The 57,671-nt window shown below is 43.5% G+C and carries 40 protein-coding genes, 1 tRNA gene and 1 pseudogene (2 of these 42 cut by a window edge); 18 read left to right on the top strand and 24 right to left on the bottom strand.

Annotation, left to right across the window (positions count from 1 at the left end; all coding sequences use genetic code 11):
• The 3 genes in view from D0T87_RS09330 to D0T87_RS09320 are tightly spaced (at most 45 nt apart) and all read left to right on the top strand, a layout consistent with a single transcriptional unit that may run on beyond the window.
• Nucleotides 1-802, top strand: the 3' portion of a protein-coding gene (locus tag D0T87_RS09330) for an LD-carboxypeptidase (protein WP_163174859.1). It extends 125 nt beyond the left edge of the window; 802 of the gene's 927 nt are visible here — the last part of the coding sequence; its start codon lies beyond the left edge, outside the window; the stop codon is at nucleotides 800-802.
• 45 nt (nucleotides 803-847) lie between these two features.
• Nucleotides 848-1,843 carry a M28 family peptidase gene (locus D0T87_RS09325; protein ID WP_163174858.1) on the top strand — a complete coding sequence of 332 codons (996 nt, stop codon included), beginning with the start codon at nucleotides 848-850 and terminating at the stop codon, nucleotides 1,841-1,843.
• 30 nt (nucleotides 1,844-1,873) lie between these two features.
• Nucleotides 1,874-2,302: a SufE family protein gene (locus tag D0T87_RS09320; RefSeq protein ID WP_163174857.1), complete on the top strand. Its 429-nt coding sequence runs from the start codon at nucleotides 1,874-1,876 to the stop codon at nucleotides 2,300-2,302.
• Nucleotides 2,303-2,343: 41 nt separating this feature from the next.
• On the opposite strand, the gene D0T87_RS09315 is transcribed toward D0T87_RS09320, so the two are convergent.
• The 8 genes from D0T87_RS09315 to D0T87_RS09280 form a co-directional block, all read right to left on the bottom strand.
• Complete coding sequence (locus D0T87_RS09315) at nucleotides 2,344-2,577, bottom strand: helix-turn-helix transcriptional regulator (protein ID WP_163174856.1); 234 nt, start codon at nucleotides 2,575-2,577, stop codon at nucleotides 2,344-2,346.
• 18 nt (nucleotides 2,578-2,595) lie between these two features.
• A complete protein-coding gene (locus D0T87_RS09310; protein WP_163174855.1) occupies nucleotides 2,596-3,261 on the bottom strand; it encodes a DUF2975 domain-containing protein in 666 nt (221 codons plus the stop codon).
• A 10-nt stretch (nucleotides 3,262-3,271) separates the two neighbouring features.
• On the bottom strand, nucleotides 3,272-3,961 hold the full coding sequence (locus D0T87_RS09305; protein ID WP_163174854.1) for a DUF2975 domain-containing protein: 690 nt from the start codon (nucleotides 3,959-3,961) through the stop codon (nucleotides 3,272-3,274).
• 1 nt (nucleotide 3,962) lies between these two features.
• The gene (locus D0T87_RS09300) at nucleotides 3,963-4,781 is read right to left on the bottom strand and encodes a CPBP family intramembrane glutamic endopeptidase (protein ID WP_163174853.1); all 819 of its coding nucleotides are present in this window, start codon (nucleotides 4,779-4,781) and stop codon (nucleotides 3,963-3,965) included.
• Nucleotides 4,782-5,197: 416 nt separating this feature from the next.
• Nucleotides 5,198-6,130, bottom strand: a complete 933-nt coding sequence (locus D0T87_RS09295) for a bifunctional riboflavin kinase/FAD synthetase (protein WP_163174852.1) — start codon at nucleotides 6,128-6,130, stop codon at nucleotides 5,198-5,200.
• A gap of 17 nt (nucleotides 6,131-6,147) precedes the next feature.
• Complete coding sequence (locus tag D0T87_RS09290) at nucleotides 6,148-6,762, bottom strand: HAD family phosphatase (protein WP_163174851.1); 615 nt, start codon at nucleotides 6,760-6,762, stop codon at nucleotides 6,148-6,150.
• The gene (locus tag D0T87_RS09285; RefSeq protein ID WP_163174850.1) at nucleotides 6,759-9,506 is read right to left on the bottom strand and encodes a calcium-translocating P-type ATPase, PMCA-type; all 2,748 of its coding nucleotides are present in this window, start codon (nucleotides 9,504-9,506) and stop codon (nucleotides 6,759-6,761) included. The genes D0T87_RS09290 and D0T87_RS09285 overlap by 4 nt, the downstream gene beginning before the upstream one ends.
• A 51-nt stretch (nucleotides 9,507-9,557) precedes the next feature.
• On the bottom strand, nucleotides 9,558-11,651 hold the full coding sequence (locus D0T87_RS09280; RefSeq protein ID WP_239063577.1) for an ATP-binding protein: 2,094 nt from the start codon (nucleotides 11,649-11,651) through the stop codon (nucleotides 9,558-9,560).
• Nucleotides 11,652-11,777: 126 nt separating this feature from the next.
• Between D0T87_RS09280 and rd the strand changes: the two genes are divergently transcribed.
• On the top strand, nucleotides 11,778-11,939 hold the full coding sequence (gene rd, locus D0T87_RS09275; RefSeq protein ID WP_163174849.1) for a rubredoxin: 162 nt from the start codon (nucleotides 11,778-11,780) through the stop codon (nucleotides 11,937-11,939).
• A gap of 82 nt (nucleotides 11,940-12,021) precedes the next feature.
• Here the strand turns inward: rd and D0T87_RS09270 are convergent, their stop codons facing one another.
• Nucleotides 12,022-13,722 (bottom strand): Na/Pi cotransporter family protein, encoded by a 1,701-nt coding sequence (locus tag D0T87_RS09270; RefSeq protein ID WP_163174848.1) that lies wholly within the window; start codon nucleotides 13,720-13,722, stop codon nucleotides 12,022-12,024.
• Nucleotides 13,723-13,796: 74 nt separating this feature from the next.
• On the opposite strand from D0T87_RS09270, the gene D0T87_RS09265 reads away from it, so the two are divergent.
• A complete protein-coding gene (locus tag D0T87_RS09265) occupies nucleotides 13,797-15,470 on the top strand; it encodes a nucleoside kinase (RefSeq protein ID WP_163174847.1) in 1,674 nt (557 codons plus the stop codon).
• A gap of 82 nt (nucleotides 15,471-15,552) precedes the next feature.
• Here D0T87_RS09265 and D0T87_RS09260 read toward each other — a convergent pair whose 3' ends face one another.
• Both D0T87_RS09260 and D0T87_RS09255 read right to left on the bottom strand, forming a co-directional pair.
• A complete protein-coding gene (locus tag D0T87_RS09260; RefSeq protein WP_163174846.1) occupies nucleotides 15,553-16,569 on the bottom strand; it encodes a 2-oxoacid:ferredoxin oxidoreductase subunit beta in 1,017 nt (338 codons plus the stop codon).
• A gap of 1 nt (nucleotide 16,570) precedes the next feature.
• The gene (locus tag D0T87_RS09255; RefSeq protein WP_163174845.1) at nucleotides 16,571-18,424 is read right to left on the bottom strand and encodes a 2-oxoacid:acceptor oxidoreductase subunit alpha; all 1,854 of its coding nucleotides are present in this window, start codon (nucleotides 18,422-18,424) and stop codon (nucleotides 16,571-16,573) included.
• A 479-nt stretch (nucleotides 18,425-18,903) separates the two neighbouring features.
• Between D0T87_RS09255 and D0T87_RS09250 the strand changes: the two genes are divergently transcribed.
• Nucleotides 18,904-18,975: transfer RNA gene (locus D0T87_RS09250), tRNA-Arg, on the top strand.
• Nucleotides 18,976-19,637: 662 nt separating this feature from the next.
• On the top strand, nucleotides 19,638-20,081 hold the full coding sequence (locus tag D0T87_RS09245) for a hypothetical protein (protein ID WP_163174844.1): 444 nt from the start codon (nucleotides 19,638-19,640) through the stop codon (nucleotides 20,079-20,081).
• Between the two features lie 83 nt (nucleotides 20,082-20,164).
• Here the strand turns inward: D0T87_RS09245 and secDF are convergent, their stop codons facing one another.
• From secDF to aroQ, 6 genes are all read right to left on the bottom strand, one after another.
• Complete coding sequence (gene secDF, locus D0T87_RS09240) at nucleotides 20,165-23,173, bottom strand: protein translocase subunit SecDF (RefSeq protein WP_163174843.1); 3,009 nt, start codon at nucleotides 23,171-23,173, stop codon at nucleotides 20,165-20,167.
• 122 nt (nucleotides 23,174-23,295) lie between these two features.
• A complete protein-coding gene (locus D0T87_RS09235) occupies nucleotides 23,296-24,525 on the bottom strand; it encodes an FtsX-like permease family protein (protein WP_163174842.1) in 1,230 nt (409 codons plus the stop codon).
• A gap of 7 nt (nucleotides 24,526-24,532) precedes the next feature.
• Nucleotides 24,533-24,865: a 30S ribosome-binding factor RbfA gene (rbfA, locus tag D0T87_RS09230; RefSeq protein WP_163174841.1), complete on the bottom strand. Its 333-nt coding sequence runs from the start codon at nucleotides 24,863-24,865 to the stop codon at nucleotides 24,533-24,535.
• A 66-nt stretch (nucleotides 24,866-24,931) separates the two neighbouring features.
• Nucleotides 24,932-25,573 carry an O-methyltransferase gene (locus D0T87_RS09225; RefSeq protein WP_163174840.1) on the bottom strand — a complete coding sequence of 214 codons (642 nt, stop codon included), beginning with the start codon at nucleotides 25,571-25,573 and terminating at the stop codon, nucleotides 24,932-24,934.
• A 102-nt stretch (nucleotides 25,574-25,675) separates the two neighbouring features.
• Nucleotides 25,676-27,130, bottom strand: a complete 1,455-nt coding sequence (gene pyk / locus D0T87_RS09220; RefSeq protein ID WP_163174839.1) for a pyruvate kinase — start codon at nucleotides 27,128-27,130, stop codon at nucleotides 25,676-25,678.
• Nucleotides 27,131-27,169: 39 nt separating this feature from the next.
• Entirely contained in the window at nucleotides 27,170-27,589 is a 420-nt protein-coding gene (gene aroQ / locus D0T87_RS09215; RefSeq protein WP_163174897.1) for a type II 3-dehydroquinate dehydratase, read from the bottom strand.
• A gap of 159 nt (nucleotides 27,590-27,748) precedes the next feature.
• Between aroQ and xerD the strand changes: the two genes are divergently transcribed.
• The 11 genes from xerD (at nucleotide 27,749) to D0T87_RS09160 (ending at nucleotide 46,657) form a co-directional block, all read left to right on the top strand.
• Entirely contained in the window at nucleotides 27,749-28,690 is a 942-nt protein-coding gene (xerD, locus tag D0T87_RS09210; protein WP_163174838.1) for a site-specific tyrosine recombinase XerD, read from the top strand.
• 203 nt (nucleotides 28,691-28,893) lie between these two features.
• The gene (locus D0T87_RS09205; protein ID WP_163174837.1) at nucleotides 28,894-30,585 is read left to right on the top strand and encodes a tetratricopeptide repeat protein; all 1,692 of its coding nucleotides are present in this window, start codon (nucleotides 28,894-28,896) and stop codon (nucleotides 30,583-30,585) included.
• Nucleotides 30,586-30,876: 291 nt separating this feature from the next.
• Nucleotides 30,877-32,496: a tetratricopeptide repeat protein gene (locus D0T87_RS09200; RefSeq protein ID WP_163174836.1), complete on the top strand. Its 1,620-nt coding sequence runs from the start codon at nucleotides 30,877-30,879 to the stop codon at nucleotides 32,494-32,496.
• Nucleotides 32,497-32,701: 205 nt separating this feature from the next.
• Entirely contained in the window at nucleotides 32,702-35,827 is a 3,126-nt protein-coding gene (locus D0T87_RS09195; RefSeq protein ID WP_163174835.1) for a TonB-dependent receptor, read from the top strand.
• A 19-nt stretch (nucleotides 35,828-35,846) separates the two neighbouring features.
• On the top strand, nucleotides 35,847-37,355 hold the full coding sequence (locus D0T87_RS09190; RefSeq protein ID WP_163174834.1) for a RagB/SusD family nutrient uptake outer membrane protein: 1,509 nt from the start codon (nucleotides 35,847-35,849) through the stop codon (nucleotides 37,353-37,355).
• 163 nt (nucleotides 37,356-37,518) lie between these two features.
• Entirely contained in the window at nucleotides 37,519-37,803 is a 285-nt protein-coding gene (locus tag D0T87_RS09185; protein ID WP_163174833.1) for a LysO family transporter, read from the top strand.
• Nucleotides 37,800-38,402, top strand: coding sequence for a lysine exporter LysO family protein (locus tag D0T87_RS09180; protein WP_163174832.1), 603 nt, complete (start codon nucleotides 37,800-37,802; stop codon nucleotides 38,400-38,402). Before D0T87_RS09185 ends, D0T87_RS09180 begins: the two co-directional genes overlap by 4 nt.
• A gap of 148 nt (nucleotides 38,403-38,550) precedes the next feature.
• Nucleotides 38,551-41,562 (top strand): glycoside hydrolase family 2 TIM barrel-domain containing protein, encoded by a 3,012-nt coding sequence (locus D0T87_RS09175; RefSeq protein ID WP_370526831.1) that lies wholly within the window; start codon nucleotides 38,551-38,553, stop codon nucleotides 41,560-41,562.
• An 86-nt stretch (nucleotides 41,563-41,648) separates the two neighbouring features.
• Complete coding sequence (locus tag D0T87_RS09170) at nucleotides 41,649-43,565, top strand: trehalase family glycosidase (protein ID WP_163174896.1); 1,917 nt, start codon at nucleotides 41,649-41,651, stop codon at nucleotides 43,563-43,565.
• A gap of 399 nt (nucleotides 43,566-43,964) precedes the next feature.
• On the top strand, nucleotides 43,965-45,059 hold the full coding sequence (locus D0T87_RS09165; protein WP_163174830.1) for a TlpA disulfide reductase family protein: 1,095 nt from the start codon (nucleotides 43,965-43,967) through the stop codon (nucleotides 45,057-45,059).
• 59 nt (nucleotides 45,060-45,118) lie between these two features.
• Nucleotides 45,119-46,657 carry a YifB family Mg chelatase-like AAA ATPase gene (locus D0T87_RS09160; protein ID WP_163174829.1) on the top strand — a complete coding sequence of 513 codons (1,539 nt, stop codon included), beginning with the start codon at nucleotides 45,119-45,121 and terminating at the stop codon, nucleotides 46,655-46,657.
• Nucleotides 46,658-46,691: 34 nt separating this feature from the next.
• On the opposite strand, the gene D0T87_RS09155 is transcribed toward D0T87_RS09160, so the two are convergent.
• From D0T87_RS09155 to D0T87_RS09130, 7 genes and pseudogenes are all read right to left on the bottom strand, one after another.
• Nucleotides 46,692-47,768, bottom strand: coding sequence for a TIGR04133 family radical SAM/SPASM protein (locus D0T87_RS09155; protein ID WP_163174828.1), 1,077 nt, complete (start codon nucleotides 47,766-47,768; stop codon nucleotides 46,692-46,694).
• 1 nt (nucleotide 47,769) lies between these two features.
• Nucleotides 47,770-48,180: a radical SAM-associated putative lipoprotein gene (locus D0T87_RS09150; protein ID WP_163174827.1), complete on the bottom strand. Its 411-nt coding sequence runs from the start codon at nucleotides 48,178-48,180 to the stop codon at nucleotides 47,770-47,772.
• A 122-nt stretch (nucleotides 48,181-48,302) separates the two neighbouring features.
• On the bottom strand, nucleotides 48,303-52,547 hold the full coding sequence (locus D0T87_RS09145; RefSeq protein WP_163174826.1) for a hybrid sensor histidine kinase/response regulator transcription factor: 4,245 nt from the start codon (nucleotides 52,545-52,547) through the stop codon (nucleotides 48,303-48,305).
• Between the two features lie 167 nt (nucleotides 52,548-52,714).
• Nucleotides 52,715-53,029, bottom strand: a complete 315-nt coding sequence (gene rhaM, locus D0T87_RS09140; protein ID WP_163174825.1) for an L-rhamnose mutarotase — start codon at nucleotides 53,027-53,029, stop codon at nucleotides 52,715-52,717.
• A gap of 9 nt (nucleotides 53,030-53,038) precedes the next feature.
• The gene (locus tag D0T87_RS24575) at nucleotides 53,039-54,667 is read right to left on the bottom strand and encodes a GDSL-type esterase/lipase family protein (RefSeq protein ID WP_255495860.1); all 1,629 of its coding nucleotides are present in this window, start codon (nucleotides 54,665-54,667) and stop codon (nucleotides 53,039-53,041) included.
• A gap of 57 nt (nucleotides 54,668-54,724) precedes the next feature.
• A pseudogene (locus tag D0T87_RS24570) lies at nucleotides 54,725-56,107 on the bottom strand (glycoside hydrolase family 105 protein); the annotation flags it as partial.
• A gap of 50 nt (nucleotides 56,108-56,157) precedes the next feature.
• Nucleotides 56,158-57,671 carry the 3' portion of a rhamnogalacturonan lyase gene (locus tag D0T87_RS09130; protein ID WP_163174824.1) on the bottom strand. It continues 340 nt past the right edge of the window, so only the last 1,514 of its 1,854 coding nucleotides appear in the window; its start codon lies beyond the right edge, outside the window; it ends in the stop codon at nucleotides 56,158-56,160.

Here is a 57,671-nt window from a genome sequence, read left to right as displayed (position 1 = left end):
ACAACCCGTTACCGGGAAATATGCCGGACACTCATCGGGCCGGTATGCGGGAACAGTCAAGCAACGCACCGACGACCTGCAACATGCCATGGACGACAAGGATGTCAGGGCCATCTTTTGTAGTCGCGGAGGCTACGGCGCCATACACCTTATAGAGAAACTGGACTTTACCCGCTTCCGCCAATCGCCCAAGTGGCTCATCGGGTACAGTGACATTACGGCTTTACACAATCTATTCCAGGCCAATGGTTACGCCTCATTGCACGCGCTGATGGCTCGCCACCTGGCACTCGAACCGGAGGACGATCTTTGCAGCGCCTATCTGAAAGATATCCTATTCGGCAAGCTGCCCGAATACACCTGCAAGCCACATAAGCTGAATCACGAAGGCACGGCCAAAGGCATACTACGGGGAGGGAATCTTGCCGTGTTGTATGGACTCCGCGGAACACCTTACGACATCCCGGCAGAGAATACGATATTATTCATTGAAGACATCAGCGAACGCCCCCATGCCATAGAGCGCATGATCTACAACCTGAAACTAGGCGGGGTATTAGAAAAGCTCTCGGCAGTAATCATCGGGCAGTTTACGGAATACGAAGAAGATAAATCGCTGGGCAAAGAACTGTACGGAGCATTGGCCGACGTATTGAAACCATACAACATACCCGTTTGTTTTAACTTCCCCGTAGGGCATGTTACATATAATTTACCAATGATCTGCGGTGCCCCGGTTGAGCTATCCATCACCAAAAAAGCTGTTAAATTGCAGCTGGGGCAGCAAGATTCTCAATTCTAAATACGTACCTTTGTACACCCGAAAACAATAAACTCAAAAAAGAAGATGAAGAAATATATCACACTGGCATTTATGGCGTGCATGCTACTTACCACCACATCGTGCAAAACCGGCAATAGCAATAAGGCCAATGATACAGCCGAAAACATGATTACAGTACCCGAGTTCAATGCCGACAACGCTTACCAGTACATTCAGGCGCAGGTAGACTTCGGCCCACGAGTGCCCAACACCAAGGAGCACGTGGCCTGTGGCGAGTATCTGGCACAAAAGCTGGAAGAGTATGGCGCCAAAGTAACCAACCAATACGCCGATCTGTTGGCATTTAATGGTACGATACTTAAAGCCAGAAACATCATCGGTTCTTATAACCCCGAGAATAAAAAACGAATCCTGCTGTTTGCCCACTGGGATTCCCGTCCGTGGTCCGATGCCGACCTTGATGAGAAAAACCACCACACCCCGGTTCTGGGAGCAAATGATGGTGCAAGTGGCGTAGGCGTCCTGTTGGAGATTGCCCGCCTGATCAATCAGGAAGCACCGGCTCTGGGCATTGATATCATCTTTTTTGATGCCGAAGATTATGGAGCGCCGCGCTTCCACAAAGGCGATCATAAAGACGAATACTGGTGTCTAGGTTCGCAATACTGGTCGCGCAATCCGCATGTAGAGGGATACAATGCACGCTTTGGCATTCTGCTGGATATGGTAGGAGGAAAAGATGCAACCTTCTATCGCGAGCTTTACTCTGAGAAATATGCCAGAAGCGTCAATAAAAAAGTATGGAAGAAAGCAAAGGAACTGGGGTATAGCAACATCTTCGTGAACGAAGAAAATGGCGGAGCTATAGACGATCACCTGTTCGTGAACGAGATTGCCGGCATCCCAAGCATTGACATTGTGCCCTATATGGCTGATGCAAAACACAATAGCTTCGGAGATTTCTGGCATACCATAAACGATGATATGAGCGGAATAGATAAGAAAACACTCCAGGCCGTGGGGCAAACGGTACTTGCAGTGATCTACAATGAAAAGTAATAATATACATATAGCTAATACATTAGCACTATGACAATTAACGAAAAACAAGACGAAATCATTGCGGAATTCAGCGAGTTCGACGACTGGATGGACCGCTACCAGATACTCATCGACCTGGGCAATGAACAGCCCTCCCTTGACGAAAAGTACAAAACAGATCAAAACCTCATTGAAGGTTGCCAAAGCCGTGTTTGGCTGCACGCCGATTACATAGACGGGAAAGTAGTTTTCCAGGCAGAAAGTGATGCGCTAATTACCAAAGGCATTATTGCCTTGCTTATCAATGTCCTCTCCGGACATACACCCGACGAGATCCTAAACGCTGATCTTTATTTTATCGACAAGATTGGTTTGAAAGAACATTTATCGCCCACACGCAGCAATGGACTGTTGTCGATGGTGAAACAAATACGCATGTATGCACTGGCATTCAAGGCAAGCCATAAACCAGGATGACCAGGTTTCCATGCGGAATAAAACCTGGCTATCCCAATTCATTAGCCTGCATCAGAATCCGGCGGCCCTGCCTCGGGGCTGAACTCTAGTATATCTCCCGGTTGACAGTCCAACTCTTTGCAAATAGCTTCGAGCGTAGAGAAACGGATTGCTTTCGCTTTCCCTGTTTTCAGGATGGATAAGTTAGCCGGAGTAATATCGACTTTTTCTGCTAATTCGCTCAAAGAGATTTTTCTTCGAGCCATCATTATATCTAAGTTTACTATTATTGCCATATCGAATTCTCCCCTTACTTAAATGGTTAGCTCCTGTTCTTCACGCAACCGTATGCCAATTGCAAAGACTTCGGCTATTACTAAAACTCCTAATCCAAGGATCAGTTGATAAAAATCAAACACTTCTTCTGTCGTTATCTTATAGTTGGGAATATCCGCTATAGAAGTAATAGCAGCATAATCTGCATAAGCGCACAGTGCATAGGCAAGGAAAAAGACAAGCATAGACCATCCGATGGTGCGAAGCTTAATCACATTATCCCATTCAAAGATGATTGACTTATTAATGGCAGAGACTAGCCTGAAGAAAAATACAATTTGAAGAATTCCGGCTATACATGCAACCAATGCCCCAAAACCAAGAAGAGCCTCTCTCCACCAGGGAACATCAGAATGGCTCACTTTAACAACAACACTGCATATCTCTGCCGGCATCCACTTGTCTGTTTTCGCGTTGTAAACAGAATCGGTATATACTTCATAGGTATTGGCTGCCAAATCGACAAAAAGTCTTTGTATATTATCAACTGGCACGGTATCCTGAGTATATACACTTAACGCTTCGGTAAATCCTTTCTTGAAGTCCGGTAAGAAGGTATCATAACTTCTGTAAATCGCTTCGGCTATTGAAAACCCAACAGCAACCAATATTAGTATGCACAATATATTTAACTTCGTCTTCATTATTACACCTTTAAATCGTTAATTCCTGTTCTTCTTTCATTCGCAACCCAATTGCAAAGATCTCGCCAACAATCAGAGATGAAAGCCCGAGCACTAAATTTGTAATAGACACAAGTTCCGATAAATGGAGGTCATATCCTTTAATTGAAAAAACATCAGATAAAGCATAGCTCGTTACAGCTGTAGGAACAACAGTGCAAATAAAACTCAAAATAAGCATAGCTCCCAACCACCGCAGGCAATACACATTCCTCCAAATAAAGATCTTCGACTTATTGATAGATACAATAATGAGAATAAAGATCACAACCGCAACCACGACAGCAAAAAGATTGATCATGCTAAAAATAATAATGGTTAACGTCTGCCCTATACTCTGCTTTGTTTTTACGCTAACAAGCATCTGACTATACATAGCCGGCACATACTCGCCCGTTTTCTCATTCAGAACCGAATCATTGAATATAGGATAAACATCGGGAGTCAATGCCACATGCTTCATGTACATCACATCCATCATCTGGGTTTTACTCTTACTCAGGTCCGGCTTTTCTCCTTTTCGCCCTGCTTCATAACCCTCTTCAAAGCTTGTTCTGGCACCCATTGACACTCCCAAACTAAATTGGTATATAGATTCTGAGATAGAGTATCCCAACACCAGTACAACCAAAAAACACAGTATGTTTAATCTGTTTTTCATCTTATTCTTCGTTTTTTACTTCATTATAATGCTCTTCTACACGCTCTTCTTTCCATGGAAAAGGAATCGTAACTTGCTTCATCCACAAGATTGAGCCGACAAAAATAATAATAGCTGCGATTAAAACAATGGAATATGTATTCCCAGTGAACAAATCCTTCGCATATTCTACATCAGGGTACTTCAAATTCAAATAAACAGAAAGACTATTATTGAGAATATGAATCAATATGCAAGGAATAAGACTTGCCGTTTTATAATAAATCCATCCCAGGAGCAAACCCAAAATCGCTCCGGCAACAATCTGCGCGGGATTAAAATGAATGATCCCAAAGATGAGAGCAGACAGGATAATGGCTTTCGTTGGATTGTATTTCTTTAATAAAGCACGCATTATTGCTCCACGAAACATCAGTTCCTCAAGAATAGGGCCAAACAAAGCTATGGAAAGAATGCCCAACCAACCGGATTGCAATGTATCAAAATCACTCTTTAGCAGGTTAGGTATTTCCGGCAACAGGCTGAACAAATGTTCAAGAATAATAATAGACGCCAACCAGATGAGCGTAGTAAACACAAGGTAAATACCTGAAACCGGCGACCATGTTCTTTTATCTGTGCTGATATATCCGGCTTTCCAAAGATAGCCTCCCATGATGAAGAAACCCAGAAACATGGTAATAGCAATAGCCTGGCTGCTTACCGTATCCAATGAATTGCCCTGACTTATATTATAGAAGGTATTAGGAATAAGAACTATCATACTGGAGAGTATCTGAGCTCCCAAATAGATCAATACGAGTTTAATTGTAGTTTTCATTGTTTTGAAATAGACTAATAGATTTGTGGTACTTTGTTTAGTTGAACCATTAAATGCTAGTGGCAAGAGAACCACACAACAACATTGCAATCATAGAGACCGAAATCACTAATAACGATATGCTCATAAATGCCTTTTTCATATTCTGATCTGTATTTGGTTTGTTATTCAATAATAATTTATCGTTTTTCGATATGCAAATAAAAAGATTATATTTTAAACCACCAAACATTTTTATCGAAAAACAATAAATAAAGTATGTTTTTCGATATTTTATTGTCTTTTCTCAATAAAACGGCATATATTTAGCCACAGATCACGCGGATTGCACGGATTTAATAACACGGATTATTTTATTTATATCTTATCCGTGCTCTTTAATCCGTGTAATCCGCGCGATCTGTGGCTAAAAAAAATTAAAGTAGAAGTCCCTCTACAACAGAGGCATCTTTGGAGAGTTGTTCAACCAATTGTTCCTTTCCGGTGAACTTCATCTCGGAACGGATACGTTGAACAAAGGAAATACGAATCGGGTAGTTGTATATATCAGAATGGAAATGTAGAATATGCACCTCAATGCTACGATGACCGCCATTATTAATGGTAGGGCGATGACCAATATTCAGCATTCCGGCATAAACGTTATTGTTCACAGTGACCTTAACAGCATAAACACCATCAGCAGGAACTAATTTATCCGAATCAGTCACATGAATATTAGCAGTTGGAAATCCGATGGTGCGCCCTACTTTATATCCATCAATAACCGTACCATCCAGAAAATATTCATATCCCAGATAGGTCGCAGCCAAAGCTACATCACCAGCATGTAATTGCCGGCGGATGACCGAGGAACTAATCGTCACCTTATTAATAATACGCGCGCACGCGCGAATGACATCAATGCCCAGTTCCTTGCCATAGCGGAAATAATCATCAAAACCTTCACTGCGATTATGCCCAAACCGGTGATCATAGCCAATAACAAGCCCTTGTACATTATAGCGCTCTTTAAGGATGGAACGCATAAAGTCATAGGCAGTAAGGTGGGATATATCAGAAGTAAAATCCAACGCGAAGCAATAATCAATCTCTGTTGTTTCCAATAGCTCCACCTTTTCGTCATACGAAGTCAGGAGTTCGGGTTTATATTCTGCATCCATCACTTTACGGGGATGCACAGGGAAAGTTACCAGTGACGAAGAGAATCCTCTTTTCGCTGCTTCCGTCTTTACTTGTTCTATCAGATAATAATGCCCCAGATGCACCCCATCAAAGAAGCCGATAGCCGCTACACTTGGTTTCAGTGCATTATGAGATAAATCCGGTGTGTTGCGAACAAGTAGCATAAACTAAGGATGATTAATTAAAAAAGTTTCGTCCAATCCTCACCCGGCTTGCACAAATAGGTGGATATGCCCAATGACTCTGCCGCCTTGCAGTTTGCTTCGGAATCATCAATAAAGAAAGTCTCTTTTGCCTGAATACCTGTTGCTTCAAGAACTGCTTCGAAAATAGCCACATCAGGTTTGGCCAGCTTCATTTCATAAGAAAGAAAAATCTCCTCAAAGTAATCTTTCTCATTGAAACCTTTATACGGGAATGCATTGGCACACGACCAATCCCAATGGATCGCATTCGTATTACTGAGCAAATATACAAGATACCGTTCGCGCAATTTCAACAACGCTTCCAGTTTATATGTAGGAAGATCAACCAGGAAGTTGTTCCAGGCGGCATCAATCTGCTCATCCGTAGCAGGCTCATTTAATTGCTCGCGCACTTTATCACGAAATACGGCCGGAGTAATCAGTCCCTTCTCCAACTGCATGAAAATGCCTTGTTGAGCAAACGGATCAATCAGATCTTCTACATGATTTAAACCTAGTTGTTTAAAGCTGTCAATACAGCGCTGGCGGTTAAGGTTGATCAACACACCACCAAAATCAAAAATGATATTCTTTATTCCTTTTTTTCTCATTCTTTTTTCCGACGAACTAAACGTTGTATCAGACGTACAATCTCTCCTACCCAAAGAACAACCGATGATACGGCAATAATAATGAGCCAGGTTTTCCAGTCAAGAGGTTCAGTACGGAATACCGCTCCCCCGAATTGTACAATCAGGAACTGCCCACCCAGAATAGCGAGACAGACCAATTCCATTCCATATGATTTGGATAATCCTTTAAATGCAGAGTCGGTTGTACCAAAAACACGGGCATTAAACATATTCCAGAACTGCAACATGACAAAGAAAGTAAAGAAGATCGTCAGCCGTTGATCTGTCATACCGCCTTCGGCGTTGTTGTAATAGAAAATCATTCCCATCAGTGCAATCAGGAATGCCAGTCCGACACCAATGATATTATAGCCCATTGGCTTAGTTATAATAAAATCCGTGCTACGGCGGGGTTTATCTTTCATCACGCTTTCATTGGGAGGAATGGATGCCAGTGCCAATGCTGCAAAAGTATCCATAATCAGGTTCACCCACAACATTTGAGTCACTGTTAATGGTAGTTTTGTACCTACCATTGAGCCGAGCAATACGGTTAATAATGCCACAAAGTTGATGGTTAGCTGGAATACAATAAACCGTTGGATGTTCTTATAAAGCGAACGGCCCCACATAACAGCTGTACTGATACTATTAAACGAATCGTCGAGCAGGGTTATATCACTGGCTTCTTTGGCCACCGAGGTCCCTGTACCCATCGACAACCCGACTTGCGCATGGTTCAACGCGGGAGCATCATTCGTTCCATCTCCGGTTACTGCTACGACGGCTCCTTTTTGTTGAAGTAATTGCACCAAACGTTGTTTATCGGTAGGTCTTGCACGAGACATGATCTTAATATCCATAACGCGCTCCAGCGCTTCTTCATCGGATAGTTTAGCAAAATCAACTCCGGTAATTCTATTCCGGTCCGTATCTTCGGGAGTCCACAAACCGATCTGACGTGCAATCTCGGTTGCTGTTCCGGGAGTATCTCCGGTTACGATCTTCACATCAATACCTGCCGACTGGCATTTAGCCACAGCCTCGGGAACGTCGGGACGTATAGGGTCTGAAATGGCCACAATACCCAGGAAGTATAAATCATTGAGTCCGGCCTCATCGGCGCAATCGTACTCTTCTTTTTCATCTAGTATCTTGAAGGCAAAGCCAAGCGTGCGCATGGCCATATTCTGATAGGTCAACAGTTGTTCTTCCACCTTCGAACGGTAAGCAGATACCTCAGCAGTACCCTCTTCCAGAACCACTTCCTTACACTTACCTAGTACGATTTCAGGCGCTCCTTTTACATAGAGTACCTTTTTCCCTAACAGCGAAGAATCAACAATAGTGGCCATGAACTTTCGTTCGGTTGAAAAGGTCAACTGGTCAATTATGCTGGCATTCTCACGGAGAGTTAAGTATTCAAATCCTTTAGCGTGCAACCAAAGGAGTAAAGCCACTTCTGTAGGATTACCTACCCCGCGGCAAGGTGCCGCTGCCAAGTTGTCCTGAGACGGGGCAGCCAGGTTTCCATGCGGTGCCGTAGGCGTAGAATTGTCTTCCAGAAATGCGGTTGAATTGGCACTGATTCCTTCAACTATCAGCTGACTGGTAATATCTTCTGTTAATTCCGAGCCATTCTTCAAGCCATAGAATTTAGGTTCATAAACCTGCATCTGGTTCTGGGTCAGCGTACCTGTTTTATCTGTACAGATCACTGTGATAGCTCCCATCGTTTCGCTGGCATGCATTTTCCGCACCAGGTTGTTTGTGGAAAGCATCCGGCGCATGTTTAAGGCCAGACTAAGCGTTACACTCATCGGTAAACCTTCGGGAACGGCTACTACAATCAATGTTACGGCCATCATAAAGTATTTCAGAATGATCTGGGCAATAGTCATATAATCGTCCATGCCTTCGACCACATCGTCTACTTTAAAGTATTGATACAGGTCCCTGGTTACGAAGATGATGAAAGTGGCAATCGCAACAGTGAAACCAATGCGCCCAATGAGCTTGGCCAACTTGGTGAGTTGCAGGTTAAGCGGAGTGGGTTCATGCGTTTCTACCGTACTTTGGCGGGCTACATTTCCTATTTCGGTTGCATCGCCTACATGAAGCACTTTCATAGTTCCATGTCCGTCGACAACGGTAGTGCCACGCATCACCATGTTGGAACCATATGTAGCTTCTTCATCAAAGTCTTTCTGAACAGTGGTCTTGGTCACTACCGGCTCTCCGGTCAGGTTCGACTCATTGACCTGCATGGATATGGCTTCGATCAGTTCGCCATCGGCCGGGATTTCCTCTCCGGTTTCGAGTAGTACGATATCTCCTACAACGACATCTTTACGTGGAACTTCCTGTACGCGCCCGGAACGAAGTACTTTAACGAGTGTTTCTTCATTGACAGCATTCAGCAAGTCAAACTTCTTTCCTGCGTCGTATTCAAAATAAAACCCAATTCCGGTTGCCAATAGTATTGCGGCAATAATGCCAATGGTTTCTGCATATTCGTTTTCAATAATCGAAATGATCAGCGAAAATACAGCAGCCACAAGTAGCACGCGTATCACAGGGTCTTCGAACTTCTCAAGATATAGTTTCCAAAGAGATGGACGCTTCGGGGGTGTTAACAGGTTCACCCCGTATTTTTCTCTATTTTGTTTTACCTCTTCTTCATTGAGGCCGAAATGATAATAATTATCATTGCTTGCAGTCATACTTTAAGAACTGTTTTTAATTTGGGTGTAAAAGTACAACTTTAAAACAAACTAGGGGTTATAGTGTTTACAGAAACTTTCAACTTTATCGAGTAATAAACCTGCGTTAACAGGTTTTGTCATAAAGTCACTAAATCCGCTCTTCATTACCCGGTCGCGGTCTTCTGAGTAGGCAAACGCCGTAAGTGCAATGATGGGGATAGTTGTCGACATCTGGCGGATGGCTTCCGTTGCGGCATATCCATCTACTTCGGGCATCTTCAGGTCCATTAAGATGGTGTCCGGTTGATGTTCCAGGAACATAGATACGGCTTCTTCCCCATTCTTTGCCCATAACAAATGATATCTTTTGGAAAGGATTGCTGCACAAAGATGGTAGTTGTCGGGCATATCTTCGGCTATCAATATCGTATATTTCTTTTGTTCAACAGGAATCGTTTCAGAAGAGTTTACGGTTTCCGTCGTAAGATTATCTTCCGACAGCTTCGTCTCAACCGGTTCCAGTTTTATTTGCGGACGATTGTCTGTTGGCAGGATGAACCAGAAGGTGGAGCCTTCGCCGTACACGGAAGTTAGTCCAATTTCGCCACCTAGCTTCTCGATGATTGTTTTACTGATCGAAAGCCCCAGGCCATTTCCTTTCTTTTCCTTGTTGAAACGGGCAAAGCGTCCGAAGACTTCTCCCAGCTTTTCTTCCTTAATGCCAATGCCTGTATCGCTTACATAGAAGTAAACGCCCTTCTCATGCGATTTGAATCCCATACGGATAGTACCGGACGAGGTAAACTTTAAGGCGTTAGACATAAAGTTGAATAATACCTGCGTCAACCTGTTCCGGTCTGTGTATAGTACGCAGGATGGTAGTGAAGGCTCATAAACAAGCTTTACCTTATCGTTATTCTTTAGTTTCAGGTCAAATTGCTTGTCCAGTTCGGACGTCAGCAGATTGATATCGACATCAGAGTATGTAAATTCGAGTATGCCGGCTTCCATTTTTGCAATATCAAGGATGTCGTTGATCAGCTGGAGCAGCATTTCATTGTTCATTCTTACGATTTGCAGGTATTGTTCCTTTTCTTCGTTGGTATTGGCCGATGCCAACAGTTCTGAGAAGCCAAGGATGGCATTCAACGGTGTACGTATCTCATGGCTCATATTGGCGAGGAAAGCTGATTTTGATTTATTGGCATCTTCTGCTTTTTCTTTTGCTTCTTCAAGAATAGTTTCCGTCTTTTTCTGCTCATTGATATCAATGCTAAGGCTATAGATGTCATTGGATTTACAATGCGGTGCATATTCTTTTTGGATAAGGAAGATTTTGATCCATTTCCATTCGTCGTTATTAATCATAACGCGGACATCTCTACAGAATGGTTCAACCTCACCGGATTCTGCGTTTTGCATAAAATCGAGTAACTCCTTTCGATCATCGGGATGAACGTACCGGAAGGTATGCATCACTGTGCTGGCTTTTTCATCTTCCCTTTCGCACAGATTCACACAATATGAAGGAGTTATCATCTCGTCTGTCGACAGTAAATTCAATGAGGCGAAACCGACCTGAGATATGGAAGAGGTAAAGGTTACTATACTTTCCAATTTCTCATTCTCCCGTTTGCCTGCTAATAGTTCGGTCACATCATGCACAGTGAGTACAAGATTATCCTCACCATCTATATTAAAGTACGACCCGGAGACGATTCCTTCAAACTCAACATACCTCTCGTAAGAGATGGCCAATGTCAAGCCTATTTTCACATCGGTAAAACTTCGTTTTTGCTGGAATGCTGTTTTTATAGCATTACGAACCACACAGTCAGCACATTTAGGGTGTGTTCCACACATCCCGGACAGAATGGCGTTGCGGCAACAAAGTAAATTGCCTACTTTCTTTTCTTCTTTATTATCGACCTTATGGGTACGTTCGTAGTAGTTTGTTCTTAGAACATTAAAATCTTTATCGATCAACAACACGTATGCATGAACATTCTCCAAAATCGCATCCAGCATACGAATGTACTTCCGGTTACTCCGACTCCTGTTTTTAGCGGCTTCTTGTAGTTGTTTTCTTTTTCGGAATTCCATCAAGAAAAGCAACAAAGCCAGCACAAAAAGTACTATCAATGAAGCAATTGCAAAAATCATTCTAATAAGCTTAATTAATACTCCACACTATGAAATAGCAAATATAACTGAAAAAAAGCAGATTATTCAAAACAATTCACTTCTTTTCAATGTTATATAGTCAGAATTCTGATAAAACATATAATTATGAAAAAGTACATTTGCACAGTTTGTGAATACGTTTATGATCCGGAGTTAGGTGATCCGGACGGTGGTATTGAACCAGGAACAGCTTTTGAAGATATTCCAGATGATTGGGTATGCCCTATCTGCGGAGTGAGCAAGAGCGATTTTGAACCTACGGAGTAGGTTTGGAGTTGAAAGTTGAAAGTTGAAAATTGAAAGTGCTCCATGCGGCATCGTAACTTTCAATTTTCAACTTTCAACTAAATCAAGCGTGTTTTCTTTCTTTTATAATATCGCCACTGGCCTCAACTACATTCACCACATAATCGCCCAGTTTCTCGCATTCAGCGATGAAGTCCATATAATAAACGCCCATCTGATAATCATATTCTTTGTTGTTCACGTCCAGAATATTTTGATTTTTGAGCTGATTACGATAATTATTTATCTCATTTTCAATATTATAAGTCTTATTAATATCGATAGCCTGATGTTCGGGTCTTGATACAACCAGAATCATTTGCGACAAGGCGTCATTGACCAGATTCATCATAGAATCAATATGTTCCAATTGCTTGTCTGTAAAGCTGACATTTGCCTGCCGCTTGCGATTCAACGTACGCCCCAGGTTACAACAACTATCGCCAATACTTTCAATCTCAGTCACTTCGCGAAGCATAGCACGGATCTGCAATTTACTTTCGGAACTCAAACGCCCTTCCGATACCTGATTCAGGTAATTTGCAATCTCTATTTCCATGTTATCACTAATGTCCTCATACTTCTCTATGCGACTATACAATTTGTTGAATTCATCGTCTTTATTGACCTTCAACAAATCACGGGCCATAGTGAACATGCGCTGTGTGCGTTCTGCATACAACTCTATCTCTTTATTTGCTTGTAAGATAGAAAGCTCTGCCGTAGAAAGCATACCACCGGTAATGTAGCGCAGGCGATATTCTTCCTCCTCCTCTTTTTGAGGGATAATGAATCGTACCGTTTTTTCGATCAGCTTAGTAGCCCAGATCAGAATACACACATTACAGATATTAAAAGCGGTATGGAAAGCAGATAACTTATAAGATACAGCTACCTCTTCTGATCCGGGATGCATATATGTATCTACAACCCAGGATACCGCATCGGTAAAAGGAGTAAAGATTATCAATACCCAAATCACCCCAAACACATTGAATACAAGATGCGCAAGTGCTGCACGCTTGGCTTGCAAATTGGCTGTCAGCGCAGCCAGATTAGCCGTAATGGTGGTACCAATATTCTCACCGAGAACAAGTGCTGCTCCCAGCTCATAACTAATCCAGCCATTGGCGCACATAATCAGTGTAATGGCCATCGTTGCTGCCGAAGCCTGCACTATCATGGTCAATACCGTACCGATGAAAAGGAATAAAAGAATGGAAATGAATCCCATATCGGTATAGTTTTGAACAAAAGCAAGCATTTCGGGGTTTTGACTTAAGTCGGGTGCATTGCTCTTTAACATCGCAAGCCCCATGAACAGGAAAGAAAAACCAAAAATGAATTCACCGATAGACTTGCGGTTACTTTTATTCGAAAAGATGAGGGGAAGAGCAAAAGCGAGAAGAGGAAGGGCGAAAGCGGCCATATCTACTTTAAAGCCGAAAATAGAGATAATCCAGGCAGTGACCGTGGTACCGATGTTGGCACCCATGATAACACTAATGGATTGGGAGAGGGTTAACAGCCCGGCATTTACAAAGCTAACTACCATGACCGTTGTGGCGGATGAAGATTGGATCAACGCTGTTATTAACACTCCCGTTAATACCCCGGTAACCCGGTTGGTTGTCATTGCCGTCAGAATTCCCCGGAGCCTATCTCCCGCGACCTTCTGCAGGCCTTCACTCATAATCTTCATTCCGTACAGGAAAAGTCCTAATGAACCTATGAGCTTTAAAAAATCATAAAAAGAATATTGCATCTATAATTAATTTGATGGTTTTAAGTCCTTTAACTAAATTTATCCGTATTACCAATCTATAAAGAGAGAGATATATGAAACAGATGTTGCAAATTTATTGCAAAAATAATAATATTTATAAAGAATTTCCAGTTGGGACCCTACTTTTGGATATTTATAAAGGTTTAAATCTTAATTTACCTTATCCGCCGGTCAGCGCGCGGGTAAACAACCGCATGGAAGGGCTTACTTTCAGGGTATATAATAATAAGAGTGTAGAGTTTGTCGATGTCAGAGATTCTTCGGGCATGCGCACCTATGTACGTTCATTATGCTTTGTGCTTTACAAGGCCGTAAGCGAGCTATACCCCAACAGTAAGCTATTGCTGGAACATCCCATTTCGAAAGGTTACTTCTGCGATCTACAAATCGGCCGCCCCATTACACTGGAAGACGTGGCAAACATTAAGAACCGGATGAAGGAGATCATTGCACAAAACCTCCGGTATCTGCGTGTGGAGTGTGAAACGACCGAAGCAGTGGAAATCTTCAAGGAAAGAGGAATGGAAGATAAAGTGAAACTGCTGGAAACTTCGGGGTCGCTCTATACCTACTACTATAAACTCGGCGATACGATTGATTACTACTATGGCAGCCTCCTGCCCAGTACAGGACATATCAACGTATTCGACCTGGTGAAGTATTATGATGGACTATTGCTTCGCATTCCAAGCAAGACGAACCCGAATGTCCTGGAGGAGGTAGTAAAGCAAGAAAAGATGCTCGAAGTGTTCAAAGAATATCTAAGCTGGGGATATATCCTGAATGTAGGCAACGTGGGCGATGTGAACATTGCTTGCCAGGAAGGGCATGCCACAGGACTTATTAATGTGGCAGAAGCGCTGCAAGAAAAAAAGATCGGCCAGATAGCCGATACCATTTACCATAAAGGCTCGAATGGCGACCGCATAAAGCTTGTGCTTATTGCCGGGCCTTCATCGTCCGGGAAAACAACTTTCAGCAAAAGGCTTTCTGTTCAACTAATGACAAACGGACTTAAGCCTTATCCACTTTCTTTGGATAACTATTTTGTTGACCGGGAGCAAACCCCGCTGGACGAAAATGGGAATTATGATTACGAGTCTTTATACGCCCTGGATCTAAAACTCTTCAACGACCAGCTGACAGCTTTATTGAGAGGAGAGGAAGTAGAAATACCCACATTCAACTTTACTACTGGAAAGAAGGAATACAAGGGCAATAAACTTAAAATAGATGATAATACCATCCTTATACTGGAAGGGATACATGCACTTAATCCGGATCTGACTCCGCATATCAACAATGCGAATAAATATAAGATTTACGTTTCGGCACTCACCTCCATATCACTGGATGACCACAACTGGATATCAACAACAGACAACCGCTTGTTGCGACGCATTATACGTGACTTCAATTATCGGGGCTACTCTGCACAGGAAACAATCTCCCGTTGGCCGAGCGTACGCGCCGGAGAAGACAAATGGATATTCCCCTTCCAGGAGAATGCGGATGTTATGTTCAACTCTTCACTGTTGTTTGAGTTCTCGGTATTGCGTCCGCACGCCGAACCGATATTGATGGGGGTACCACGAAACTGTCCGGCATATGCCGAAGCATACCGGTTGCTGAAATTCATTAAGTATTTCGTACCTATACAGGATAAAGAAATACCCTTTACATCATTATTAAGAGAATTCCTGGGAGGAAGTAGCTTCAAATACTAGGCAGCGAGGCGCTGCACCCAGGTTTCTATGCAGTATATATTATATCCGCATGGAAACTTGGGTGCAGCGCCTCGCTGCCTGCCTATTTGATTTCCCAGGTTTCGCAAGTCATCATTAGCATTTCTTCTAATGTGCGATCTGGTTTCTTAGCGCGTACTTCTTCGATCTGTGCATAAACAGACTCATCATAAGTTGGTGCAATAACATCACGGATAACGCCCAAAGCCACAGGGAAGTCAGGACCATCCATCAGAGCCAGTTTCATGTGGAGTGTATTATCTTCGCAGTATGCATCGTGCACCAACAGGTCTTTTTCGGTAATACCGTTTTCGCCCAGCTTAACGACTTTCAGGCCGAAACCTTCCTGCATTAAACCGTACTCGTTGTTTTCGCCGAAAATCATGGGCTGTCCATGTTTCAGGTAGATTGCATTCTTTGCACGATCTGCCTTAGAAGCCAAACGGCTCTGCGAACCATCATTAAAGATCACACAGTTCTGCAACACTTCAACAACAGAGGCACCTTTGTGCTTAGCCGAAGCAGTCAACGTTTCTACCGCACCGGGGCCGTCAACATCTACACAACGGGCGAAGAAGCGTCCGCGGGCACCAAATGCCAGCTCTGCCGGACGGAATGGATCTTCTACAGTTCCGTAAGGAGAAGATTTAGTTACCAATCCGCGAGGAGAAGTCGGTGAGTATTGCCCTTTGGTCAAACCGTAAATCTGGTTATTTAATAATATAATGTTTATATCTACGTTGCGGCGAAGCGCATGGATAAAGTGGTTACCACCAATAGCCAATCCGTCGCCATCACCCGAAACCTGCCATACGGTTAGCTTAGGGTTTGCCACTTTTACACCGGTAGCAATTGCCGCCGCACGTCCGTGAATGGTATGGAAACCATAGGTATTCATATAATAAGGCAGACGCGAGGAGCATCCGATACCGGAGATTACGGCAATATTGTGTGGCTCGACGCCAATGTCGGCCATGGCTTTATGCAATGAGTTAAGCAGAGCGTGGTCGCCACAACCGGGACACCAACGTACATACTGGTCACTTTTATAGTCTTTAGCTGTATATAGTGTTTCGCTCATCTTATTTTTCCTCCATTATTTTAGTGAATTCTTCTACAAGTCTTAATACATTGAACGGCTGACCCTTCACGCGGTTAAACTGATGAATATCCAAACCGGGCACCTTGGCGCGCAACAGGGTGGCAAACTGACCCATGTTCTGCTCGGCTACAATGATCTTCTTGTATTTCTTCAATAGTTCTACTGTATTCTTCGGAAGTGGATTGATGTATTTGAAGTGTGCCAAAGCCACCTTCTTGCCTTGTTGTTGCATGATTTCCATGGTGGAATGCAAGTGGCCGTAAGTACCACCCCAACCTACGATCAACAAATCGGCATCTTCGTCGCCTTCTATTTGCTGTTCAGGAATAAAGTTTGCGATATAATCAATCTTGGCCTGACGGGTTTCCGTCATTTTCTGGTGGTTGGCAGAATCTGTTGAGATTACGCTGGTATTGAAATCCTTTTCAAGTCCGCCGATACGGTGCTGGAATCCCGGCGTGCCCGGTACAGCCCAATAACGCACCATCGTTTCCAGGTTACGTTTGTAAGGCTTCCATCCTTCCTGCATTTCGGGCGATACGTAAGGAGGGTTGATCGTAGTATAGTTCTTCATCGAAGGAATCTTCCATGCAGCAGAACCATTAGCGATGTATCCATCGGTCAACAGAATAACCGGAGTCATGTGTTCCAAAGCAATCTTCGATGCCATGAAAGCGGCATCAAAACAACCATCGGGCGAAGTAGCAGCAATAACCACCAACGGGCTTTCGCCGTTACGTCCCCATAGCGCCTGCAACAGGTCGGTCTGCTCACTCTTTGTAGGCATACCGGTTGATGGGCCGCCACGTTGTACGTTGACAATGACCAAAGGAAGTTCGGCAATCACAGCCAGGTTAATGGCTTCGCTTTTCAAACATACTCCCGGACCGGAAGTTGTGGTTACAGCAAGGCTACCGGCAAAAGATGCGCCAATGGCACTACAGCAACCGGAAATTTCGTCTTCGCATTGAACGGTAACTACGCCCAGTTCTTTATATTTCGACAGGTAATGTAGAATATCTGTAGCCGGAGTAATGGGGTAAGAACCCAGAAAGAGCGGAAGATTGGCTTTTTCGGCAGCCGCAATCAAGCCGTAAGCCGTGGCCAGGTTGCCGTTTACATCCGTATAAACTCCCTTCTCTTTATTTCCTTTAGACTCCACGCGATAAGTGGAAACCGATGCATGTGTGTTATGGCCATAATTATATCCATCGGTCATTACCTTAATATTCGCCTCGGCAATCGTTGGCTTCTTGGCAAATTTGTTTTGAAGAATATGCATAGCATACTCTAACGGACGGTTGAATAACCAGCAAACCAACCCCAATGCAAACATATTCTTGCAACGAAGTATGGCTTTGTTGTCCAATCCGCTATCTTTCAGGCTCTCTTTACACATGGTAGAGATAGGAGCATCAATCACCTGGTTATGAATGCCCAGTTCCGTAAACGGATCGTCTGTTGTATAGAGTGCTTTCTCAAGGTCCTTTTTAGCAAACGAGTCACTATCTATAATGATAATAGATGCAGGAGTGAGGAACTTCGCATTCGTTTTTAATGCCGCGGGGTTCATGGCAACCAAAACATCGCATTTATCACCCGAGGTATATACTTTGTCCGCTCCAATATGAACCTGGAAACCGGAAACACCACTTAATGTTCCTTGCGGAGCACGAATTTCTGCCGGATAATCGGGAAATGTAGAGATATCATTTCCCAATACAGCCGATAGATTAGAGAAAATACTACCAGCCAATTGCATACCATCGCCAGAGTCGCCCGAGAAGCGCACTACTACTCTCTCCAAATCTTTAACCATCATCTCATCTGCCATAACTTTACTCTATTTTAAGATTAAATTAGATGCCTACTGTATAAATATAATCTTCCAGAATGACGACCACATTATACCGAAACATATTCATTTAAGGATTTGCAAAGGTCGGAAAGTTATGCGACTTAGCAAAATCTTTTCATGTCTATCTGTATTTCAATATCAAAAGTAGTGTTTTTTATCTAATTTTCGATCTTTTAGTAAGTTAATTAAAAGAAGAAAACACACTCAAATTATATTCAACAAACAATTTGATACTGCAAAATCATGCAATATTTTGACTTTCTGAATATTCTTGCAATCTTTTTACGCAACTTATGATAGAATAAAGCGGAATTATCTTTCAACTTTATAACTTTCCGAGTTATTTTATAACTTTATTTATCGAATATCGGCAGCCTGTAATAAAAGCCTAACCAATATGTCATTTCATTTGCATCTAATATTAATATTTTAATATCTTTGCATCCGGATTTGTTGCCCCTGTAGTTCAACGGATAGAATAGATGTTTCCTAAACATTAGATAGCAGTTCGATTCTGCTCGGGGGTACAGATATAGGCTGTAGATGATTGATTCAACATCTACAGCCTTTTTTGCACAAAACAAAGACTATATACAGGCATAAGTTGAACCAAACCAAGCTATTTTCCGTTTATTGGGTGGCAGTTATCTTAAACATCACCGAATAGGTAATTAGCCACCTCTGATTAACCTAAACCGCTTTAACCCGTGATGGATTGAAGCGGTTCTTCTTTAATACCATACAGGATTTCGCTACATATGCCAGTTGAATAAGTAGCAAAAGACCCGGGTGTATTGATTCGAAAGACCCGGGTCTTTTACCTGGGAACACCCGGGTCTTTCGGCCCGATACACCCGGGTGTATCGGGCCGCGTGATACTTGTGACATTAGCGTGTGACTATTGCTTTGAAATCAAGAACCACTTCTTCCTGAATGCCAGGAAGTTATACTACTCCGCGTGAGTTATGTATCTTTCTTAGCGAAAAACACTATGTATAGGGTAATCAGAAAGAGGAAAATCCCTACATCCGGTGGGTTTTCAATAAGATCAAATAGGAGAAATCATTATTTAAAGAGCTTTCACCCCGCTACATTTGCAATATAGCTAAATGAGAGAAACGCGGTTCATAACAAAATGATCACTATCATTGTTATAACCAACAGTACTAACAGTTTAAAATGGAAAGATATGAAAACGCTAAAGCACATTGCACTATTATTCATCACATTGGCAACTCTGACCGCTTGTGAAGATTACTACGAAGAAACCTTGTATTCGGACGACTTTGAGGTTAGAAGTAACCACTGGCAGTTAATAGGCGATCCGAATGAAGTCGGCTCTTATTACGAATACGTTCACACTGGGGTGCCTCTTAACACATCCTATTACGAAGGAGTCGTTACGGCCTATTTATACCTCGACTACGGCACTAAATATGAAGTACAAACCCCATTACCATACACCGAATATATTGTAGAAAAAATCAATGGTAAGGAATTTCACTACTCCATACATTATACATATGATGTAAAAGCCGATAACACAATCGCGTTCAAAGCATATGTAAGCGACTATTACACCGGCGATTTTAATCCCAGCACACAATATTTCAGGGTAGCGATCATTTGGTAAAACCAAGACTTAACCAAACAAAGCGGCCGGCTCCACACGTAGTGAAACCGGCCGTTTTCTATTTTATGGTATTCCTAATCGGATTATTCTTCGTCATTAATGCCTTTCTTACTGATCATTGAGTAAGCAATCGGAGATGCCACGAACAATGAAGACAATGTACCAAACACCACCCCAAGAATCATTGCAAAGGCAAAGCTGCGGATTGAGTCACCACCCAGTACGAAGATACAGATCAACACGATCAATGTACTCAATGAAGTATTGATGGTACGGTTCAGCGTTGTATTCAACGAATCATTGAACAACAGTTTACGATTACGTTTCGGATACAATCCGAAGAACTCGCGCACACGGTCAAAGATTACCACCTTGTCATTGATAGAGTAACCAATCGCCGTCAGGATCGCACCGATGAACGTTTGGTCAACCTCAAGCGAGAATGGCAATATACCCCAAAGCAGTGAGTAAGCACCAAGAATCATCACAGTGTCGCAAGTCAACGCAACTACAGAACCCACACTATATGCAATGTTACGGAAACGCAACAGGATATAAAGTCCGATAGCTACAAGCGAGAACAATACCGACCAGAATGCCGAAGTCTTAATATCATCGGCAATACTTGGACCTACTTTCTGAGAGCTAACGATACTACCACCCGTATGGTTTTCACGGTCGATGAATGTTTCCAGAGAAATATTCTCGGTCAGCAACGGCTTCAATGTTTCATACAAATAAGCTTCAATTTCCGAGTCTACATTATTTGCACTTTCCTCAATACGATAGTTAGTACTGATACGCACGGTTTTCTTGTCTGTTCCAATGGCAAGCACACCTACGTTAGCACCTTCAAACTTGTCGGCAATCAGTTCGCGTACTTGTTCCGGTTCAACCGGGTTTACAAACTGAACCTTAAAGTTACGTCCACCCGTAAAGTCAATACTTTGACTTAAACCACGGATACCTAACGAAGCCACACAAACCAGAACAACAACGCCTGTAATTGTGAACCACTTCTTATTTTGACCCATAAAATCAATGTTCGGGTTAAGGGACCAGTTCCTCGATAATTTAGAAGTAAACGTCAGGTTAAGAAGCTTATCTTTATTCATAAAGTGTTCGTAAACCAAACGAGTCAGGAATACCGCTGTAAAGAACGATACAGTGATACCAATCATCAACGTAGTAGCAAAACCACGGATAGGACCTGTACCGAAATTAAACAGGATAAGCGCTGTGATCAACGAAGTGAAGTTCGAGTCGAAGATCGCCGAGAATGCATTAGAGTAACCATCGGCCAAGGCTTTCTTAACAGCCTTACCTGCTCTCAACTCTTCTTTTGTACGTTCGTAGATAAGTACGTTAGCATCCACCGCCATACCCAAAGCAAGCACCATACCGGCAATACCCGACATCGTAAGCGCTGCCTGGAAGGAAGCAAGGATACCCAACGAGAAGAACATGTTGAAAATCAATGCACCATTTGCAATCATACCCGGTATGAAACCGTAAACAGTACACATATAAATCATCAGCAGAATCAATGCCACGATGAATGAGAAAATACCTGCATTGATAGATTCCTGACCCAATGAAGGTCCGATGATATCTTCCTGTACAATATATGCAGGAGCAGGCATCTTACCTGATTTCAATACGTTAGCTAAGTCCTTTGATTGTTCAGGAGTGAAATGACCTGTAATCTGCGAACGTCCACCTGTAATTTCAGAGTTTACATTTGGTGCAGAGTATACATAACCATCAAGTACAATCGCAACAGACTTACCAATATTTTGTTTAGTCAACAACGCCCATCTTCTGGCACCGTCTGTATTCATTGACATGCTCACAGCTGGTTTACCATATTGGTCGAATTCATCTCTTGCATCAACCACTACATCACCTTCAAGCGGAGCTCTTCCGTTACGTTCTGTAGATTTGATAGCATACAATTCGTACGTCTGACCTACACTTGCTTCGGTAGATGCAATCGGAGCAACACCCCATTTCAAACGAAGTTCTTTAGGGAATTCGCCTGAAACTTCTTTCATAGCCAGATACTTGTTAATCTCGGCCGTATCTCTTGCGATAGCCCAACCTACAACAGGACCTTGACCTTGACTATTCAACTGCAAAATAGATTGCAGCGGATAATCCTTTTTCATCTGCGCCGTAGCAGCAGCATCTTTCTTATCCGTGCTCTCACCTAATACAGAAGCCAGAAGGCTATCTCTTTGGTTTGTTGTATTCTCTACTACAGGAGCTTCTTCAGCAACGGTTCCTTCTGCGGCCGGAGCAGCAGTTTCTGTGCTATTCTGAGAAAGGACATTGCGCAATCTCACATCGGCAGTTTGCAAATAAGGAACAACTTCTCTTGCGTGATATGTTTCCCAGAATTCGAGGTTGGCCGAACCTTGAAGAAGTTTTCTCACACGTTCGGGTTCTTTGATACCTGGCAGTTCCACCATGATACGTCCCATTCTGTCTTCCAGACGTTGGATGTTAGGCTGAACCACACCGAAACGGTCGATACGTGTACGAAGTACGTTGTACGAGTTGTCGATAGCCGCTTTGATTTCTTCTCTCAGCACCTTTTCAACTTCGGCATCGGTTGACTTCTGAGTGACTTTATCTTTCAGCTTCTGAGTTGCGAACAGTTCGGATAACCGGGCACCTGGTGCTTCTTTCTGATATTCTTTGGTGAAAATAGAAACGAAATCTTCCTGGCTTGTAGCTTGCAAAGCGGTAGCCGAAGCTAATGCTTTATTGAAAGCCACATCGGGTTTGTTATCAGCCAATGCTTTAACTACATCAGCAACGGACACCTCAAGAATAACGTTCATACCGCCCTTCAGGTCCAATCCCAGTCCGATCTCCATCTCACGACATTGTTTCAGCGTATAGTTGCCCAACCACACTTTCTTGTTCGCCATCGAATCCAAGAAATGTTGTTCCATTCTTACATCGCCCTTCGCATAGTCATTAGCCTTATTCGTCCAATAGGCTGTAACGAAAGAGAATGAAAGGTAGAACAAACACACCAGCGTAAGCAATACCGCCAAAACCTTTACAAATCCTTTGTTTTGCATTTTAGTTTTAGTTTTATATTATTAATTTTGATTTAATTCTTTTATATACAAGGGTGCAAATATAGCTTTTTTTTCACTTTCAAATACATTTAACGGCTAAATATTTGATGGATAGGCACTATTTAACGGAGCAATCGCCTCCCTAAATAACGAACCGGATACCATACGGACAATAAACCCATAATCATAACCGTAATAAACACAAATAGGATATCGCCGAAATGAACGCTGACAGGGTATGCATCGACCAAATATATTCCCCCGGAAACATTCAAGGTTAGAAAACCAAATTCCTGTTGCGCCAGGCAAAGTGCTAACCCAAGCACGATACCACTTATGGCTCCAAAGAAAGAAATCATCCAGCCTTCAAGAAGGAATATACGGGAAACCAGCTTATCGCTTGCGCCCAGTTTCCGCAGTGTTGTCACATCTTCTTTCTTGTCAATAATCAACATCGACAGCGAACCAATCACATTGAAACAGGCTATCATTAATATAAAAGTCAGAAAGAGATAAGAGATCAGTTTTTCAATCTCCATGATACGGAAGATGTCGGCTTGTTGTTCATAACGATCCTGAACAAGGAAATCTTCACCTAAAAGATCGGCAATCTTTTTCTTCACAGCAGAGAGGTTTGCATCCGGAGCCAACTTCAATTCTATAGAAGAGACTTCGGTAGAGTAGTCAAATATCCGACGGGCAAAGTCGATAGATGTCAGTATATATTGAGAATCATACTTTTGCTGGTTTACCACAAACACACAACCGGGCGAGAACAGGTATTCACGATTAAAGGATGCTCCCGGATTGGCCATATTTACTTTGGCATTCCGCTTGGGAGCATAGATAGAAAGCGGATCGACAAACTGGATACCTGTGCCTAACATCGGTACCAGTTCGATGCCCATAACACCATAATCTACAACCTCATCGTGAAGCATAAACTTACCCGACCCGCGCAATATGCTATCAATCTCGGTCAGGTCTTCAAAGTTATCTTCCACACCTTTTATCACAGCCATTACCTGGCGGTCTTTATATTCCACCATGGCCTGCTCTTCCAGAGCTTCTGTAAATACAGCAATCTCGGACCATGTACGCAAAGCCTGTACACGTTCATCCCGGCCATCGAACGTTTTTCCTTCGCGGGCGGTGATCTTCAGTTGCGGATCAAAAGAAGTAAAAAGGTCGGCCACCATATCCTGAAAACCGTTCATTACGGATAGCGTGCAGACTAACGAAAGCGTAGCAAGCGCTACCCCACAAACGGATATGCCGGAGATAATATTAATAGCGTTATGTTTCTTCCGGGAGAAGAGGTAACGCCTGGCTATATAAAAAGGAAGATACACTTCGGGATTATTTCAACAAAGAATCAATCTTATCAATGTAATCCAACGAGTCGTCTACAAAGAATTTCAATTCGGGGATAATACGCAACTGATATCTTACACGTTTACCCAACTCGAAGCGGATACTCTTCATATTATCATTGATGTTCTTCACCAATTCTTCGCTCTTTTCCGATGGGAATACGCTCAGGTATACTTTGGCGATACTCAAATCGGGACTGATACGAACCACACTCACCGAGATCAATGTACCCGGCATGGCTTTGGTTTGCAGCAGAAATATATCGCCCAACTCCTTCTGTAGTAAACGGGCAATTTTGTTTTGTCTGGTTGTTTCCATAATTTATAAGTATTTAGTAGCTAGAAGTAAGAAGTTAGAAGCTAGGTTTTATACACGACCTGGCTTCTAACTTCTTACTTCTAGCTTCTTTTTTATAATTGTCAGTCCATCACGTAAAGGAAGAATAACTTTCTCCGTCCGTTTGTCCTGTATTACATAATCATTAAATGCTTTTATACCGATGGTTTGCCTGTCGGTAATATGGGGTTCTTCCAACACATGGCCATCCCACAATGTATTATCGGCTATGATAAACCCTCCGGGAGAAAGATGTTCGAGCACCATGTCATAGTACTCAATATATTTTCGTTTATCTCCATCTACAAAAGCCAAATCAAAGGTTATCCCCAACCCGGGAACAACCTCCAACGCATCGCCAATATAAAACTTTATCTTATCGGCATACGGTGAATTCTCTAACCAGGGACGGGTAAAATCTTCCTGCTCATCGTTTATCTCAAACGTATGGAGCATACCGCCGTCCTGTAAGCCTTCTGCCAAACATAAGGCAGAATATCCGCTATATGTCCCGATCTCAAGTATTTGCTTGGGACGTATCATCTCAACGAACATTTTCAGCAACCGCCCCTGTAAGTGGCCAGAAGCCATACGAGGACGCAATAACTTCACATGCGTATCCCGATAGAGCGACTTCAGATAATCGCTCTCGGGATCAATGTGTTGCAATATGTATTCGTCTATAGACATTTGAGTCTTTAAGTTCTTTAGTTTTTAAGTTTTTAAGACCAGAGGATACTTTTGAATTCTTAAACTTATAGACTTAAAAACTCAAAATCTTAAAAGCTTAAACTATCGCTGGCTGAAGCTGGGAAGATAATAATCTTCGGCGTTGGCCAATACGGTATTTACTTTATTGATTTCCAGGAAAGTAGTACCTCCACCTTCTCCGAAACTACCGCTTAAATAAGCGTACATATCATCTGGTTTTACACGCTTGCTTTCCAGCAACATTTGCAATGCTGAGAAGAAATAAGTACGTGCATTGTCTTTCTCTTCCAGGAAGATGGGGAGTACACCATAAGAAAGAGCCATCAAACGCATGGTCTTTTCTTTATAACAGATGGCCAGTACCGGATATTTACCACGGAAAGCAGCAACATAACGCGCTGTTCGTCCGGTATAACTATCAGTAATAATGGCACGAATATGCATTTTGGATGTAGCTTTTACAGCTTGTTTAGCCAGAAAAGCGGTTACATCTATAGTATCCGAACTTAATGGAATACGGATATCATTTTCTTCCAGCTTATCTTTCTCTGCCTGTTCAGCAATCTGAGCCATTGTACGTAAAGCCTCTACCGGATATTTCCCATAAGCCGTTTCGCCACTCAGCATCAAAGCATCGGTACGGTAATAAATTGCATTGGCAATATCAGTAACCTCCGCACGGGTAGGACGGGGATTATGGATCATGGTGTGAAGCATCTGGGTGGCTACAATCACCGGACGTTTAGCCAGAATACATTTCTTAATCAACTTACGTTGAATACCCGGTATCTTTTGTTGCGGAATCTCGATTCCAAGGTCGCCGCGGGCAATCATAATACCATAAGTTGCTTCCAGAATTTCGTCGATATTATCAACACCTTCCTGGTTTTCTATTTTTGAGATGATCTGTATCTCGCTATTATGTTCATCCAGGATTTCCTGAATATCCAGTACATCTTGTTTTGTTCTTACAAAAGAGTGAGCGATAAAATCGATATCTTTTTCGATAGCGTACAGGATGTTTGTTTTATCTCTTTCTGTAAGCGAAGGCAGATTGATGCGCATTCCGGGAACATTCACACTCTTACGGCTTCCGAGAGTAGCATCGTTTAAAACCTCACAAAGCAGGTAACCATCTTCGCGGCCTACTACTTTAAGATCAAGTTCACCATCGTCGATAAGTACATCACCTCCGATTCTTACATCTTCAACAAATTCTTTATAGGAAACAGCGATGCAATCACGGGTTGTTTCCCGGTTCGGATCGCCGATTATTTTCACCTTTTCGCCCGTGCAGAAAGGAATGGGTTCAGCACAAACGGTAGTACGCACTTCAGGGCCTTTGGTGTCCATCAGAATGGCAATATTGTTCGATACTGCCCGTACATTATTAATAATCTTATCAAAGCCCTCTCTATCCAGGTGGGCAGAGTTCATACGGACTACATTCATTCCAGCTTCATAAAGCTGCTGTAAAAACTCTACGTCACAACGTTTATCAGAAATAGTAGCAACAATCTTAGTATGCTTCTTCATAAATACTAATTACCTTAAATATATAATAACCTAAAAAAACTATCTCTTTATCAATGCCTCAACCGCCAGGCGATAAGAGTCGAGTCCAAAACCACAGATCACCCCCACACATGCAGCAGCAATCATGGAAGTATGGCGGAATTCCTCTCTCTTATGAACATTGGAAATATGTACCTCAACCACAGGCGAAGTAACCGAACGAATAGCATCTTGCAGGGCAATCGAAGTATGAGTATATGCACCTGCATTCAAAACAATCCCATCCACATCAAATCCCACTTCCTGAATCTTGTTTATTAGCTCACCTTCAACATTCGATTGGTAGTAATCAATCTCAGTTTCCGGATATTTGCTACGAAGATCAATCAAGTAATCCTCAAATGTAACGTTACCATAAATAGTGGGTTCACGCTTACCCAATAGGTTAATGTTTGGCCCGTTAATAATTTGTATCCTTATCATACTATCGGATTGTTTTTAATATCTTTCCCATAAGATAGGATGCGCCTCAACATAGCTCAAGCAAGCTTGGCTTTGTATTTGGTTTTCACTACCTTTGCCCAAAGAACAGTATTTCAAGGTGCAAAGGTAGAAAAAAAGAATGAAAACAAATGAAATATGATTAATAAGGATGAAACGGGCAAGATAATTAAACAGTATCAGCGATACCTTAAATTCGAAAAATCATTATCGCCCAATACATTGGATGCCTACCTGACCGACCTGGACAAACTCATGTCGTTTCTTACCCTGGAAGGAATTGCGATAAAAGACATCACGTTAGACAACTTACAACAATTTGTAGCCGGATTGCACGATATCGGCATTCATGCCCGTTCGCAGGCACGCATCATCTCGGGCATAAAGTCTTTTTTTAATTTCCTGATTCTTACCGACTATCTGGAAGCCGACCCTTCGGAATTGCTCGAAGGCCCTAAGATCGGTTTCAAACTTCCGGAGATACTTACCATAGAAGAGATTGATGCCATAATCTCAGCCATCGACCTGAGTAAGAACGAGGGGCAAAGAAATAAAGCTATTCTGGAAACATTATACAGTTGCGGCCTGCGCGTCTCAGAATTAACCAATCTAAAGTTGTCTGAACTATATCTGGATGAGGGCTTTATTAAAGTTGAGGGAAAAGGAAGTAAACAGCGGCTGGTTCCCATCTCTCCTAAAGCCATAAATGAGATTAAATTGTATATATTAGACAGAAATCAGGTAACTGCAAAAAAAGACTTTGAAGACTATCTTTTTTTAAGTAGAAGAGGCACAAACCTGTCGCGCATTATGATCTTTCATATGATAAAAGAATTGGCAACAACGGCAGGCATAAAAAAGAATATCAGTCCGCATACCTTCAGACACTCTTTCGCCACGCACCTGCTTGAGGGCGGAGCCAACTTGCGGGCCATTCAAAGCATGTTGGGACATGAGACAATCGCAACTACGGAGATTTATACACATATAGACCGGAATATGTTGCGCTCTGAAATCATAGAACACCACCCCCGGAATATAAAATACAGAAGAAACAATGCGCCTGAGAATGAACAATAATAGGTACTATTTTGTTCTCAATCAGGAAATAAATACTCACTTAGTATGATTTTTTATAAAATTATGATATTTTTGGCCTATGAGTTAACATTTTATCCAATAAATCGGTATCTTTGCCTACGTTCGCAAGGACTAGCTTATGGTTAAACGATAAAAAAATAATAATAAATCAATTACAAACGTTTAATTTATACCTTAGAAAAATGATTAAGAAACTGTATTTACCACTTCTGTTAACAGTGGTTGTTGCCCTATCATCATGTAGTGGCAAAATGGGTGAATTATCATCGGATTATTTTACTACTAATCCTCAAGTTCTTGAAGCAGTAGGTGGAAAAGTTCCTGTTACTATTCACGGAAAATTCCCTGAAAAGTATTTCAAGAAAAAAGCGGTAGTAGAAGTTACTCCGGTTTTGAAATGGAACGGCGGCGAAGCTAGAAGCCAGTCTACTACATTCCAAGGTGAAAAAGTAGAAGGCAACAATCAGGCTATCAACTACAAAGTAGGTGGTAACTATTCTATGAAAGCTAATTTTGACTATGTACCAGCGATGGCTAAGTCAGAACTTTATCTTGAATTCAACGCAAAGATCGGCGACAAAGTTATTACTATTCCTCCTGTGAAGGTTGCTGATGGTGTGATCGCTACTTCTGCATTGCTTGAAAACACATTGAACAATGCCAACACCGGTTTAGGTGCTGACGCTTTCCAACGTATCATCAAAGAAGCTAAACAAGCTAACATCATGTTCCTTATCCAACAAGCTAACCTACGTGCAAGCGAGTTGAACAAAGGTGATATGAAAACTTTCAAACAAGACATCTCTGATGTTTACGCTGCTGAAAACAAGAAAATCACTAACCTTGAGGTTTCAGCTTATGCATCTCCTGACGGTGGTGTTAAATTGAACACTGGTCTGGCTGAAAATCGTGAAGATAACACTGCTAAGTATTTGAGCAAAGAATTGAAGAAAGCGAAAGTTGACCTTACTTTGGATGCTAAATACACTGCACAAGACTGGGACGGTTTCCAGGAATTGGTTAGCAAATCAAACATCCAGGATAAAGAACTGATCCTTCGCGTTCTTTCAATGTACAAAGATCCGGAACAAAGAGAAAACGAAATCAAAAACATTTCTTCTGTATACAAAACGCTTGCTGACGAAATCCTTCCTCAGTTGAGACGTTCACGTTTGACATTGAACTACGAAATCATTGGTAAATCTGACGAAGAAATTGCTCAATTAGCTGCTTCTAACCCAAGCGCATTGAACGTAGAAGAACTTCTTTACGCTGCAACGCTTACTAACGATGCTGCTAAACAAGAAGATATCTATACTAAAGCTACAAAACAATTCCCAAGCGATTACCGTGGTTTCAACAACTTAGGTATGTTGGCTTACGAAGCTGGTGATTTCGCGAAAGCAGAATCATTCTTCAACAAAGCAAACAGCATTAAGAGCGCTCCTGAAGTTAACATGAACTTAGGTCTTATCGCTCTTAAGAAGGGTGATGTAGCTGGTGCTGAATCATACTTCGGAAAAGCTTCCGGTACTCCTGAACTGAACGAATCATTGGGTAACCTTTACATCGCTCAAGGTCAATATGACAGAGCTGTAAACGCTTTCGGTTCTACAAAAACTAACAGTGCTGCTTTAGCTCAGATCCTTGCTAAGGATTACAACAAAGCTAAAACTACTTTAGACGGAATCCAAAAAGCTGATGCTTACACAGATTACCTGAAAGCAGTATTGGGTGCAAGAACTAACAATTCTTCAATGGTTACAAGCAACCTGAAGAACGCTATCGCAAAAGATTCTTCATTAGCAAAACATGCTGCTACTGATCTTGAATTTGCAAAATATACTTCTGAAATCTCAGGTTTACTGAGATAATTTATAGTTTGTTTTTTTTTGGAAAGAGCCCGGTTCATTCGTAACCGGGCTCTTTTTATTCCTCCTATTTTCTTGTTAAACACGCCAACTTTCTACGTTAACGCCAGTATATGCCGTGCTATACACCGCTACTCATGGTGTTAAGCCCCGGAGTTGACGTGTTAACGTAGCCAGTCAACATGTTTAACGAGTTGACATTTCTTTTGCTTTTGTAACAACTTGCGTGCTTTTTTTTGAGAGAAACGACTATATTTGTATTCGAACCTCACTATTCAAGACGATACAATTACTATGAAAAACACCAGGGACTTTATCTTCCTGTTCCTTGTTATCTGTTCAACGGCTGTTTCAACGGCAAATAACAAAATCGACTCTCTGATAAACAGGGCGCAAACCGTTGCATATACCAACCCTAAACAGTCGGCTTATTTCTCCCAAAAGGCAATAGAGTTGATCTCACCCGAGTGTCCTAATCCGCAGAAAGCACGGGCATTATTAGTCAATGGCGTTGCCTATAAGTATCTGGGCGACTTCGATATCAGTATAAAAACATTATATGACGCACGGGATTGCTGCCCGGAAACGGAACATGCACTATATACGGATATACTCATGCAAATATCCAACCTATATTGCCGGTTAAGGGATTACACCAAAGCATTCGAGATAAACGATAAAGCCACCTCACTTAGCAAAATCTACCAGGATTCTACGCGCCTGGCAGCCAGTTATAATAACCGCGGAATCATTCATTACAGTTTAAACGAATTCAAAACAGCCGAGCAGCTTTTCCGTAATTCGCTCCAGATTAATCGCCGGATCGGAGATGTCAAGGCAGTAGCTGCAAACCTGAATAATATGTGTCTTTATGAAGGAGACATCAACGAAAAACTAAACCTCATACAGGAGGCAATCATCATCAACAAAAACATGAATGCCACCTGGGCATTGGCAGAGAATTATAACAATATGGGTAAACAGTATTACTTTGCCAAACAATACCCCAAAGCACTCGAAGCATTGGCCAAAGCCAGGGAAGCTGCGGATGAATCTGCCGCTAAAGAACTCATCTGCGATAATTACGAGTATTCCTCCTGGGTATATTCTGCCATGAGGCAATATGACAAAGCGTATGAATGCCTGCTACAGCTATACAATATGAGTATTGAACTTCAGAATGATCAAAAGCTGCGAAGCGTAGAACAGGAATTATCAGAAAAAAGAGTGCAGAATTTACAGAAAGAGACTGCACTCAAAGAACAAGCCTACGAAATAGAAATATTAAAACGGAATACGTTTATATTGGTTGCCGTTCTGGCGCTTCTTGTCCTTGTTGCCATATTCCTTCCGCGTTGGATTAAACGTCGCAAAGACCTACAGTTAGTAGAAACTCGTTATCAGTTGGAACAATCTGAGCGCGAAGTGGCAGAGCTTAAAGTAAAACAACACGAACAAGCCCTCCTTCATGTAGAAAGTGAACTTGAAGTAACCCGGCAGGAAGTGACCAGTTTTGCCATGTTCTTGCGTAGCCGTAATGAGTTGTTAGATAAAATACGGGAGCAAATCAAAGAAGGTTATAAAATGGATGCAACCAATATACAGCCTCATTTAAAGAAAGTCAATGCCTTTATCAGCCAACACCAGGTAGGCAATGAAGATACAAACGCCATGCTCATGAACATTGAGCAAAAGAATGCGGATTTCCTGAAACGCTTATTGACCAAACACCCCAACCTGACTCAGGGAGAAAGATATCTGGCAACGCTACTCCGCGTAAACCTGTCGACCAAAGAAATATCACTTCTAACAGGAGCCATACCCAAAACCATCAACATGAACCGGTACAGACTACGGAAATCGCTGGAATTACAAACAGATGAGGATATAACAACATATCTTCAGAGCATCTAGGCTAAACCAACGTTTTGTAGATCGTCTAGTCAAAACAAACAACTAGATATCAATACTTTACATTTTTCGTTGTAGATCAAAAAGTACCATATTTTCCCCCTTTTGTAGACCGGAAGTAGATTATTTTCTTTCGGCCTTCTCCATTTTTTAGGTTTACTTAGCTACATATTCGAAAGCGAGTATTAACCTTCTAATATTTAATCACATGAATCACAAACAGTATCTAAGAGGTGCAGCAATACCTTTTATATTGTTACTTATCCTCTTATCTCCATTCAGTGCTTTTGCACAGAGTATTCAACTCAAAGGAACTGTGGCCGATACCGCAGGAGAACCCATCATTGGAGCAAGTGTTGTAGAAAAAGGCACCACCAATGGACTTATCACAGATTATGATGGCAATTTCACACTAACCGTTAGCCCACAAGCTACCATCGTTATTTCTTATGTGGGATATAAAACAGCAGAAGTTGCAGTAAACAACCGTACAACCATCAAAGTTGCACTTACAGAAGACAGTCAGATGCTCGAAGAAACCGTAGTTATCGGTTACGGTACCATGAAAAAGAGCGACATGACGGGAGCTATTTCATCCGTAGACGTTGATGAACTGAGCAAGCGCAGCACCACCAATCCCGCCGAAGCCTTGCAAGGACGTATCGCAGGAGTAAACGTTCAAAGAGCCGGGGGTAACGCCGGAGCAGGCGTTCAGGTAAAGATTCGCGGGGTAAAAACCTTTGGCGATAATGAACCGCTTTATATCATCGACGGATTTCCAGGCGATATCGATAATGTAAATCCGCAAGACATTGCCAGTATGGAAGTGCTGAAGGACGGTGCAGCAGCAGCCATCTACGGATCGGTGGCAGCAAACGGAGTAATCATCATCACCACAAAGAACGGTAAGAAGGGCGAAACGAAAGTTGACTTCAGCAGTTACCTGAGCTACACCAAAGTAGCAGAAAAGCTAGACATGCTTAACGCTGCCGAGTACAAGCAAGTACACAGACAGATGTATGAAAACTATAACAAGTACGCCAGTAACCCCAGAACACTCCCTGCTTACATCACCAAAGACACCGGTATAGACACCGATTGGCAAGATGCCATGATGCGTAGCGGACTGGCGCAAAGCTACATGGCCAGCGTACGTGGCGGATCGGAGAATGCCCAGTACTCCATCTCGTACAACCATGCAGACGAAAGAGGAATCTTCCTGGGAAATGACTTTCGCCAAGACAATGCACGGGCTAAGATACGCATGAGCAAGCACATCTTCGATGTCGATGCCAACCTATCTTTCAGATTCACAGACAGCAAGCAGCCGGAATACCAAATCAAAGAAATGTATATGATTTCTCCATTGGTACCCATCTATGACGATAACAATGAGTATGGCTTCGGACTGACCAATTTCAACGGCATACCCAACAACCGGAACGTGATGGCCGATCAACACTACGAAAAAACAACCAATAAAAGGTATATGACGACCGGTAACATAGCGCTGACGATGAACTTCACCAGTTGGTTGAGTTTCAAAACAAGCTACAACTATCAGGGGCAGCACAGACGCCAAACGTATCATACGCCTAAATACGTGGCAGACACCCGCTCGAAGAGAGATTACCCCTATCATGAAGAAACAACATCTTATTGGGAAGAGCAGGTATTCGACAACGTTCTGAATTTCAACAAGCAATTCGGCAAGCACAGCGTAAACGCTATGGCGGGTACCTCCACTTCTTCACGCAAATACACCTGGAACTCCGTAGGAGTAGAAGGAAAGACCATTGTGTATGAAGTGAGAGATGGTAAATTAGCATCAAGCAATGTCCCCGGAGGATTCCTTCTTAACGAATATTTCTCAACCGTTGGAGCCGGAATCGGCGGTACATTTACCGGAGACGGCACAAACTGGAAGTACAACCGTGTTTCTTTCTTCGGACGTTTAAATTACAACTACGATAACCGCTACCTGCTGCAAGTCACTTTCCGTAGAGATGGTTCCTCTAAATTCCATAAAGATAATCGTTGGGGAGACTTCCCATCGGTGGCATTGGGATGGAGAATCAGCGAAGAAGCGTTCTTCCCGAAAGACATCGTTCTGAACAACCTGAGACTGCGTGCCAGCTGGGGACGCTTAGGAAACGAGGGCGCCTTGGGTTATTATGACTTCCAGTCATTGATAAGCTCGTACAACACCAAATACCAGGGATACGTTCAGGGAGATGGTCAGAACCCATGGCTTGGCAGTAGTGGCCGCGGACTGGAATACCGACCACTCAAATGGGAAACCACCGACACCAAGAATATCGGAATCGACTTTGGTTTCTACAATAATAAGCTGACCGGTACGTTTAACTACTACCACAACACCACGGAAGACCTCCTGATTACCAAAGCCATATCTCCATCGGCCGGTTTAACCGACCCGATCCTGAACGTAGGCGAAATGCGCAACACGGGTATTGAATTGGAAGTCAATTGGGCCGATCGCATCAATAAGTTCGACTATAACATTGGCTTCAACATGAGTACCACAAGCAACAAAGTAACCAAGTTGGCCAATTCGGGACAGGTGTTATACGGCGAAGGGTTGAAATACGGTGAAGAACATTTCCCTACTCAAACACGTGTAGGTAAACCAATCGGAGCTTTCTACCTCTATAAAACAAATGGCATCTTCCAAAACGATGCGGAAGTAGCCGCACATGTCAACAAAAACGGCGAGTTGCTTCAACCCAATGCCAAACCGGGAGATATCCGTTTTGTGGATGCCGACGGTAACGGCGCCATTGGCGATGAGGACAAAGTATATAGCGGATCGGCTATTCCTAAATTCGAGGCAAACCTCAATCTGGGAGCAGGATACAATGGTTTCGATCTATCCGTAGTTATCGGAAGCGCCTGGGGACATAAACTGTATAACGGAAACAAGTATTTCTACGAAGGAATGAATTCTGGTTCCAACTTCCTGCGCTCTACATTGAAAGCCTGGACACCGGAAAACACGAACACCAGCGTACCCCGTGCCGTGTTCCAGGACCCGAACGGCAACCTGAAAGAATCTGACCGGTTCTTGGAAAAAGGCGATTTCATCCGTCTGCGTCAAATACAGCTTGGGTATTCCTTGCCAAAATCCTTACTGGAAAAGATATATGTAGAAAGACTACGCTTCTATGTAAGTGGCGAGAATCTATTTACCTGGACCGATTATTCCGGTATCGACCCAGAGTTCTCACGCGATAACGTATTGAACGCCGGTATCGACAACCTGATCTATCCGTTTACCCGTTCATTTACCGTAGGTGTTCAGCTTACATTCTAACCCTTTAACACATACTAAGATGAAGAAAATTATATATATCCTATCTATTTGCATGGCAGGTTTCCTAACCTCATGCGATGATTTCCTGACTGTGGAATCGCCCGACCAATTACAAACTAAAGATTTCTGGCGCCATCAATCCGATGCAGAGCAAGGACTTTCCGCTGCATATTCTCAACTAGAACATTCTATCGACACCTGGCTGTTTGCCGAAGTAAAGTGGCCGGTAGAAGCATATCGCGAAGATATTGTGATTCTGGGCAATGATGCTTTTAACTACCCCAACTGGGTGGAGTTGAGCGACTTCTCGTACACCAACGGAAACTCGCAGACAAGCTTATACTGGCAGAGTAATTACAGAGGGATCAATTTTGCCAATCAGGTAATTGAGAGAGTCGCCGAGATTCCCGATGAGAACATTGATCCTACCATCCGTACGCAGATTGTGAGCGAAGCTCATTTCCTGCGTGCGTACTACCACATGAAACTCATCCTGAACTTCGAGCAAATCATTGTACGCGACGAGTATGTGGCCACTCAGGAGCAAACGCACAAAGCCCTGTCTTCGCGCGAAGAAGCATGGCAGTTTATTGTCGGCGAATTAGGTCTTGCCACAGCGCTGCCTCCCAGTCATTCCATAAATAATATTGGGCGTGCCACTTCGGGTGCAGCCTATGCATACCTTGGCTTTGCCTACCTGACCCGCGCTTATGAAGAGTCCGGCAAGAAAGATGCACATTTAAGCGAGGCGTTAAAAGCACTTGAAAAAGTGACAAACTATGAGTTGGTAGATAACTTCGCAAGCATGTTCGATGCCAGCAACAAAAATAGTAAAGAGTCTATATTCGAGCTCCAATTCTCTATGAACTCCGCCAGTGGCGCCAACTATTACACACAAGCGCACAGATGGATCGGCTCTAGCGAGCTTGCGGGATGGGACGAGATTCTCCCCAGCCAATTCCTGATGGACGAATACATGAAGGAGGGCGAAATTGCAACTACAGGTCGTTACGATTCGCGCCTATACAATACCATCTTCTACAGATGCGATTATTTCAATGATCCGGATGCCGGACGTGTTTATGGGTATACTTATGATGATTTGTTTGATGATCCCCGTCCAGCATTCCGCAAATTCCTGCCGGGCACATTAGATGGATTGCTTGAAAACTATTGCGCCGTTAATATTCCGTTAATGCGCTACGCCAATGTGTTGTTGATGAAAGCGGAAGTGCACAATGAAATGGGCAATACTTCGCTGGCCATTCCATTGATTAATGAGGTAAGAGATGTTCATGGTGATATGCCTGCCATGACAGGAAATACATACGAAGCTGTGAAAGCTCAGATTGAGCATGAACGCATCATTGAGTTCCCGTTGGAAAACTTCCGCTGGTATGACCTCCGCCGCTGGGGAAAACTTCCCGCAGCTATGCAGGCAGCCGGACGCACTGGGTTTAGCGTAGAAAAGCACGCTTTTTATCCGGTACCATTGAAGGAAATCAACTCGAACGACTTATTAAATTGAGAACCGAGAATTGAGAATTGAAAATCAGGCTGCACCGTATGTGGTACGGAGTGCCCATTAAAGTCAATTATCAACAATATAAACTATCTTTGCAAAAGATGAGGTTGGCACAGAGCTAATTTTCAATTCTCAATTCTCAGTTTTCAATTCTCAATTTAAGAACATGTTTATAATTATCGGAATCATGCTAACAGGTATGCTCACCGGCTACCTGTTACGCAATAAGAGACTACATTGGATACATAAAGTAATCACCGTACTGATATGGTTACTGCTCTTCCTGTTGGGCATTGACGTAGGGAGTAACGAAGCCATTATCAAAGGGTTGCACACCATCGGACTGGAAGCAGCTATCATTACGATAGGCGCCGTAGTGGGGAGCACGCTCTTTGCCTGGGGATTATGGTATTTTATTTACGAACGTCCTAAAAAAACGATCCGAAAATGAAAGGTAGCCTCATCATTATCTCTTTCTTCGTACTGGGTACGCTGTGTGGAGTATTCCACCTTATCCCGTACGATTTTTCCGATAGCAACCTGAGTTACTATGCCCTATGCGCATTAATGTTCTGTGTAGGGCTTAGTGTAGGGAATGACCCGAATACCTTGAAAAGTTTCAGGGCACTGAATCCGCGATTGATCTTTCTGCCTGTGATGACTATACTGGGCACGTTGGCCGGAACAGCGGTGATCAGTCTGTTTATGGAACATCGCACAGCTGCCGATTGTATGGCGGTGGGTTCCGGATTCGGGTATTATTCTTTGTCCAGCATATTCATTACCGAATATAAAGGAGCGGAATTAGGAACCATCGCTTTATTATCGAATATTATGCGTGAGATTATAGCACTGTTATGTGCTCCGTTATTGGTGAGATATTTCGGTAAGTTGGCTCCTATCTCGGTGGGTGGTGCCACGACAATGGATACTACATTGCCTATCATCACCCGCTATTCCGGTAAAGAGTTTGTGGTTGTTTCCATCTTCCACGGGTTTGTAGTTGATTTTAGTGTTCCGTTTTTGGTCACTTTATTTTGCTCAATATAACCGGCGGTTCGCAAACCGCCCTTACAAAATAGCCATGAGACATATATTTATATTAGTTTTTTTCTTTGCGCTGACAACGGTTAGTGCCGGGGAGCACAATAACGTTCCCTGGCAAAACCCACAAGTAAACGCAATAAACAGGGAGCCGATGGTTGCGCATTTCATTCCGTTTAAAACGGAAGCGGGTGCATTAGGCAGCATTGCCTTGCCGCCCCCTGCCTGTTTTGCCGTGAATGCGAAAACAGAAAGGCGCGTAACCCTGAACGGTACATGGAAGTTCTTCTTTTCCAAAAACCCGGAGAGTTGTCCCGAAGGCTTCTGGAAACCGGGATATAACACCTCGAAGTGGAAGAACATCCGGGTGCCCGGCAGTTGGGAATTGCAAGGGTTTGATGCTCCGATATATACGGACGTTAGCTACCCGTTTCCTCCGAATCCACCTTTTGTTCCCACGGATTATAACCCCGTAGGAGCCTATGCACGCGAATTCACCGTTCCTGCCGATTGGGACGGAATGGATATCTTCCTCGACTTTGAAGGCGTAGAATCTGCATTCTATTGCTGGGTAAACGGAGAACTTGCCGGATACAGCGAAGACAGTCGCCTGCCTGCACATTTCAACATTACCCCTTTACTTAAAAAAGGAAAGAATAAGCTGGCACTCAAAGTATTCCGGTACAGCGACGGTTCTTATCTGGAAGACCAGGACTATTGGAAATACAGTGGCATCGAACGCAGCGTTTATCTTTACGCACGCACCAAAAGCCGTGTAAAAGATTTCAAGCTGACAGCCGGACTTACGAATGAATATAAAGATGGTGACTTCAGTCTTGAAGTCAGCCTGCATCAGCCACAGAGCGGTCAGACGGTGGAGATTAAGGTAATAGACGAACATCAGAACACCCTGTTTGCCGAAAAGAAAGTACTGAAGGGAGCGGTAGATTCACTATTAGCCGTCAGTCATATCTTCCATAAGGTTAACTCCTGGAACGCCGAAACACCTCATCTTTATACGTTGGTAGTGAATACTTTCGATAAAGACGGAAAGGCACTGGAATCCTTTGCCCATCGTTTCGGCTTCCGCTCTGTAGAGATGCGCAATGGCATGCAGTTCGTGAATAATGTTCCGATTCTGTTTAAAGGCGTCAATCGCCACGAGCACGATCCGCATCATGGCCGAACCATCAGCGTTGAAAGCATGATACAAGACATCCAACTGATGAAGCAATTCAACATCAATGCCGTACGCAACAGCCATTATCCTAACAATCCGGAGTGGTACACGCTTTGCGATATATATGGAATCTATCTGATAGACGAAGCCAATATCGAAAGTCATGGTATGGACCATCATAAGGACAGGACACTGGCTAATTATCCGGAATGGGAACGTCCTTTTATGGAGCGCATGGAACGCATGGTGATGCGCGACCGTAACTTTACGTCTATCGTTACCTGGTCTATGGGAAATGAATCCGGTTATGGAAAGCATTTCGAAACCCTGTACCACTGGACAAAAGCATTCGATCCTACCCGCCCTACGCAGTACGAAGGTTCGCGCAAAGAGGGTGTTTCGGATATTTATTGCCCCATGTATGGTCGCATCTGGTTGCTTCGCGAGCATGTGAACCAACGCCAACCCCGTCCGCTGATTCTTTGCGAATACGCGCATGCTATGGGTAACAGCGTAGGTAATCTGCAAGATTATTGGGACTTGATTTATAAATACGATCAGCTTCAAGGCGGCTTCATCTGGGACTGGGTAGACCAAACCATTGAGATTAAAGACCCGGAAGGAAGCAATATCTGGGCATACGGAGGCGACATGGGATTTGTAGGTATTCCCAACGATTCCAACTTCTGCGCCAACGGGCTTGTAGCTGCCGACCGTTCACTGCACCCGCACATCTGGGAGGTGAAAAAGGTTTACCAGTATATCCATTTCGAACCCGTATCCTTTACACCCAACAAGATCAAAGTAACCAATCGTTTCGACTTCATCGGGTTGGATGATTTCTACCTACGCTGGGTAGTGGAGCACGATGGTAAAACCGTTGATTCGGGACGTATGGATTTCCCTAAGATTGCGCCACACGCATCACAGGAAATCGCTATTCCGATGAAAGCGATTCCACAAGACGGAAAAGAATACTTCTTAAAGATAGAAGCCCTGATCCGGAAGGACGCGCCATTGGTTGCCAAAGATCATATTTCCGCCATGGAGCAATGGTTGCTGCCCGTAAGTGCAAGCGAGGCGCTTGCCCCAAGTCACACCTCCTCAGTAACACTTCAGCAAGACGGCACACAAGCCATACTATCCGGAACTGGCTTCCAGGTGGCGTTCTCCATACAAACCGGAGAGATGACCAGCCTCATTTATCACAATAAAGAGATGATAAAAGAAGGATTGAAGCCTAACTTCTGGCGTGGTTTGACGGACAATGATGTAGCTAACCGCACCTCCAGCCGTTGTGCAACGTGGCGTTATGCCGGAAAGAGGAAATCGTTGACTACTTTTGATATTACTCCCGGTATTGACGGACATTCCATTCTTCTATCCGCTTCTTATGATATGAAAGAACAGGGTTCCAAACTCGGTATTCATTATCGCGTTTTTGGTAACGGAGAGATTAGTGTGAGAATGCACTTCACCCCTGGCAGCCAGTCTCTTCCGGAGATTCCACGTTTTGGTATGCGCATGATACTCCCTGCCGAATATGAACACATGACGTGGCTGGGACGTGGTCCGCACGAGAATTATGCCGACCGCAAGAGTTCCGCCGCCATCGGTCGATACGAGGCTACCGTTTGGGAGCAATATCACCCGTATGTCCGTCCGCAGGAAACCGGGAATAAGTGCGATGTACGCTGGCTGGCACTCACCGATACATCCGGCGAAGGTATCCTGATCACCGGAGAAAAGCCGCTGAGTGCAAGCGCCTGGAACTTCCCGATGGAGGATATTGAATACATTCCTTTTGATATCGAAAGGAAGCACGGAGGAAGCATCAAGAAGAAAGATATGGTCTGGGTGAATATCGACCATGCGCAAATGGGAGTAGGCGGTGATAATACTTGGGGCGCACAAGTGCATCCCGAATATACAATCACACCAGAGGCTATTTCTTATGCTTTCACACTGAAACCATACAGTCATTAACCTGTAGAGGCGGTTCGGGAACCGCCCGCCAATACATTAACCATTATCAGGGCGGTTCCCGAACCGCCCCTACAGCCAACAATATGATGAATAAAAAACAAATAGGTATAAGTATATATATCTGCTTTCTGTTCACCATCCTTACCGGATGCCACGACAACAGCAAGCAAACCCAATCGTTGAGGTACAAATATGGAGATATCCTTGATATCTCCTATACCCCCGCCAAAGATACCCGTTGCGGGGGATGGTTCTGCGACCAGGGCTCATGGATGGGATTCACCATTCCGGAGAAAGAAAATTGGGTGAATGGCTTTTGCGGCCCAACCAATCTTGACAATCGCCATTGGATGGCTCGTTCGGCCGTAAAAGTCGGTTTCAACACAGCCAGAGCGGAGGTTTTCCACCCCGATTCTATCAATTATTTCCCGGGAGAGATTTATCTCTCTGCCCGTTCGGATAACGGAGGGATTACGCAGCACCTTCAGTTTATCGACAGTTCTACCGCTTTACTTCGTGTCGAAACAGATACGAACCACGAATTGCGGCTGACGGGCGATGGCTGGGCGGAAGAAATAACGTTCAAACTCGACCAGAATACGGTTATTGCCCATCATCCTGGTGGAGAAATTGTTTGTATCAGCTTCGCACCAGATGCCAAAGTACATTGTGATTCGCAAAACTACGAGGCCGTATGCAGTGGCGATAAGGAATTTTATGTAGCTATCTCCTTCTTTAATAATAATAAAGAGAAGAGTGCCAAGCTACAAAAAGCGGCAGCCATACTTAATGAGCCGGCGGCATACCTGAGAGCAAACAACGAACGTTGGGATGGCTACCTTAAGACCATGCTTCGCGAAGATATGTCTCACGAATATAACCGCATTGCTGTAAAATCTATTGTTACCCTGATTTCCAACTGGAAAACGCAAAAGGGGGCATTGCTGCACGAAGGCGGAGTTCCCAGTCATGCTGCATGGTATTTTATGGGCTTTTGGGCGTGGGATTCCTGGAAATATGCCGTAGGCGTAGCGCCTTTTGCCCCTGAGTTGGCAAAGAACCAGATACGTGCCATGTTCGATTATCAATTGGCAGATGGCATGGTAATTGATTGTATCTACTCCAACCCAGAAGAAAACAACGCTCGCGATAGTAAGCCTCCATTGGCTGCATGGGCGGTAGATGCTGTTTTCACCCATACGCAGGACACGGCGTTTCTACGCGAAATATATCCGCAGCTCCTCTCCTATCATCGTTGGTGGTACGCCAAGCGCGATCATAATGGTAATGGAATCTGTGAATTTGGTTCTACCGATGGCACCACCGAAGCCGCGGCATGGGAAAGTGGTATGGATAATGCTATCCGCTTTGACAATGCCCGGATGGTGAAGAACGCTGATGATGCCTGGAGCTTCGATCAGGAAAGCATAGACCTCAACGCGTTCCTGGCGCTGGAATATCAGTTGCTAAAGAAGTTCGCAGGCATCATCAATCAGCCTTTTGATGAACCTGACCACACAGCAGATGTAGCCAATTATTTCTTTGATGAGGAAACCGGTTTCTTCTTCGACCGCCGACTCAGCGACGGTAGTTTCATCCGCGAAGAAGGAAGTGAAGCATACATCCCCTTCTGGACGGGTATAGCCACGCCGGAACAAATGAAACGCGCTATCGTACTGTTCACCGATACGGCCAAATTCTCTACCTACATTCCCTTTCCCACCGTGGCAGCGGATAATCCGAAGTTCATGCCCAAAGGCTATTGGAGGGGTCCGATATGGTTGGACCAGACTTACTTTGCCATCAAAGGTCTGCGCAACTACGGCTATAATGAACTGGCCGACAGGTATACCCGGGAGGTATTCGACCACCTGGATGGGTTGATCGGCAACAAGCCCATACACGAGAATTACGGCACGCATACAGGAGAGCGCCTGAAAGCCCCGCACTTTAGTTGGAGCGCCGCGCATTTGCTGATGCTTTACGAAGAGTATTCCAGATAATCGATTGTCTGGTTATTTCAACAAGAAATACTGATTTTATTGATAAAACATACACCCCTCTTCAGATAGCCTGTAGAGCTATCTGAAGAGATGATGCATCAAAAATATTTTTTTGATTCGACGATTTTTTTTTTTTGATGCATCAAAGATTTATTTTCTATTCGACAGGAATTTTGGGGTTATGCATTCGGCTACTTCTACCCCTACGTGGTTGACCATTATTTTTACCGTCAGAAAGTAATAATCGCCATTTTCTACTCCACGCATTGACTCTCATAACTATTCTTTCTATTATACCGCAAAATATAAAACACAGAACATACGACTTATCATAGAAAAATAAGTTAATATACTCACAGTTAGCCGCAAAATGTGTACTTTCGCAGAAAAGAATCCGAGATGAAACAGAACCTCATACTACTTATAATTTTATCCGCTTGCTTTGCCGGCTGTAAGAATGAAACAAGACTGGCCGAAATCAAAGGCGAAATCAAAGGATTGGCTAGCGATACCATATACCTATATGGAGACGATGAATACACCGGCTTCATAGAACCCATTGTTGTTACAAACAATAAATTCTCCTATTCCAGGGATATAGATACAACCATCGTCCAAACCAGGTTATTCATTAATGACGAGAATCAATACCCGATTTATCTGGAAAGAGGGAAAACCATTCAAATAAAGGGTGATACAGCAACGCTTCAACGACTTGAAGTCAAAGGAACTGTTACAAACGAGGCATTAACGGCTTTCAACAAAACCCTTCCACCCCCCGCTGCCATAGCAGATACATTGACTCTGCGGTTGGTTGGGGAGTACATCCACCAGAATCAGAAATCACTAATCAACCTATACCTGTTGGATAAGTATTTCGTACAAACATCCTCTCCCGATCTTCCCAAAATCAAAGAATTAATAAAGATCATGGATGGTGCGCTACAAGACACACCCTACGCCGAACAACTGATTGCGTGGATCGAAGAAAGCGAAAAAACAGAAGTCGAAAAAATAGTTCCATCCTTCACACTTCCCAATGCAGAGGGAAAGAAAATATCCCGTTCCGAGTTCAGAGATCAATACCTACTCATTACATTCTGGGCTACATGGTCCGACTCTTGCCGTGCTCACAACGACCAACTAAAGAAGATTTATAAAACCTATCCGCCCAAAACCCAGAAAGAAAAAGACAAAGAGAAGGCAAAGGAGAAGAAGGATAGAACCTATAAAGCGCCTCCCGAACTAGCCATCCTGGGTATTTCTCTGGATATGGATAAAACGGCATGGAAAGAAACCATCAAACAAGATACCCTGAAATGGGAACAACTCAACGATCTCTCCGGTTGGGGCTCAACAGTGGTCAAACAGTATGCCATTGATCAAATTCCCTACAACATACTGACCGACAACAGAGGAAGAATCATTGCCCGGGGAATCAAAGGAAAGGAACTGGAGGCTAAACTGGATAGTTTATTAAAACCTAAGAAATAATCCCCTTAAACTTACGGTTTCTTAAACCACAATAATACGCAAACACACCAAACGACATTATGCTGATAAAAGTATTTGGGGCAGCAGTACAAGGTATTGATGCTACCACTATTACAATCGAAGTAAACAGTTCCCGTGGCTGTATGTTTTATCTTGTTGGCCTGCCGGACTCGGCAGTAAAAGAGAGCCATCGCCGCATTATCTCGGCGTTACAGGTCAACGATTATAAAATGCCCACCAGCAACATCACCATCAATATGGCCCCTGCCGACATCCGCAAAGAAGGTGCAGCATACGATCTTCCCCTTGCCATCGGCATGTTGACCGCCAACGAAAAGGTTGTTGCAGATAAACTATCGCGCTACCTGATTATGGGTGAACTGAGCCTCGACGGAGCCATCCAACCCGTAAAAGGAGTACTTTCCATTGCCATCCGTGCCAAAGAAGAAGGTTTCGAAGGAATTATCATTCCACAACAAAACGCCAGGGAAGCCGCCGTTGTAGAGGGGATTAAAGTTCTGGGAGCAAGCCATATAAAAGAAGTCGTCGGCTTCCTCAATGGACAAAGCCAGCTACAGGAAACGCTCGTTAATACACAGGAAGAGTTTTACGCGCAACAGAACATCTTTGATTTCGACTTTTCCGAGGTCAAAGGACAGGAGAATGTAAAGAGAGCGCTCGAAGTAGCTGCAGCGGGTGGGCACAATTTGATTATGATCGGTGCGCCAGGTAGTGGTAAATCTATGATGGCCAAAAGACTACCTTCTATTTTACCTCCTTTATCCCTGGGCGAAAGTCTTGAAACAACCAAAATCCATTCGGTTGCAGGAAAATTGAACCGGAACTCATCGCTCATTTCCAAACGCCCGTTCCGTGATCCACATCACACCATTTCGCCGGTAGCATTGGTTGGCGGAGGCAATTACCCGCAGCCGGGAGAGATCAGCCTTGCCCATAATGGCGTACTCTTTCTGGATGAATTGGCAGAGTTCAACAGGAATGTACTCGAAGTGCTCAGGCAACCGCTGGAAGACCGTAACATTACCATTTCCCGGGTGAAATGGACGGTGGATTATCCGGCTAGCTTTATGCTCGTAGCCTCAACCAACCCCTGCCCGTGTGGTTATTATAACCACCCGACAAGAGATTGTGTATGCAATCCAGGGCAGGTGCAGAAGTATTTAAACAAGATTTCCGGTCCATTACTGGACCGGATTGATATACAGGTGGAAATTGTGCCTGTACCGTTTGAAAAGATTTCGGATGCACGACCGGCGGAACCAAGCATAGCCATCCGCGAACGGGTCATAGCCGCAAGAGCCATACAGGAAAAACGTTTCAGTCAACACCCCGGCATTTATTGCAATGCGCAAATGAGTGGCAAACTCCTGAGTAAATATGCCCAACCGGATGAACGCGGTTTAAACCTTCTCCGCAATGCCATGAACCGGCTAAACCTATCCGCCCGCGCTTACGACCGAATCCTGAAAGTAGCACGGACCATTGCCGATCTCGAAAGCAGCGAACAGATACTGTCAACACACATCGGCGAGGCCATAAGCTATCGCAACCTCGACCGCGACACCTGGGCCGGCTAGCCCCGAAGAAAAAGAACCATTAAAGGGATTAAAGTTATATTGAAAGAATACGCTTTTGATGGCAAATTAGTAGATTACCTTCACCATCACGCAAATGCATACCATTGCCTTCGCAGTAACGGAAGAGTTTACATTCGCCGCAATCGTCTTTCTTCATCCAATCGCGATTGCGGTAAACCTGAAAGCGATTGTTCCAGATGTCCATAAAATCATCCTGGTAGATATTACCCTGATGGTAATCGCTACGGACACTAAGACAGGCTGAGATTGAACCATCGGACAGGATAGACGCTACATTAATTCCGGCAATACAAGAGTAGAAATGTTCCCTGACTTCACCTTCGTATTTCCCTAGAAATCCTTCGCAGGCATACTGCAAGTCTATGCTTTTCTCCTTTCGGGTGTCTTTTATGAATTCCATCAATCCGGTAAACTCCTCGTTGGTAAGCTGAAACTCCGGATGCTGAGCCGCGCGCCCTATCGGAAAAATGGTGAAGACTCTCCAATTACGAACACCAATCTTATACAAATACTTCTTCATTTCCGGTAAGGAATGATAGTTCCTCCTATTTACACAGGTTACTACGTCCCATTCCAACTCCGGTTCATGAACCAACATCTTAATGGCCTCCGAAGCACGAAGATAACTATTGGAATGCCCCCGCAACCAATTATGGTCTTCTTCGAAACCATCCAGACTGATGGTTATCGCATGGAGTCCGGCAGCCATCAACTTGTCAAGTCGCTCACGGGTTAAAAGCAGACCATTAGACACAATACCCCACGGATAGCCGCGGCGGTAAAGTTCCAGTCCGACCTTTTCCAAATCGTTCCGAACCAAAGGTTCTCCGCCTGTAATTATGATACTAAGATTATGAGGATTAACGTGTGGGGTTATGGAATCAATAACCCGCAGAAAGTCTTCCGCGGGCATATCTTTGCAATGTGGTATTGATTTGCAGTCACTACCACAATGCTTACAATTTATGTTACATTTCAACGTGCATTCCCAAAACAATTGCCGAAGGACATGCAGTTCTTTATTATTCTCCCGCATCTTACGTGCTACCTCCAACGCCAGACGCTTACGAAGAGATAAATTATCAGGCATTCTATTTCTTCTCTTTTAAGCTGATTGTGAACTCATATTTCAAATCCTCGGCTTTAGAAATATCTGTTTGCACACTGTCTTTCTCATATATGACATTTTCCGTATCACGGATATCTGTACATACGATGTTCACCTTGTTGTAATACGTTTTCACTTCGAATACACCGTCTGAATCCGTCAATCCGGATTCTATTGTATGATTGGCTTCGTCATTCGTTTTAATGTCAACCCTTATTCCTTTTATCGGTTCGTTCTTCTGGTCAAGCACATTCGCTTTAACCGAAAACTTAGCAGGAGGCATGCCATACATGTCTTTCCGTTCTTCGTCGCATGAAGCAAAGCCCAATAAGAGCAACATGAAAGACAAAAGCTTATTAAAAGAAAGCAACCAGTATCTTTTTATTTTCCCCATCGTTCTTCTGTTTCATTAAAGTTTAGTTAAGCCTTTTTATAGAAACGCAGTTTTAATTAAAATACTGCACCATCTTTAGACTTTTTTAAAAACAAAACAAAAAGAACATTAATTCAAGCCTGCTATTTTCCTTTCTGATAAACAGAAGGAGCTATACCAAATTGCGCCTTAAAACATTTGCTAAAATAGAATGGATCGTCGATGCCGACCTTATAAGACACCTCGGAAACCGTCAGGTTACCTGCAAGTAAAAGCTCGGCGGCTTTCTTCATACGCATAATACGTAGATATTCATTAGGCGAATAGCCCGTTATCCCTTTTACCTTCTTATAGAACACCGTACGGCCAATGTTCATCAAGGAAGCAAACTCATCAACAGAGAAATGAGAATTACCCAGATTATCAACCAGGATCTGATGAAGCTGATCTACAAACTCTTTATCACGCTCAGAAGCATACACAGCAGAACGTACAATGCCGGGTTCTTCAGAGAACTTTTCTTTTAGTTTCTCCCGTTGCTCCAGTAGTTTTACAATACGGGTCAGCAACAAACGGATACTAAATGGTTTAGAAAGATAAGCATCTGCCCCACTTTCAATTCCTTCCAGATGGTTCTCGGGAAGGGTTAATGCGGTTAACAAGATGACAGGAATGTGACTGGTATTAAACTCCGATTTCAATTTCCGGGTCACTTCATAGCCATTCATTCCAGGCATAAGTACATCACAAACAATCAGGTCGGGTTCAACCTCCTGAGCCATCTGGAAACCTGTGGTACCATTATCGGCAACCTCAACCTGAAAATAGGCACTCAACTCCTCGCGCAGGTATTGCCGTACATCAATATCATCTTCTATCACCAAGATTTTCTGCTTATTCAGTGGATTAGGCTTCACGAACTGTTCCAGAGCGTTATCCAACATATCCAATAGTATCGGCTCTTTCTTTTCCTGAGTCAATAGATTGGTTGGAACCAGGAAGTCTTTTTCTTCATAAGAGTGCTCATCTAAAGGAAGAACAACCGTGAAAACAGATCCACCTCCCGGGTTATCGTCGTATTTAATTTCTCCCTTGTGCACTGTTACCAATTCATGGGTAAGATGCAAGCCTACACCTACACTTTCGCCGGAAAAGCTACTTTGCATAAACCGGTTAAATAGCTCACTCCTTTTCTCTCTTGGAATACCCACCCCTGTATCGGTCACCTGTATTTCCAACAACTGCTTCTCTTCATGGATATTGACGTATAAGCAAACACGACCGCCTTGTGGAGTATACTTAAAAGCATTAGACAACATATTATAGGTAATCTTATCCAGTTTCCCTTTATCAATATACATTTTATACGAAGTAACCGAAGGTATAAACTGAAAGTCCATATTCTTCGACTCGGCCATATCCTCAAAACTCAGGAAGATTTCATAAAGCATGGCAACCACATCCGTCTTTTCGAGGGAAAGCGCCAGTTTGTTGTTTTGCATCTTCCGGAATTCCAATAGCTGATCGATGAGCCGGAGCATCCGCCGGGTACTTTTTTCCATTGTTTGCAGCGGATAGGTAACTTCTTTAGGAATGTCACCCATTCTACGTATACGCTCCAATGCCCCCTGAATCAGAGTTAACGGCGTGCGGAACTCATGCGATATGTTGGTAAAGAATACGAGTTTATATTCCGTGAGTTGCTTTTCTACCGCTATTTTATTATTCAACAGATAGAAGTTACGGGTCACCCGATATGTAAAGTACAAGGCTATAATGATAAATAACGCATAGAGGACAAAAGCCCACGGAGTTAAATATATTGGTGGATTGACGGTAATGAGAAGTGAAGAAACCGTATCACTCCATACCCCCGAGCTGTTGCACGATTTAACTAACAATTCGTATTTGCCGGGAGGCAGCATCTTATATGCAGCAAAACTCAGTGTAGAAGGTGCACTCCAGGTCTTGTCATAATTCTCCAGCATATAGGAATACTTCGTTTGCCGGGTATCGGAATAGTTGAAAGATGAGAAATCAATCGTTATAGAGTTTTGATTGTGTTTCAACGTTATCCCTTCCGAGTAAGCCAGTGAACTGGTTAACGGAGAGTCCGGATCGCCTGGAAGCATATTAATCCCATTCACATTGAGGTTAGTAAATACAACAGGAAAGACTACAGATGATTTCTTCACCATCTCCGGACTGAACACGATAAAGCCATAGTTGGACCCTAAAATTAAATCGCCATTGTCGCATTGGCTGACTGACCCTTCGGTATACACGTTTCCGTGAGAATAGGCAGAAAAGAAATAGCTTTCAAAGAGTTGCTCGGAATGTACAAACTTCGAGATACCGTATTCGGTTCCCATCCAGATATTGCCTTGCCGGTCTTCTGCAATGGACTGAACAACATCATTACACAAGCCGTCGTCTATTCCATAGTGGTTGAATTCCAGGGAGCTATAATCTCCGTTTGGCGTGCATAGACTTACTCCAAATCCAGAAGCAGCAATCCAAATGTCACCTCTACTATCCGAGAAGATGTATTTTATTTCATTGCTTCGCAGTTGTCCTTGCGCGTAGTTATAGTGGTAATACGCTTTAGGATCGGCAAGTAAACTATCGGGATGGAATACATATATCCCATTACTGGTTCCCAACCAAAGCCAGCCATTCTTATCTTCGCAAATTGTACGTATCTGGCGCTGATTGTAATTCTCATTAAAGAAGTGGCGGAAGATGTATTTATTATCTTTCTTTATCGGAACATCCAGTCCACCACCAAAAGTTCCGACCCACATTCGCTGTTTACTGTCTTTAAAAAGGCAAAAGATATTATCATTACCTAACGATTCGGGATCTGATGTATGTTTATACCATGTATTATCAATACAAAGTCCGTCGCCACGGGTACCCATCCAGATTTTACCTTTATCGTCTTTCAGTACAGCATATATATTGGAATGGAAATCTTTACGGGAGTATTTCAGATTAAACTGCATATCATATACATACAGTCCGCCACGACGGGTACCAATCCAGATTTCATCTTCATTTACCCTTGAAATCATACGGATGGTATTGGAACGGTCTAACAAGTTCGGATTCTCTGGGAAATAGCGATATGACCCTTCGTTAATGACGGTAATACGCGAAACCCCTTCGAACTCCACACTCACCCAGATCTCGCCCGAGCGGTCTTCCATAACTCCCAACAAATAATCCGAACTTATATGGCTGAAGCCACTCATACCTGCTGTAAAATGAGTCAACTCATCCTTCGTTATATCATAAGCAAACAAACCATTCCCGTAAGTTGATATCCAAATGATATTTCGTGAATCGTGCACAACGGAATAACGCTCGGCATCAATATGCCCAAGTTTCTCGTTGGGGATGAGGCGAAAGACCTTTTTCTCGCCGGTTTGTACGTTCAGATACCACATTTTTCCGGAGTGGTTATAGATCCAGTAATTATCTTTATTGTCTTTTATTACATTAGCCGAATGTATTTGTTCACCAAACAGTTCATACCGGGATTTCACTTCTTTCTTTATAAAATCATAGGAATACATGCCTGTTGTTGCGCAGATTATCCATTCGTTTTCCAGGAAAAAATGATCGATAATATTTAGATTGGGGGCGTTCAACTTTGTTTGTAACACCAACCGGGAGGATGATTTATCGAAGATAAAGATTTTACCGTCTCGTGTACAAAAGTAGGTACTCCCATGATAAGAGGTCATCCGATGAAAGTTCTCATTGTTGTTTACCAATGTATTATTGCCATCGACCACCTGTACAAGTCCTTTATTCGTTCCGATCCAAATAACTCCGTTCTCACCTTCGGATATAAAGTTTATCGTATTACTCGGTACATTGCCTTGTTGCAGCCTATAGGTGTAAGAACGGAAGGTTCCGTTTTCATAAATAACTCTACGTGCTCCGTTGTTTTCGTGCCACAACCAGATGTTGCCATTCGATGCAAACATACGGCTGGCATATTTCTCTGCGTGCTCGCCACAACCGGTAAAATCGACAAAAGAGGCGCTCTTCAGGTCATAGCAGCTATGACGTTCTGTCGATAGATAAATCCACAGAAAGCCATTCTTATCCTCTTGAATGTTATACACCTTACGGTCGGCCAGAGACAAGGAGTTATCTAACGATGGGGAGTAAGAAATAAAGGAATTACCGTCATAGCGGTTCAATCCATTAAAGGTACCCATCCATATAAATCCTTTGCTGTCCTGCATGAAATGACGGACTGTACTATTGGCCAGCCCATCGGCCATCGTTATTTGCTTGGAACGAACTTCAACAGCAGCAAAAGCACATGTTACTGAAAGTAAGAATAAAAATATGCCTAGTAATCGCAGATTCATGTTTTTCACGTTTTATACCTCAAAAATAGCAAGTTATTTGAACACAAAGGCACAGAGATACAGAGATTTTCAATTTCGAACTCATTATTCTTAATTTAACCTCTGCATCTCTGTACCTCTGTATTCGATTCCGTCTGCATAGAAACCTGGCAGCGGCACCTTGCCACTCATTCCATTCGGAAAACTTCCTGCAAAGGAATAGACACCGGAGAATTATCGGGGTTGGTATCCATAATGTCGGCCATATAGTCCCACCATTTTTGCACAATTGGATTCGTGCCCATATCTTGTGAAGACTCTTCACCGCGCACTTTCTGGCAGGCAAACAATATATTGGTTTCTTTGTCCCAGAAGATAGAGTAATCATATATCCCATTATCTGAAAGCAGCTTCTTTAATTCCGGCCAGATTTCATTGTGGCGTTTTTCATATTCAGCCTCACAGCCCGGCTTCAGGTACATTTTAAAAGCCTCTCTTTTCATGGTTAATCTTTATTTGAGGTTAATGTATACAGGTTTGTCTCTTTCGCAAAAGATTTCTCCGTTACGGAATTGCAATTCTACTACATGCAAGGTTGAACGGCGGGTATCCGGATTATCTTCTCTGGCTCCGGCACCTTGCCGCCCCGGATGAGTGAAATAGAACAGATAAGCACGGCCATTATTCACTACAACATCACAGTGCTGCCCCTGTGTTCCGTCATCCGGACCACTGCCACCACCTTGAAGCAGGTTATTCTTTTGACGTTTCCAGTTCTTCATATCATCAGACGAATAGATACCTAATCCATCCCAATTGTCGACAACCATAAAGTACCGGCCTTTCCATTGGAATACTTTAGGGCCTTCGCCCCGGCGGTCGAAGATAGCTTTGCCATAGTTTGTCCAGTTTTTCAGGTCTTTACTTTCCGAATAATAGATGGATTTGTTGTCGCGCTCGTTATTGTAATACATCCGCCACATTCCGTTGGGCGCTTTTACCACAGAGGCATCAATTACTTTATCTGAAATAAGGTTCGCTTTCGAATCAAAGGTCCAGTCTATCAGGTTTGTACTTACGAAGTGAACGATCTCGCGCTCATGTTGCCAATCTGTAAATATGCCCGGAACAACAGTCAAGAACATGTGGTATTTGCCTCCATCTTCGATTACATCCGGTGCCCAGTAGGTATAGTTCTTATCGCCATAATTGATCTTGGCATCAGCACGATACGTCCAGGTAGCGCCACCATCGGTTGATTCGGCGATACCGATCGGGGTTCCATGCACCCAATCTACGCCATTTGTTTGCTTCAGGTTGGCGCGACGGTTGGTATAAAACATAAACCAGCGTTGTTCCTCTTTATTCCAGATTACAACCGGATCGGCAGCGCCATCGTAAACGCGATCGCGATATAAAGGTTTGGCAGCAGCTTTATAATCACGATTAAGTGCCGACTTTAAGATATACTCATTTAAAGGATAATCTTTAAGTTGTTCCAACCCTTCGATGGCTGATTTACAGTTTATAATTGCACCTTCAAAGGTGGTATGAACGCGGTCCATAAAATAAGCAGCGGTAGCATCCTGTCCCATAGCTTCAAATTTACGGGCAGTAATATCATTCAAGTCAATATACGGAACGTTCTCTTCTTGTGCTATTTGTTTAGTCCACAAGCCGTACGTCTCATCATTACGGTTCATACGATTGCCTGTCCAGGAGTTTCCGGGAGTATGGGATAACAGAATAACATTTGCTCCGCGTGCCTTCGCCTGACGTACATATATACGCAGGTAGTGCCCGAAAGTAAAAACTTCTTCCGGTCCGCTATGTCGTTCCATGATAACTGTTTCCGACTGATTGCCAATACCTTTTAAAGATGCACGCGCTCTACCGGTATTGAGTGGTCCGCCATCATTATGACCGAACTGTACGAATAGATAATCACCCTTTTTAATGCCTGAAAGCACCTTATCCCACAACCCTTCGGTGTAGAAAGTACGGCTGCTGCGTCCACCTAATGCATAATTCTCTACTGAAATACGACTTGTATCGAAGAACCAGTCAAAGAAACTTCCCCAGCCCCACTGATTACGGTCGCCTCTGCCACTACCGTTCTTCATCGTCGAATCGCCAATCATAAAGACTACCGGCGCGTTTTCATCAACACGACTACCGCCTGCCGGAGCTTCACTGCCTCCTGAAGCATCTACACTGAATATCGGAGAGGGAGTACTTTGTTCTACGCCGTAGTACTGAACTACGCTATCGTTCATCTTCGGATGTTGCTGTCTCAACAGGTTTATCATCTCGGCACCTGCCCATAGTACAGGACCATAACCATGAGCAGCATAAACATTGACGGGACGATAATAATAAAATGCCGGATCGAATCCCATACCTGTACCGACACAGGTTCCTTCTACTTCGCCGGCGGCATTGATCTGGGTGGTAACAGCGTGCCAACCCAATTGGGCAACCGGACCGTAAGCAATTGCATCAATCCAACCGTTGTTTATTCCACGGGCAAGACAATACACAAAGATAGCCGTAGCCGATGTTTCCAAATAAGAATCATTCCGGTCTAACAGTTGATGCCAAAAGCCTTCTCCGCTTTGACAAGCAGCGATGCCACGAACATGTGCACGATATTGTTCCAGCACTTCCTCATATCCCGGATGGTTTTTAGGAAGAACATCCAGTACCTCGGTCAGGGTAAGAATAGCCCAACCATTGGCACGCCCCCAATGGAAAGCCGGATGGTCTTTCATGCTTTCGACCCAACCATGACGGTAAAGACCTTTTTCGGGTACGAACATACGCCCGGAGAACTGCCGTATTTGTTTTACTGCTTCATTGTAATATTTCACTTCACCGGTGAGTTTTCCCATCTGTACAATAGCTGGGATGGACATGAACATATCATCCAGCCATAACGTATTGCGCTGAGGACGGTTGCGTGCAAATGTACCATCTCCTAATCTGTATTCACGATACATGATGTAGTTCATGTAGTTATCAATCAAAGGACGGAAATCCATCTTTTGATTCATGAGTTGTGCTTTGATCATAGCCGCACACATAGCTCCCGCATCATCCAAAGCATGGGGAGTCAGGAGTTGCCTCATCTGAGGATCAATCACTCCGTAATCGTTCATCAATCTTTTGAAATGAGGAGCGGTTTCAACCAGAAGACTAAAACGATCTGTCACGTATTTGTTATAAGTCGTATCTCCTGTTGCCTGTGCTACGGCAAGCATGGCAGCGTAAGTTACTCCCCACTCATAACTGGCCAGACGGAACAATCCGCGATCAAGAACCGCATTAGCATCCATTGAAGTATAGTCCGTTATTGCTTTCCCGTTCTCTTTGTCTACCACACGTGCCGGGGTTGCTGTTTCCAGAAAATGAAGCACACGGTCCAGATTCGTTTTAATACCATCAACAGTTACCATTCCATAAGGCACCTTATAGTCTGGTTGTAATAAATGCAATGGGGTATTTACATCATTTATGGTTTCTTTCTTCTTTTGTTTCTGGGCTTGTACCGGCAATGCGATGATAACGGAAAACAATCCCATCAGGATCAATAACTTCTTAAACTGTTGCATATTCTTTATCATTATATATCTTACTTGAATTCATATCCCCGGAACATTCCTTTCTTCAGGTCAGGGCCAAAATAAAATCCTGGCTGAGTGGGCTGGTTATACGCCACATTTTGTGTCGCAATGCTAATCCGGTAAATGGGATCTTCCAGGAATGTGTGGAAACGGTACTCTGTAGGAATGGTTGAGACGTAAAGTCGTAAAGAGGCGTTGTCTTCCGAACGCAATAATACTTCTTCACGCCAATCGCCAATGATATCGCCTTGAAGGGAGGGATTGGACTTTGTTCCGTTATTAGAAACGGCCCCTTCAAATACGGTTAACGGTTTACATACTTTCTCGTTCCAATCGTACTTACTAACCACGTTCTTGTCTAATAACTCGCGAAGTAAGTCACCATCCCACCACACAGCCATGTTGACAGAGAAGGATCTTATGTTGGGATTGACAATTTCACCTTTTATATTGCGCATTCCACCTGTATCCCAAGTCCACATCTCTACACCATAGTTAGTGGGGTCAATATCGGCAGCCATTGCCCGCCCAACATCGATATTGCTTTTCACTTGCCATATCACTTCGCCGGTAGCGGCATCACGGAAAGACGAGCCATCGCGCTTATTCTCATGGCAGTCCCAAACCTGGAGCCTGGGATCGGATGGATCGAACTGTGTCATGTGTATAGCATCACCGTGTCCCATGCCTGTACTATACAGTCCACGTCCGTCATGGTCGATGGCACAAGAGCCATAGATTATTTCGTCGCAGCCATCACCATCCACGTCTCCTACACGGAGGTTGTGATTTCCTTGTCCGGCATATGCGCTCCACTGCGGATCATTGCTGTCAAAAACCCAGCGCTGTTTCAGTTCACGGCCGTTCCAGTCGAAAGCCGCAAGGACGGCACGGGTGTAATATCCACGGCACATTACCACGCTTGGGTGTATGCCATCCAGGTAGGCGATACATGCTAGGTAACGATCACTACGGTTCGCTCTTTCATCTCCCCAATCTTTCAGGTTTCCACGTTGTGGAATATAATCTGTGGTGTATAATGCCTCACCGGTTTCTCCGCTGAATACAGTCAGATACTCGGCGCCAGTCAGAATACGGCCATTCTTTGCACGATAATCAACTTCCGGATTACCGATGACTTTTCCTTTACCGTCTATTGTTCCATCGGAGGTTTTTATTACGACTTCAGCACGATTGTCTCCATCCAGATCGAACACCATAAACTGGGTATAATGAGCACCGGCACGAATATTACGACCTAGATTGATGCGCCAAAGGAAGGTGCCATCCAACCGATAGCAGTCGAACAATACCGGACCTGTATATCCGTCATGTGCGTTATCGTGCGCATTCGTTGGGTCCCATTTCAGGATGATTTCATATTCGCCATCACCATCAACATCGCCAATACTGGCATCATTGGGGCGATAGCTGTATGTTTCGCCATTCGGGGTTACTCCGTCTTCCGGTTTATTCAATGGTATATCTAAATAACCAATAGGAGCATTCTCGGGAAGCGTGT

It is taken from the genome of Bacteroides sp. 51 (assembly GCF_010500965.1).
In the GTDB taxonomy this organism is placed as follows: domain Bacteria; phylum Bacteroidota; class Bacteroidia; order Bacteroidales; family Bacteroidaceae; genus Bacteroides.
This window is presented reverse-complemented; position numbering and strand designations above follow the sequence as displayed.

What these genes read in the sequence shown, in the direction of transcription:
- D0T87_RS09200 (WP_163174836.1), top strand. Translation starts at nt 30,877, where the DNA reads ATGAAAAACACCAGGGACTTTATCTTCCTGTTCCTTGTTATCTGTTCA.
- D0T87_RS09265 (WP_163174847.1), top strand. Translation starts at nt 13,797, where the DNA reads ATGAAACAGATGTTGCAAATTTATTGCAAAAATAATAATATTTATAAA.
- D0T87_RS09155 (WP_163174828.1), bottom strand. Translation starts at nt 47,768, where the DNA reads ATGCCTGATAATTTATCTCTTCGTAAGCGTCTGGCGTTGGAGGTAGCA.
- D0T87_RS09225 (WP_163174840.1), bottom strand. Translation starts at nt 25,573, where the DNA reads ATGTCTATAGACGAATACATATTGCAACACATTGATCCCGAGAGCGAT.
- D0T87_RS09175 (WP_370526831.1), top strand. Translation starts at nt 38,551, where the DNA reads ATGGTTGCGCATTTCATTCCGTTTAAAACGGAAGCGGGTGCATTAGGC.
- D0T87_RS09195 (WP_163174835.1), top strand. Translation starts at nt 32,702, where the DNA reads ATGAATCACAAACAGTATCTAAGAGGTGCAGCAATACCTTTTATATTG.
- D0T87_RS09305 (WP_163174854.1), bottom strand. Translation starts at nt 3,961, where the DNA reads ATGAAAAACAGATTAAACATACTGTGTTTTTTGGTTGTACTGGTGTTG.
- D0T87_RS09145 (WP_163174826.1), bottom strand. Translation starts at nt 52,547, where the DNA reads ATGAATCTGCGATTACTAGGCATATTTTTATTCTTACTTTCAGTAACA.
- D0T87_RS09290 (WP_163174851.1), bottom strand. Translation starts at nt 6,762, where the DNA reads ATGAGAAAAAAAGGAATAAAGAATATCATTTTTGATTTTGGTGGTGTG.
- rbfA (WP_163174841.1), bottom strand. Translation starts at nt 24,865, where the DNA reads ATGGAAACAACCAGACAAAACAAAATTGCCCGTTTACTACAGAAGGAG.
- rd (WP_163174849.1), top strand. Translation starts at nt 11,778, where the DNA reads ATGAAAAAGTACATTTGCACAGTTTGTGAATACGTTTATGATCCGGAG.
- rhaM (WP_163174825.1), bottom strand. Translation starts at nt 53,029, where the DNA reads ATGAAAAGAGAGGCTTTTAAAATGTACCTGAAGCCGGGCTGTGAGGCT.
- D0T87_RS09170 (WP_163174896.1), top strand. Translation starts at nt 41,649, where the DNA reads ATGAATAAAAAACAAATAGGTATAAGTATATATATCTGCTTTCTGTTC.
- D0T87_RS09260 (WP_163174846.1), bottom strand. Translation starts at nt 16,569, where the DNA reads ATGAGCGAAACACTATATACAGCTAAAGACTATAAAAGTGACCAGTAT.
- D0T87_RS09245 (WP_163174844.1), top strand. Translation starts at nt 19,638, where the DNA reads ATGAAAACGCTAAAGCACATTGCACTATTATTCATCACATTGGCAACT.
- D0T87_RS09205 (WP_163174837.1), top strand. Translation starts at nt 28,894, where the DNA reads ATGATTAAGAAACTGTATTTACCACTTCTGTTAACAGTGGTTGTTGCC.
- D0T87_RS09180 (WP_163174832.1), top strand. Translation starts at nt 37,800, where the DNA reads ATGAAAGGTAGCCTCATCATTATCTCTTTCTTCGTACTGGGTACGCTG.
- D0T87_RS09295 (WP_163174852.1), bottom strand. Translation starts at nt 6,130, where the DNA reads ATGCTACTTGTTCGCAACACACCGGATTTATCTCATAATGCACTGAAA.
- D0T87_RS09165 (WP_163174830.1), top strand. Translation starts at nt 43,965, where the DNA reads ATGAAACAGAACCTCATACTACTTATAATTTTATCCGCTTGCTTTGCC.
- D0T87_RS09285 (WP_163174850.1), bottom strand. Translation starts at nt 9,506, where the DNA reads ATGACTGCAAGCAATGATAATTATTATCATTTCGGCCTCAATGAAGAA.
- xerD (WP_163174838.1), top strand. Translation starts at nt 27,749, where the DNA reads ATGATTAATAAGGATGAAACGGGCAAGATAATTAAACAGTATCAGCGA.
- D0T87_RS09185 (WP_163174833.1), top strand. Translation starts at nt 37,519, where the DNA reads ATGTTTATAATTATCGGAATCATGCTAACAGGTATGCTCACCGGCTAC.
- D0T87_RS09325 (WP_163174858.1), top strand. Translation starts at nt 848, where the DNA reads ATGAAGAAATATATCACACTGGCATTTATGGCGTGCATGCTACTTACC.
- secDF (WP_163174843.1), bottom strand. Translation starts at nt 23,173, where the DNA reads ATGCAAAACAAAGGATTTGTAAAGGTTTTGGCGGTATTGCTTACGCTG.
- pyk (WP_163174839.1), bottom strand. Translation starts at nt 27,130, where the DNA reads ATGAAGAAGCATACTAAGATTGTTGCTACTATTTCTGATAAACGTTGT.
- D0T87_RS24575 (WP_255495860.1), bottom strand. Translation starts at nt 54,667, where the DNA reads ATGATTGGCGATTCGACGATGAAGAACGGTAGTGGCAGAGGCGACCGT.
- D0T87_RS09310 (WP_163174855.1), bottom strand. Translation starts at nt 3,261, where the DNA reads ATGAAGACGAAGTTAAATATATTGTGCATACTAATATTGGTTGCTGTT.
- D0T87_RS09190 (WP_163174834.1), top strand. Translation starts at nt 35,847, where the DNA reads ATGAAGAAAATTATATATATCCTATCTATTTGCATGGCAGGTTTCCTA.
- D0T87_RS09280 (WP_239063577.1), bottom strand. Translation starts at nt 11,651, where the DNA reads ATGATTTTTGCAATTGCTTCATTGATAGTACTTTTTGTGCTGGCTTTG.
- D0T87_RS09315 (WP_163174856.1), bottom strand. Translation starts at nt 2,577, where the DNA reads ATGGCAATAATAGTAAACTTAGATATAATGATGGCTCGAAGAAAAATC.
- D0T87_RS09160 (WP_163174829.1), top strand. Translation starts at nt 45,119, where the DNA reads ATGCTGATAAAAGTATTTGGGGCAGCAGTACAAGGTATTGATGCTACC.
- D0T87_RS09320 (WP_163174857.1), top strand. Translation starts at nt 1,874, where the DNA reads ATGACAATTAACGAAAAACAAGACGAAATCATTGCGGAATTCAGCGAG.
- D0T87_RS09150 (WP_163174827.1), bottom strand. Translation starts at nt 48,180, where the DNA reads ATGGGGAAAATAAAAAGATACTGGTTGCTTTCTTTTAATAAGCTTTTG.
- D0T87_RS09255 (WP_163174845.1), bottom strand. Translation starts at nt 18,424, where the DNA reads ATGGCAGATGAGATGATGGTTAAAGATTTGGAGAGAGTAGTAGTGCGC.
- D0T87_RS09300 (WP_163174853.1), bottom strand. Translation starts at nt 4,781, where the DNA reads ATGAAAACTACAATTAAACTCGTATTGATCTATTTGGGAGCTCAGATA.
- D0T87_RS09270 (WP_163174848.1), bottom strand. Translation starts at nt 13,722, where the DNA reads ATGCAATATTCTTTTTATGATTTTTTAAAGCTCATAGGTTCATTAGGA.